Annotated in this window: 49 protein-coding genes (2 of these 49 running past the window's edge); 34 read left to right on the top strand and 15 right to left on the bottom strand. The window is 63.3% G+C overall.

What is annotated here, in order from left to right; translation table 11 throughout:
- Positions 1 to 185: the 3' portion of a YkgJ family cysteine cluster protein gene (locus C2H86_RS03130; protein WP_159411396.1), read on the top strand. Its footprint begins 70 nt before the window's first position; the window shows 185 of its 255 coding nt (coding positions 71–255); its start codon lies off the left edge, out of view; it ends in the stop codon at positions 183 to 185.
- A 33-nt stretch (positions 186 to 218) separates the two neighbouring features.
- Positions 219 to 824, top strand: a complete 606-nt coding sequence (locus C2H86_RS03125; protein ID WP_159413052.1) for an START domain-containing protein — start codon at positions 219 to 221, stop codon at positions 822 to 824.
- Positions 825 to 886: 62 nt separating this feature from the next.
- Here the strand turns inward: C2H86_RS03125 and gltA are convergent, their stop codons facing one another.
- Positions 887 to 2176, bottom strand: coding sequence for a citrate synthase (gene gltA / locus C2H86_RS03120; RefSeq protein WP_054899921.1), 1290 nt, complete (start codon positions 2174 to 2176; stop codon positions 887 to 889).
- A 351-nt stretch (positions 2177 to 2527) separates the two neighbouring features.
- Here gltA and sdhC point away from each other — a divergent pair, with 351 nt between their 5' ends.
- The 11 genes from sdhC to C2H86_RS03065 all read left to right on the top strand — a co-directional run bounded on the left by sdhC (position 2528) and on the right by C2H86_RS03065 (position 16480).
- Positions 2528 to 2914, top strand: coding sequence for a succinate dehydrogenase, cytochrome b556 subunit (gene sdhC, locus C2H86_RS03115; protein ID WP_012315350.1), 387 nt, complete (start codon positions 2528 to 2530; stop codon positions 2912 to 2914).
- Positions 2908 to 3276, top strand: coding sequence for a succinate dehydrogenase, hydrophobic membrane anchor protein (sdhD, locus tag C2H86_RS03110; RefSeq protein ID WP_027921320.1), 369 nt, complete (start codon positions 2908 to 2910; stop codon positions 3274 to 3276). Before sdhC ends, sdhD begins: the two co-directional genes overlap by 7 nt.
- Before the next feature lie 3 nt (positions 3277 to 3279).
- Entirely contained in the window at positions 3280 to 5052 is a 1773-nt protein-coding gene (sdhA, locus tag C2H86_RS03105; RefSeq protein ID WP_159411395.1) for a succinate dehydrogenase flavoprotein subunit, read from the top strand.
- 11 nt (positions 5053 to 5063) lie between these two features.
- A complete protein-coding gene (locus C2H86_RS03100; protein WP_012315348.1) occupies positions 5064 to 5768 on the top strand; it encodes a succinate dehydrogenase iron-sulfur subunit in 705 nt (234 codons plus the stop codon).
- A gap of 246 nt (positions 5769 to 6014) precedes the next feature.
- Positions 6015 to 8846, top strand: a complete 2832-nt coding sequence (locus C2H86_RS03095) for a 2-oxoglutarate dehydrogenase E1 component (RefSeq protein WP_159411394.1) — start codon at positions 6015 to 6017, stop codon at positions 8844 to 8846.
- A 42-nt stretch (positions 8847 to 8888) separates the two neighbouring features.
- Positions 8889 to 10109, top strand: a complete 1221-nt coding sequence (gene odhB, locus C2H86_RS03090; protein ID WP_103446609.1) for a 2-oxoglutarate dehydrogenase complex dihydrolipoyllysine-residue succinyltransferase — start codon at positions 8889 to 8891, stop codon at positions 10107 to 10109.
- Positions 10110 to 10202: 93 nt separating this feature from the next.
- Complete coding sequence (gene lpdA / locus C2H86_RS03085; protein ID WP_003254207.1) at positions 10203 to 11639, top strand: dihydrolipoyl dehydrogenase; 1437 nt, start codon at positions 10203 to 10205, stop codon at positions 11637 to 11639.
- Positions 11640 to 11811: 172 nt separating this feature from the next.
- Positions 11812 to 12978, top strand: a complete 1167-nt coding sequence (gene sucC / locus C2H86_RS03080) for an ADP-forming succinate--CoA ligase subunit beta (RefSeq protein WP_003254205.1) — start codon at positions 11812 to 11814, stop codon at positions 12976 to 12978.
- A complete protein-coding gene (gene sucD, locus C2H86_RS03075) occupies positions 12978 to 13862 on the top strand; it encodes a succinate--CoA ligase subunit alpha (protein WP_016393102.1) in 885 nt (294 codons plus the stop codon). Before sucC ends, sucD begins: the two co-directional genes overlap by 1 nt.
- Positions 13863 to 14234: 372 nt before the next feature.
- Positions 14235 to 15548 carry a branched-chain amino acid transport system II carrier protein gene (gene brnQ, locus C2H86_RS03070; protein ID WP_159411393.1) on the top strand — a complete coding sequence of 438 codons (1314 nt, stop codon included), beginning with the start codon at positions 14235 to 14237 and terminating at the stop codon, positions 15546 to 15548.
- A 182-nt stretch (positions 15549 to 15730) separates the two neighbouring features.
- Positions 15731 to 16480, top strand: a complete 750-nt coding sequence (locus C2H86_RS03065) for a DUF599 domain-containing protein (RefSeq protein WP_159411392.1) — start codon at positions 15731 to 15733, stop codon at positions 16478 to 16480.
- Positions 16481 to 16547: 67 nt separating this feature from the next.
- Here C2H86_RS03065 and C2H86_RS03060 read toward each other — a convergent pair whose 3' ends face one another.
- Positions 16548 to 16823: a hypothetical protein gene (locus tag C2H86_RS03060; RefSeq protein WP_060512806.1), complete on the bottom strand. Its 276-nt coding sequence runs from the start codon at positions 16821 to 16823 to the stop codon at positions 16548 to 16550.
- A gap of 153 nt (positions 16824 to 16976) precedes the next feature.
- Here C2H86_RS03060 and C2H86_RS03055 point away from each other — a divergent pair, with 153 nt between their 5' ends.
- The 4 genes from C2H86_RS03055 to C2H86_RS03040 all read left to right on the top strand — a co-directional run bounded on the left by C2H86_RS03055 (position 16977) and on the right by C2H86_RS03040 (position 20698).
- Positions 16977 to 17453: a PaaI family thioesterase gene (locus C2H86_RS03055; RefSeq protein WP_159411391.1), complete on the top strand. Its 477-nt coding sequence runs from the start codon at positions 16977 to 16979 to the stop codon at positions 17451 to 17453.
- Positions 17450 to 17932, top strand: coding sequence for a PaaI family thioesterase (locus C2H86_RS03050; RefSeq protein WP_159411390.1), 483 nt, complete (start codon positions 17450 to 17452; stop codon positions 17930 to 17932). Before C2H86_RS03055 ends, C2H86_RS03050 begins: the two co-directional genes overlap by 4 nt.
- 69 nt (positions 17933 to 18001) lie before the next feature.
- A complete protein-coding gene (gene htpG / locus C2H86_RS03045; protein ID WP_159411389.1) occupies positions 18002 to 19909 on the top strand; it encodes a molecular chaperone HtpG in 1908 nt (635 codons plus the stop codon).
- A gap of 63 nt (positions 19910 to 19972) precedes the next feature.
- Positions 19973 to 20698 carry a dienelactone hydrolase family protein gene (locus tag C2H86_RS03040; protein WP_159411388.1) on the top strand — a complete coding sequence of 242 codons (726 nt, stop codon included), beginning with the start codon at positions 19973 to 19975 and terminating at the stop codon, positions 20696 to 20698.
- Positions 20699 to 20727: 29 nt separating this feature from the next.
- On the opposite strand, the gene C2H86_RS03035 is transcribed toward C2H86_RS03040, so the two are convergent.
- The gene (locus tag C2H86_RS03035) at positions 20728 to 21591 is read right to left on the bottom strand and encodes a pirin family protein (RefSeq protein ID WP_159411387.1); all 864 of its coding nucleotides are present in this window, start codon (positions 21589 to 21591) and stop codon (positions 20728 to 20730) included.
- A 115-nt stretch (positions 21592 to 21706) separates the two neighbouring features.
- Between C2H86_RS03035 and C2H86_RS03030 the strand changes: the two genes are divergently transcribed.
- The gene (locus C2H86_RS03030) at positions 21707 to 22711 is read left to right on the top strand and encodes an amidohydrolase family protein (protein ID WP_159411386.1); all 1005 of its coding nucleotides are present in this window, start codon (positions 21707 to 21709) and stop codon (positions 22709 to 22711) included.
- Positions 22712 to 22783: 72 nt separating this feature from the next.
- Here C2H86_RS03030 and fabB read toward each other — a convergent pair whose 3' ends face one another.
- From fabB to C2H86_RS03005, 5 genes are all read right to left on the bottom strand, one after another.
- Positions 22784 to 24004, bottom strand: coding sequence for a beta-ketoacyl-ACP synthase I (gene fabB / locus C2H86_RS03025; protein WP_159411385.1), 1221 nt, complete (start codon positions 24002 to 24004; stop codon positions 22784 to 22786).
- 11 nt (positions 24005 to 24015) lie between these two features.
- Positions 24016 to 24531 carry a 3-hydroxyacyl-[acyl-carrier-protein] dehydratase FabA gene (gene fabA / locus C2H86_RS03020; RefSeq protein ID WP_012315334.1) on the bottom strand — a complete coding sequence of 172 codons (516 nt, stop codon included), beginning with the start codon at positions 24529 to 24531 and terminating at the stop codon, positions 24016 to 24018.
- Between the two features lie 202 nt (positions 24532 to 24733).
- Entirely contained in the window at positions 24734 to 26665 is a 1932-nt protein-coding gene (locus tag C2H86_RS03015; protein ID WP_159411384.1) for a response regulator, read from the bottom strand.
- A complete protein-coding gene (locus tag C2H86_RS03010; RefSeq protein WP_159411383.1) occupies positions 26662 to 27552 on the bottom strand; it encodes an ABC transporter substrate-binding protein in 891 nt (296 codons plus the stop codon). Before C2H86_RS03010 ends, C2H86_RS03015 begins: the two co-directional genes overlap by 4 nt.
- The gene (locus C2H86_RS03005) at positions 27552 to 29699 is read right to left on the bottom strand and encodes a TonB-dependent receptor plug domain-containing protein (protein WP_205524595.1); all 2148 of its coding nucleotides are present in this window, start codon (positions 29697 to 29699) and stop codon (positions 27552 to 27554) included. The genes C2H86_RS03010 and C2H86_RS03005 overlap by 1 nt, the downstream gene beginning before the upstream one ends.
- 231 nt (positions 29700 to 29930) lie before the next feature.
- Between C2H86_RS03005 and C2H86_RS03000 the strand changes: the two genes are divergently transcribed.
- From C2H86_RS03000 to C2H86_RS02935, 14 genes are all read left to right on the top strand, one after another.
- On the top strand, positions 29931 to 30956 hold the full coding sequence (locus C2H86_RS03000; protein WP_159411381.1) for an NAD(P)H-dependent glycerol-3-phosphate dehydrogenase: 1026 nt from the start codon (positions 29931 to 29933) through the stop codon (positions 30954 to 30956).
- A 15-nt stretch (positions 30957 to 30971) separates the two neighbouring features.
- Positions 30972 to 31319, top strand: a complete 348-nt coding sequence (locus C2H86_RS02995; protein WP_159411380.1) for a DUF4389 domain-containing protein — start codon at positions 30972 to 30974, stop codon at positions 31317 to 31319.
- Entirely contained in the window at positions 31316 to 31774 is a 459-nt protein-coding gene (sixA, locus tag C2H86_RS02990) for a phosphohistidine phosphatase SixA (protein ID WP_159411379.1), read from the top strand. The genes C2H86_RS02995 and sixA overlap by 4 nt, the downstream gene beginning before the upstream one ends.
- A 98-nt stretch (positions 31775 to 31872) precedes the next feature.
- Positions 31873 to 32259 carry a hypothetical protein gene (locus C2H86_RS02985; RefSeq protein WP_205524594.1) on the top strand — a complete coding sequence of 129 codons (387 nt, stop codon included), beginning with the start codon at positions 31873 to 31875 and terminating at the stop codon, positions 32257 to 32259.
- 92 nt (positions 32260 to 32351) lie between these two features.
- Positions 32352 to 33140, top strand: coding sequence for an alpha/beta fold hydrolase (locus C2H86_RS02980; protein WP_159411377.1), 789 nt, complete (start codon positions 32352 to 32354; stop codon positions 33138 to 33140).
- On the top strand, positions 33137 to 33991 hold the full coding sequence (locus C2H86_RS02975; protein WP_159411376.1) for an alpha/beta hydrolase: 855 nt from the start codon (positions 33137 to 33139) through the stop codon (positions 33989 to 33991). Before C2H86_RS02980 ends, C2H86_RS02975 begins: the two co-directional genes overlap by 4 nt.
- Positions 33992 to 34100: 109 nt before the next feature.
- On the top strand, positions 34101 to 34895 hold the full coding sequence (locus tag C2H86_RS02970) for a DUF4892 domain-containing protein (protein ID WP_159411375.1): 795 nt from the start codon (positions 34101 to 34103) through the stop codon (positions 34893 to 34895).
- Between the two features lie 12 nt (positions 34896 to 34907).
- Positions 34908 to 35954 (top strand): AI-2E family transporter, encoded by a 1047-nt coding sequence (locus C2H86_RS02965; protein ID WP_159411374.1) that lies wholly within the window; start codon positions 34908 to 34910, stop codon positions 35952 to 35954.
- Positions 35955 to 36071: 117 nt separating this feature from the next.
- Positions 36072 to 36161, top strand: a complete 90-nt coding sequence (gene kdpF / locus C2H86_RS02960) for a K(+)-transporting ATPase subunit F (protein WP_033696222.1) — start codon at positions 36072 to 36074, stop codon at positions 36159 to 36161.
- A 9-nt stretch (positions 36162 to 36170) separates the two neighbouring features.
- Positions 36171 to 37865 (top strand): potassium-transporting ATPase subunit KdpA, encoded by a 1695-nt coding sequence (gene kdpA / locus C2H86_RS02955; RefSeq protein ID WP_159411373.1) that lies wholly within the window; start codon positions 36171 to 36173, stop codon positions 37863 to 37865.
- A 10-nt stretch (positions 37866 to 37875) separates the two neighbouring features.
- Positions 37876 to 39930 carry a potassium-transporting ATPase subunit KdpB gene (gene kdpB, locus C2H86_RS02950; RefSeq protein WP_159411372.1) on the top strand — a complete coding sequence of 685 codons (2055 nt, stop codon included), beginning with the start codon at positions 37876 to 37878 and terminating at the stop codon, positions 39928 to 39930.
- A 10-nt stretch (positions 39931 to 39940) separates the two neighbouring features.
- Positions 39941 to 40486 carry a potassium-transporting ATPase subunit KdpC gene (gene kdpC / locus C2H86_RS02945; RefSeq protein WP_159411371.1) on the top strand — a complete coding sequence of 182 codons (546 nt, stop codon included), beginning with the start codon at positions 39941 to 39943 and terminating at the stop codon, positions 40484 to 40486.
- A 123-nt stretch (positions 40487 to 40609) separates the two neighbouring features.
- Positions 40610 to 43264: a sensor histidine kinase gene (locus tag C2H86_RS02940; RefSeq protein WP_159411370.1), complete on the top strand. Its 2655-nt coding sequence runs from the start codon at positions 40610 to 40612 to the stop codon at positions 43262 to 43264.
- Entirely contained in the window at positions 43261 to 43956 is a 696-nt protein-coding gene (locus C2H86_RS02935) for a response regulator (protein WP_159411369.1), read from the top strand. Before C2H86_RS02940 ends, C2H86_RS02935 begins: the two co-directional genes overlap by 4 nt.
- A 135-nt stretch (positions 43957 to 44091) precedes the next feature.
- On the opposite strand, the gene C2H86_RS02930 is transcribed toward C2H86_RS02935, so the two are convergent.
- Positions 44092 to 44997 (bottom strand): LysR family transcriptional regulator, encoded by a 906-nt coding sequence (locus tag C2H86_RS02930; protein ID WP_110639044.1) that lies wholly within the window; start codon positions 44995 to 44997, stop codon positions 44092 to 44094.
- A 53-nt stretch (positions 44998 to 45050) separates the two neighbouring features.
- Here C2H86_RS02930 and C2H86_RS02925 point away from each other — a divergent pair, with 53 nt between their 5' ends.
- On the top strand, positions 45051 to 46310 hold the full coding sequence (locus C2H86_RS02925) for a flavin monoamine oxidase family protein (RefSeq protein ID WP_159411368.1): 1260 nt from the start codon (positions 45051 to 45053) through the stop codon (positions 46308 to 46310).
- Between the two features lie 3 nt (positions 46311 to 46313).
- On the opposite strand, the gene C2H86_RS02920 is transcribed toward C2H86_RS02925, so the two are convergent.
- Complete coding sequence (locus tag C2H86_RS02920) at positions 46314 to 49244, bottom strand: aminotransferase (RefSeq protein ID WP_159411367.1); 2931 nt, start codon at positions 49242 to 49244, stop codon at positions 46314 to 46316.
- A gap of 184 nt (positions 49245 to 49428) precedes the next feature.
- Between C2H86_RS02920 and C2H86_RS02915 the strand changes: the two genes are divergently transcribed.
- Positions 49429 to 49812 carry a GFA family protein gene (locus C2H86_RS02915; protein ID WP_159411366.1) on the top strand — a complete coding sequence of 128 codons (384 nt, stop codon included), beginning with the start codon at positions 49429 to 49431 and terminating at the stop codon, positions 49810 to 49812.
- Between the two features lie 165 nt (positions 49813 to 49977).
- Here C2H86_RS02915 and C2H86_RS02910 read toward each other — a convergent pair whose 3' ends face one another.
- The 5 genes in view from C2H86_RS02910 to C2H86_RS02890 are tightly spaced (at most 1 nt apart) and all read right to left on the bottom strand, a layout consistent with a single transcriptional unit that may run on beyond the window.
- On the bottom strand, positions 49978 to 51576 hold the full coding sequence (locus C2H86_RS02910; RefSeq protein ID WP_159411365.1) for an ABC transporter ATP-binding protein: 1599 nt from the start codon (positions 51574 to 51576) through the stop codon (positions 49978 to 49980).
- Between the two features lies 1 nt (position 51577).
- Complete coding sequence (locus tag C2H86_RS02905) at positions 51578 to 52597, bottom strand: ABC transporter permease (RefSeq protein WP_159411364.1); 1020 nt, start codon at positions 52595 to 52597, stop codon at positions 51578 to 51580.
- 1 nt (position 52598) lies between these two features.
- Positions 52599 to 53672, bottom strand: coding sequence for a microcin C ABC transporter permease YejB (locus C2H86_RS02900; RefSeq protein ID WP_079228977.1), 1074 nt, complete (start codon positions 53670 to 53672; stop codon positions 52599 to 52601).
- Between the two features lies 1 nt (position 53673).
- Positions 53674 to 55500, bottom strand: a complete 1827-nt coding sequence (locus tag C2H86_RS02895) for an extracellular solute-binding protein (protein ID WP_159411363.1) — start codon at positions 55498 to 55500, stop codon at positions 53674 to 53676.
- Positions 55497 to 56815: the 3' portion of an extracellular solute-binding protein gene (locus tag C2H86_RS02890; RefSeq protein ID WP_159413051.1), read on the bottom strand. The gene runs 454 nt beyond the window's last position; 1319 of the gene's 1773 nt are visible here — the last part of the coding sequence; its start codon lies beyond the right edge, outside the window; its stop codon occupies positions 55497 to 55499. Before C2H86_RS02890 ends, C2H86_RS02895 begins: the two co-directional genes overlap by 4 nt.

Raw genomic sequence — 56815 nt, 5'->3', positions numbered from 1 at the left:
CCCAGGGCAAGCCGGCGGGCGAGCGCTGCCTGCACCTGACAGCGGAAAACCTCTGCGACCTGTTCGGCAAGCCCGAGCGGCCGGCGGTGTGTGGCGGTTTCAAGGCGGATATCGAGGTGTGTGGCAATGACCGCGACGAGGCAATCAGGATTCTTGGCTGGTGGGAGCAGATAACGGCGGCGTGAGAGGCTGGATCTTCGACAACAAGGATAAACATGATGAGATCGTTCAAGCGTATTGCACTGCTGTGTGGCATGGGTGTCCTGCTGGCGCCGGCTGCCTGGGCCGAGAACTGGCAGGTGGCCAAGGACGAGGAGGGGATCAAGGTCTCGCTCAGTGAAGTGCCGGGTTCCAAGTACAAGGCCTACCAGGGCGTGACCCTGATCAAGGCGCCACTGGCCAAGGTCCAGGCGCTGCAGGAAGACGTGGCCGGGGCTTGCAAGTGGATTCACGAGTGCAAGTCGCAGAAGTTGCTCAAGCACGAAGGCGACCAGAGCTGGACCTACACCCAGTTCAATACGCCGTGGCCGGTGACGCCGCGTGATTCCGTGTTGCATGTCACTACCATCAAGGGGGCTGACGGTAGCCTGACCCGCAATCTGGTCGAAGAGCCGACCTACATCCCGGAAGAAAAAGGCTTTGTCCGGGTGGCGAAGGTGCAGGGCTTCTGGAAGCTGGTGCCCAAGGGCGACAGCACTGAAGTGACTTACCAGGTGCACACCGAACCGGGCGGTAGTGTGCCATCGATGATCGCCAACAAGTTCGTGGTCGATTCGCCGTTCAATACCCTCAAAGGGTTGCGTGAACTGGCCGAGAAGAACTGAGTTCTGCTCGGCAATAAAAAAGGCTGCCCGAGGGCAGCCTTTTTGCGTTCGGCGGGTAAGGCTTACTTGCGGTCCTTCAGCTCGACGATGTCGCGCTGCAGTTCGCCGGTGTACAGCTGGCGAGGGCGGCCGATCTTGTACGGGCTGGAGAGCATTTCTTTCCAGTGCGAGATCCAGCCGACAGTACGTGCCAGGGCGAAGATCACGGTGAACATGCTGGTCGGAATGCCGATCGCCTTCAGGATGATGCCCGAGTAGAAGTCGACGTTCGGGTACAGCGAGCGCTCGATGAAGTACGGATCGGTCAGGGCGATCTCTTCCAGGCGCATGGCCAATTCCAGCTGTGGATCGTTCTTGATGCCCAGCTCGCCCAGGACTTCGTCGCAGGTCTTCTTCATCACGGTGGCGCGCGGGTCGCGGTTCTTGTAAACGCGGTGACCGAAGCCCATGAGTTTGAACGGATCGTTCTTGTCCTTGGCCTTGGCGATGTACTTGTCGATGTTCGAGACATCGCCAATTTCATCGAGCATGGTCAGGACTGCTTCGTTCGCACCGCCGTGGGCCGGGCCCCACAGTGCGGCGATACCGGCAGCGATACAGGCGAACGGGTTGGCACCCGAGGAGCCCGCCAGGCGCACGGTGGAGGTGGAAGCGTTCTGCTCGTGGTCGGCGTGGAGGATGAAGATCCGGTCCATTGCCTTGGCCAGCACCGGGCTGATCGGTTTGATCTCGCACGGGGTGTTGAACATCATGTGCAGGAAGTTTTCCGCGTACGACAGGTCGTTGCGCGGGTACATCATCGGCTGGCCCATGGAGTACTTGTAAACCATCGCGGCCAGGGTCGGCATCTTGGCGACCAGGCGCACCGCGGAGATTTCGCGGTGTTGCGGGTTATTGATGTCCAGGGAGTCGTGGTAGAACGCCGACAGGGCGCCGACCACGCCGCACATCACCGCCATCGGGTGAGCGTCGCGGCGGAAACCGTTGAAGAAGGACTTCAGCTGCTCGTGAACCATGGTGTGGTTCTTGACGGTGCTGACGAACTGGGCCTTCTGCTCGGCATTCGGCAGTTCGCCGTTGAGCAGCAGGTAGCAGGTTTCCAGGTAGTCCGATTTCTCGGCGAGTTGTTCGATCGGGTAGCCGCGGTGCAGCAGCACGCCCTTGTCGCCGTCGATGTAGGTGATCTTCGACTCGCACGAGGCGGTCGCCATGAAACCAGGGTCGAAGGTGAAGTGACCAGTGGCCCCCAACCCGCGGACGTCGATTACATCAGGACCAACGGTGCCGGTTAAAATGGGCAGCTCGACGGGGGCAGCGCCCTCGATGACCAACTGCGCTTTTTTGTCAGCCATGTGGCCTCCTATTAATGCTTGAAATCATCAGACAGCCCCCCACGCAGGGCCCGCACCACTATAGAGAAGTAAATTCGAATGTCAATTTGCCTAAAGGCTGCTTGAAAGCGCCTCTGAGGCCTGATTTTTCTAGAATTTCTCGCCCATTTACGCCTTTTGCTCGCTAAAGGCAATCCGCTATTTGGGCTACCCCGTCACGTTGTCATAAGCAGCCTAACTGTCTATACTCGGCACCCGACTCCCAGGGGCTTGCAAGCCCGAACTGCTGGGGGTCGCCGTTCCCTGGGTGGTGGGTACCTGACCAGTACACTTACCAACAACTTTGCCCTGATTCGCTAGGGGCTCTTCAGTGTGAAAAAAGCCGTGAAAAGCCAACGACCTGTAAACCTAGACCTAAGGACCATCAAGCTTCCTGTCACTGCGTACACGTCCATTCTGCACCGTATCTCCGGCGTCATCCTGTTCCTCGGCCTTGCCATCATGCTTTATGCACTGGGCAAGTCGCTGGGTTCCGAGGAAGGCTTCGGTGAGGTGAAGGCGTGTCTGACCAGCCCGCTGGCCAAGTTCGTGACCTGGGGCCTGCTGTCCGCCCTGCTTTATCACCTCGTGGCAGGTGTACGCCACCTGATCATGGACATGGGCATCGGTGAGACGCTGGAAGGCGGCAAGCTGGGCTCGAAAATCGTGATCGTCATCTCCGTGGTGCTGATCGTTCTGGTGGGAGTTTGGGTATGGTAACCAATGTCACGAACCTGTCGCGTTCGGGCCTCTATGACTGGATGGCGCAGCGCGTATCGGCGGTCGTTCTCGCGGCTTACTTCATCTTCCTGATCGGCTACGTGGTCTGCCACCCAGGCATCGACTACACCCAGTGGCATGGTCTGTTCTCCAACAACGCGATGCGGATCTTCAGTCTGCTGGCCCTCGTTGCCCTGGGCGCTCACGCCTGGGTCGGCATGTGGACCATCGCCACCGACTACCTGACGCCAATGTCGTTCGGCAAGTCGGCGACTGCGATTCGTTTCCTGTTCCAGGCGGTATGCGGCGTTGCGATGTTCGCTTACTTCGTCTGGGGTGTGCAGATTCTCTGGGGTATCTGATCCATGGCTAGCATTCCAACCATTTCCTTCGACGCCATCATCATCGGTGGCGGCGGCGCCGGCATGCGCGCAGCGCTGCAGCTGGCCCAGGGCGGTCACAAGACTGCCGTAGTCACCAAGGTCTTCCCGACCCGCTCGCACACTGTATCCGCCCAGGGCGGCATCACCTGCGCCATCGCTTCGGCCGACCCGAACGACGACTGGCGCTGGCACATGTACGATACCGTCAAGGGTTCCGACTACATCGGTGACCAGGACGCTATCGAATACATGTGTCAGGAAGGCCCGGCTGCGGTCTTCGAACTGGACCACATGGGTCTGCCGTTCTCGCGTACCGAAACCGGCCGTATCTACCAGCGCCCGTTCGGTGGCCAGTCCAAGGACTTCGGTAAAGGTGGCCAGGCCGCCCGTACCTGTGCCGCTTCCGACCGTACCGGTCACGCGCTGCTGCACACCCTGTACCAGGGCAACCTGAAAGCCGGTACCACCTTTCTCAACGAGTACTACGCCGTTGACCTGGTGAAGAACCAGGAAGGCGCCTTCGTCGGTGTGATCGCGATCTGCATCGAAACCGGCGAAACCATGTACATCAAGTCCAAGGCCACCGTTCTGGCCACTGGCGGTGCGGGCCGTATCTACGCTTCCACCACCAACGCCCTGATCAACACCGGTGACGGTATCGGCATGGCCCTGCGTGCAGGCGTACCGGTGCAGGACATCGAGATGTGGCAGTTCCACCCGACCGGCATCGCCGGCGCCGGTGTACTGGTCACCGAAGGTTGCCGCGGTGAGGGTGGCTACCTGATCAACGCCCACGGCGAGCGCTTCATGGAGCGTTACGCGCCGAACGCGAAAGACCTGGCCGGCCGCGACGTGGTTGCCCGTTCCATGGTCAAGGAAATCATCGCCGGCAACGGCGTGGGCCCGAACAAGGACCACGTACTGCTGAAGCTGGACCACCTGGGCGAGGAAGTGCTGCACAGCCGCCTGCCAGGTATCTGCGAACTGTCCAAGACCTTCGCTCACGTCGACCCGGTCGTCGCACCGGTGCCGGTCGTTCCGACCTGCCACTACATGATGGGTGGCGTTGCCACCAACATCCATGGCCAGGCCATCACCATGGACGAAGAAGGCAAGGATCACATCATTCCTGGCCTGTTCGCCGTAGGTGAAGTGGCGTGCGTATCGGTACACGGCGCCAACCGCCTGGGCGGCAACTCGCTGCTCGACCTGGTGGTGTTCGGCCGTGCTGCCGGCCTGCACCTGGAGAAGGCGCTGAGCGACGGCATCGAGCATCTCGACGCCAGCGATACCGACATCGATGTTGCCCTGAGCCGCCTGAGCAAGCTCAACGAGCGCACTTCCGGTGAAGACGTTGCCAGCCTGAAGCGCGAGCTGCAGAGCTGCATGCAGAACTACTTCGGTGTATTCCGTACTGGCGAATACATGCAGAAGGGTATCGAGCAGCTGGCCGGCCTGCGCGAGCGCATCGCCAACGTCAAGATCAACGACAAGTCCCAGGCCTTCAACACCGCGCGTATCGAAGCGCTGGAGCTGCAGAACCTGCTGGAAGTTGCCGAAGCTACCGCCATTGCGGCCGAAGCCCGTAAAGAGTCCCGCGGCGCTCACGCCCGTGAAGACTTCGAAGACCGTGACGACGAAAACTGGCTGTGCCACACCCTGTACTACCCGGGTGAGAAGCGCGTCGCCAAGCGTGGCGTCAACTTTGCGCCGAAGACTGTTCCAGCCTTCGAACCAAAAGTCCGGACTTACTAAGGGTGGCTGCTATGTTGAAAGTCGAAGTTTATCGTTACAACCCGGACACCGACTCGGCGCCCAAAATGGAGTCGTTCGACGTCGATACCGGCGGCAAGGACCTGATGGTGCTGGACGTGCTGGCGCTGATCAAGGAGAAGGACGAGGGCTTTTCGTACCGTCGCTCCTGCCGTGAAGGCGTTTGCGGTTCCGATGGCATGAACATGAACGGCAAGAACGGCCTGGCCTGCATCACCCCGCTGTCGGGCGTGGTCAAGGGCAACAAGCTGGTTCTGCGTCCGCTGCCAGGCCTGCCGGTCATTCGTGACCTGGTGGTCGACATGAGCATCTTCTACAAGCAGTACGAGAAGGTGAAGCCGTTCCTGCAGAACGACACCCCGGCTCCGGCCATCGAGCGTCTGCAGTCGCCGGAAGATCGCGACAAGCTGGACGGTCTGTACGAGTGCATCCTGTGCGCTTGCTGCTCGACCTCCTGCCCGTCGTTCTGGTGGAACCCGGACAAGTTCCTGGGCCCAGCCGCCCTGCTGCAGGCCTATCGCTTCCTGGCCGACAGCCGTGACACCAAGACCCAGGAGCGCCTGGCGTCCCTGGATGACCCGTTCAGCGTATTCCGCTGCCGCGGGATCATGAACTGCGTCAACGTTTGCCCGAAGGGTCTGAACCCTACCAAGGCAATCGGTCACGTACGTAACATGCTGCTGCAAAGCGGCACCTGATACAAAGCGTTGTAACTGCAGTAAGCCGAGGTGCGGGTGGTGAGCCCGCACTGAGGTAAAACCTGAGCAAGGGCCCACAAAGCCCGCGCTCGATACCTATGAAGATATGAGACCAGCAGGGGCTTTCCGGGCTGGTACCCGGAAAATCAGCAGGATCCAAGTGGCGTGGCTCAGTCGCTTTATTCGGACTTTTCCAGGTTTGCTGTGGCTCTCGCCGATCAGTCCCCTAACCGAGGGTGACCAAGCATGCAAGAAAGCGTGATGCAGCGCATGTGGGATAGCGCCCACCTTTCAGGTGGTAACGCTGCATATGTGGAAGAGCTCTACGAGCTCTACCTGCACGACCCTAACGCTGTGCCAGAAGAGTGGCGCACTTACTTCCAGAAGTTGCCAGCCGACGGCAGCACCGCTACCGATGTATCGCACTCGACGATCCGCGACCATTTCGTACTGCTGGCAAAGAACCAGCGCCGCGCCCAACCGGTTTCCGCCGGGAGCGTGAGCACAGAACACGAGAAGAAGCAGGTTGAAGTTCTGCGACTGATCCAGGCCTATCGTATGCGCGGCCATCAGGCTGCCAAGCTCGACCCGTTGGGGTTGTGGCAGCGACCTGCGCCTGTAGACCTGTCGATCAATCACTACGGCTTGACCAATGCCGATCTTGATACGACCTTCCGTGCCGGCGACCTGTTCATCGGCAAAGAGGAGGGGAGCCTACGCGAGATCTTCGAGGCACTCCAGAAGACATATTGTCGCACCATTGGCGCCGAGTTCACCCACATCGTCGATTCCGAGCAGCGCAGCTGGTTCCAGCAGCGCCTGGAAAGCGTGCGCGGCCGTCCGGAATTCTCGGTCGACGTGCAGACGCACCTGCTCGAGCGCGTGACCGCCGGTGAAGGCCTCGAGAAGTACCTGGGCACCAAGTACCCGGGCACCAAGCGTTTCGGTCTCGAGGGCGGCGAAAGCCTGATCCCGATGCTGGACGAAATGATCCAGCGCTCCGGCTCCTACGGCACCAAGGAAGTCGTGATCGGCATGGCCCACCGTGGCCGTCTGAACGTGCTGGTCAACACCTTCGGCAAGAACCCGCGCGAGCTGTTCGACGAGTTCGAAGGCAAGAAGATGAACGAGCTGGGCTCCGGTGACGTGAAGTATCACCAGGGCTTCTCTTCGAACGTGATGACCCCGGGCGGCGAAGTTCACCTGGCCATGGCGTTCAACCCGTCCCACCTGGAAATCGTCTCGCCAGTGGTGGAAGGTTCGGTGCGCGCCCGTCAGGACCGTCGCAACGACACCGTGGGTGACAAGGTTCTGCCGATCTCGATCCACGGCGACGCTGCATTCGCCGGCCAGGGCGTGGTCATGGAAACCTTCCAGATGTCGCAGACCCGCGGTTTCAAGACCGGCGGTACCGTGCACATCGTGATCAACAACCAGGTTGGTTTCACCATCAGCAACCCGCTGGACGCACGCTCCACCGAGTACGCCACCGACGTCGCCAAGATGATTCAGGCGCCGATCCTGCACGTCAACGGTGACGATCCGGAAGCGGTGCTGTTCGTGACCCAGCTGGCCATCGATTACCGCATGCAGTTCAAGCGTGACGTGGTCATCGACCTGGTCTGCTACCGTCGCCGCGGCCACAACGAGGCCGACGAGCCGAACGGCACCCAGCCTTTGATGTACCAGCAGATCACCAAGCAGCGCACGACTCGTGAGTTGTACGCTGAGGCGCTGATCCAGGCCGGTCGCATCGATGCCGAGCGTGCTCAGGCCAAGATCGACGAATACCGCAACGCCCTGGACAACGGCCTGCACGTGGTGAAGAGCCTGGTCAAGGAGCCGAACCGCGAGCTGTTCGTCGACTGGCGTCCGTACCTGGGCCATGCCTGGACCGCGCGTCACGACACCCGCTTCGACCTCAAGACCCTGCAGGACCTCTCGGCCAAGCTGCTGGAACTGCCGGAAGGCTTCGTCGTCCAGCGCCAGGTCGCGAAGATCTACGAAGACCGCCAGAAGATGCAGGCCGGTGGCTTGCCGATCAACTGGGGTTATGCAGAGACCATGGCTTACGCCACCCTGCAGTTCGAAGGTCACCCGATCCGCATGACTGGCCAGGACATCGGCCGTGGCACCTTCTCGCACCGTCACGCGGTGCTGCACAACCAGAAGGACGCCAGCACCTACGTACCGCTGAAGAACCTGTTCCCGGGCCAGCCACGTTTCGACCTGTACGACTCCTTCCTGTCGGAAGAAGCAGTACTGGCCTTCGAATACGGCTACTCGACCACCACGCCGAACGCGCTGGTGATCTGGGAAGCCCAGTTCGGCGACTTCGCCAACGGTGCCCAGGTGGTGATCGACCAGTTCATCACCAGCGGCGAGCACAAGTGGGGCCGCCTGTGCGGTCTGACCATGCTGCTGCCACACGGTTATGAAGGGCAGGGCCCGGAGCACTCCTCCGCGCGTCTGGAGCGTTACCTGCAGCTGTGCGCCGAGCACAACATCCAGGTCTGCGTACCGACCACCCCGGCACAGATCTACCACCTGCTGCGTCGCCAGGTCATTCGCCCGCTGCGCAAGCCGCTGGTGGTCCTGACGCCGAAGTCGCTGCTGCGCCACAAGCTGGCCATCTCGACCCTGGAAGACCTGGCAGAAGGCTCGTTCCAGACCGTGATCCCGGAAATCGACAGCCTCGATCCGGCCAAGGTCGAACGCCTGGTCCTGTGCAGCGGCAAGGTCTACTACGACCTGCTGGAAAAACGCCGTGCCGAAGGCCGCGAAGACATCGCGATCCTGCGTCTGGAGCAGCTGTATCCGTTCCCTGAGGACGACCTGGTCGAAATCCTGGCGCAGTACACCAACCTCAAGCATGCGGTCTGGTGTCAGGAAGAGCCGATGAACCAGGGCGCCTGGTACAGCAGTCAGCACCACATGCGCCGTATCCTGGGCCGCCACAACAAGGCGCTGGTCCTGGAATACGCCGGCCGCGACGCTTCTGCCGCGCCAGCCTGTGGTTACGCATCGAAGCACGCCGAGCAGCAGGAAAAACTGCTGCAAGACGCCTTCACTGTTTAATGCCTTCGCGCACCTGAAACCGAATTTAAGGAAACACAGATAATGGCTATCGAGATCAAAGCCCCAACCTTCCCGGAATCGGTTGCCGATGGCACCGTTGCCACCTGGCACAAGCAGCCGGGCGATGCCGTCAAGCGTGACGAGCTGATCGTCGACATCGAGACCGACAAGGTCGTCCTGGAAGTGCTGGCCACCGCCGACGGCGTGCTGGGCGCCATCGTCAAGGGCGAGGGCGACACCGTCCTGTCCGACGAAGTGCTGGGTTCGATCGTTGAAGGTGGTGCTGCCGCCGCTGCTCCAGCTGCTGCCCCGGCCGCTGCTGCTCCGGCTGCCGCTGCTGCCGCCGACGCTGGCGAAGACGACCCGATCGCAGCTCCTGCCGCGCGCAAGCTGGCTGAAGAGAGCGGTATCGACCTGGCTACCGTTGCCGGCACTGGCAAAGGTGGTCGCATCACCAAGGAAGACGTCGTCGCCGCCGTCGCCAACAAGAAGTCGGCTCCGGCTCCGGCTGCCAAGCCTGCTGCTGCCGCTGCTGCCCCGGTTGTGGTTGCCGCTGGCGACCGCACCGAGAAGCGCGTGCCGATGACCCGCCTGCGCGCCAAGATCGCCGAGCGTCTGGTCGAAGCCCAGTCGAACATGGCCATGCTGACCACCTTCAACGAAGTCGACATGACCGAAGTCATGGCCCTGCGTTCGAAGTACAAGGACCTGTTCGAGAAGACCCACAACGGCGTACGCCTGGGCTTCATGTCGTTCTTCGTCAAGGCCGCCACCGAAGCCCTGAAGCGCTTCCCGGCGGTCAACGCCTCGATCGACGGCAACGACATCGTCTACCACGGCTTTGCCGACGTCGGCGTTGCCGTGTCGAGCGACCGTGGCCTGGTGGTGCCGGTACTGCGTAACGCCGAATCGATGAGCCTGGCTGAAATCGAAAACGGCATCGCCACCTTCGGCAAGAAGGCCCGTGACGGCAAGCTGGCCATCGAAGAAATGACCGGCGGCACCTTCACCATCACCAACGGCGGTACCTTCGGTTCGATGATGTCGACCCCGATCGTCAACCCGCCGCAGGCCGCGATTCTCGGCATGCACAACATCATCCAGCGTCCGATGGCCATCAACGGCCAAGTGGTTATCCGCCCGATGATGTACCTGGCACTGTCCTACGATCACCGCCTGATCGATGGCAAGGAAGCGGTAACCTTCCTGGTCACCATCAAGAACCTGCTGGAAGATCCGTCTCGCCTGCTGCTGGACATCTAACCCTCTGGCTGCGTACCGTGCCGGCCTTGGCTTCGCGAGAAGCCATGCCGCGCGGTCCGCGGCCTGTAGCTTGTAGCTGATAAGGAATCTTTTATGACCCAGAAATTCGACGTAGTGGTAATCGGTGCTGGTCCTGGCGGCTATGTTGCTGCCATCAAGGCCGCACAACTTGGTCTGAAGACTGCCTGTATCGAGAAGTACACCGACGCCGAGGGCAAACTGGCCCTGGGCGGCACCTGCCTGAACGTAGGTTGCATCCCGTCCAAGGCGCTGCTGGACAGCTCCTGGAAGTACAAGGAAGCCAAAGAGAGCTTCAACGTCCACGGTATCTCCACTGGTGAAGTGAAGATGGACGTCGCCGCGATGGTTGGCCGCAAGGCTGGCATCGTGAAGAACCTGACCGGTGGCGTTGCCACTTTGTTCAAGGCCAACGGCGTTACCTCTATCCAGGGCCACGGCAAGCTGCTGGCTGGCAAGAAGGTCGAAGTCACCAAGGCTGACGGCACCACCGAAGTCATCGAAGCCGAGAACGTTATCCTCGCTTCCGGCTCGCGTCCGATCGACATTCCGCCGGCTCCGGTCGACCAGAACGTCATCGTCGACTCCACCGGCGCCCTGGAATTCCAGGCCGTACCGAAGCGCCTGGGCGTGATCGGTGCTGGCGTGATCGGCCTGGAGCTGGGCTCGGTATGGGCTCGCCTGGGTGCTGAAGTCACCGTCCTGGAAGCCCTGGACACCTTCCTGATGGCTGCCGACACCGCCGTGTCGAAAGAAGCCCAGAAGACCCTGACCAAGCAAGGCCTGGACATCAAGCTGGGCGCTCGCGTCACTGGCTCGAAAGTCAATGGCAACGAAGTCGAAGTGACCTACACCAACGCCGAAGGCGAGCAGAAGATCACCTTCGACAAGCTGATCGTTGCGGTCGGCCGTCGTCCGGTGACCACCGATCTGCTGGCTGCCGACAGCGGCGTGACCATCGACGAGCGTGGCTACATCTTCGTCGATGACTACTGCGCTACCAGCGTTCCGGGCGTATACGCCATCGGTGACGTGGTGCGTGGCATGATGCTGGCGCACAAGGCCTCGGAAGAGGGCATCATGGTCGTCGAGCGCATCAAGGGCCACAAGGCTCAGATGAACTACGACCTGATCCCGTCGGTCATCTATACCCACCCGGAAATCGCGTGGGTCGGCAAGACCGAACAAGCCTTGAAGGCCGAGGGTGTTGAGGTTAACGTAGGCACCTTCCCGTTCGCGGCCAGCGGCCGTGCGATGGCAGCCAACGATACCGGTGGTTTCGTCAAGGTCATCGCCGACGCCAAGACCGACCGCGTCCTGGGTGTTCACGTGATTGGCCCATCGGCTGCCGAACTGGTACAGCAGGGCGCAATCGCAATGGAATTCGGCACCAGTGCCGAGGATCTGGGCATGATGGTCTTCAGCCATCCAACCCTGTCCGAAGCGTTGCATGAAGCAGCGCTGGCAGTGAATGGCGGCGCCATTCACGTGGCCAACCGTAAGAAGCGTTAATTATAAGAAACCACGGCGGGCTGCCCGTCGTGAGTCTTGCGTGCATGACTCACCGCGGAACGTCCGCCGGACCGGACTACACGGGAAAACCCGGGGTCAATGGTCACAGGTGGTGCGGCGCCAGTAATGGCGCAGCGCCGAAGCGCAGTACCTAACGAAGACGGTAAAAAGCATGAATCTTCACGAGTATCAGGGTAAGCAGCTGTTCGCTGAATACGGCCTGCCAGTTTCCAAGGGTTTCGCTGTCGATACCCCTGAGCAAGCTGCAGAAGCCTGCGACAAGATCGGCGGGAACGAGTGGGTAGTAAAAGCCCAGGTTCACGCGGGTGGTCGCGGTAAAGCGGGCGGCGTCAAGCTGGTTCGCAGCAAGGAAGACGCCAAGGCGTTCGCTGCACAGTGGTTGGGCAAGAATCTGGTTACCTACCAGACCGATGCCAACGGTCAACCCGTCTCCAAGATTCTGGTCGAATCCTGCACTGACATCGCCAAAGAGCTGTACCTGGGCGCTGTAGTAGATCGTTCGAGCCGCCGTATCGTGTTCATGGCTTCCACCGAAGGTGGCGTGGACATCGAGAAAGTCGCGCACGAAACGCCTGAGAAGATCCTCAAGGCTACCATCGACCCACTGGTTGGCGCTCAGCCGTTCCAGGGTCGTGAACTGGCGTTCCAGCTGGGTCTGGAAGGCAAGCAAGTTCAACAGTTCGCCAAGATCTTCGTTGGCCTGGCCAAGCTGTTCAAGGATCACGATCTGGCCCTGCTGGAAGTGAACCCGCTGGTGATCAAGGCCGACGGCGACCTGCACTGCCTCGATGCCAAGATCAACATCGACGCCAACGCCATGTACCGTCAGCCTAAGCTGAAGACCTTCCACGACCCGTCGCAGGACGACGCCCGTGAAGCCCACGCTGCCAAGTTCGAACTGAACTACGTTGCCCTCGAAGGCAACATCGGCTGCATGGTCAACGGTGCCGGCCTGGCCATGGGTACCATGGACATCGTCAACCTGCACGGCGGCAAGCCAGCCAACTTCCTCGACGTGGGCGGCGGCGCTACCAAAGAGCGCGTTACCGAAGCGTTCAAGATCATTCTGTCCGACAGCAATGTCGCGGCCGTTCTGGTCAACATCTTCGGCGGCATCGTTCGCTGCGACATGATTGCCGAAGGCATCATCGGTGCAGTGAAAGAAGTCGGCGTCAAGGTTCCGGTTGTCGTTCGCCTTGAAGGCAACAACGCTGAACTGGGCGCTAAAGTACTGGCAGAAAGCGGTTTGAACATCATTGCGGCCACCAGCCTGACCGACGCTGCTCAACAAGTTGTCAAAGCTGCGGAGGGCAAGTAATGAGCGTCCTGATCAATAAAGATACCAAAGTCATCTGCCAGGGCTTCACCGGCTCGCAGGGTACTTTCCACTCCGAACAAGCCATCGCCTACGGCACCAAGATGGTCGGCGGCGTTACTCCAGGCAAGGGTGGCACCACCCACCTGGGCCTGCCGGTGTTCAACACCGTCAAGGAAGCCGTGGAAGCTACCGGCGCTGACGCTTCGGTCATCTACGTTCCGGCTCCTTTCTGCAAGGACTCGATCCTGGAAGCGGCCTTCGGCGGCATCAAGCTGATCGTCTGCATCACCGAAGGCATTCCTACCCTGGACATGCTGGATGCCAAGGTGAAGTGCGACGAGCTGGGCGTTACCCTGATCGGCCCTAACTGCCCAGGCGTGATCACTCCGGGCGAGTGCAAGATCGGCATCATGCCAGGCCACATCCACCTGCCAGGCAAAGTCGGTATCGTTTCGCGTTCCGGCACCCTGACCTATGAAGCGGTCAAGCAGACCACCGACGCCGGCTTCGGTCAGTCGACCTGCGTTGGCATCGGCGGCGACCCGATCCCAGGCTCCAACTTCATCGACATCCTGAAGCTGTTCCAGGAAGACCCGAAGACCGAAGCGATCGTCATGATCGGTGAGATCGGCGGTTCGGCTGAAGAAGAAGCGGCGGCCTACATCAAGGCCAACGTCACCAAGCCAGTCGTTTCCTACATCGCCGGTGTTACTGCACCTGCGGGCAAGCGCATGGGCCACGCTGGCGCCATCATCTCCGGCGGCAAGGGCACTGCGGACGAGAAGTTCGCCGCGCTGCAGGACGCCGGTGTGAAGACCGTGCGTTCCCTGGCTGACATCGGCAAGGCCCTGGCCGAGCTGACCGGCTGGGAAGCCAAGAAGTAATACCTGCTACACCCCCCACGCGCACAAAGGCCACCTTCGGGTGGCCTTTGTCGATTCTGCGGTTCGGACAGTAGTTAGGTTTTTCGATGGGTTTGATAGGAATTTTCGCGCAGACGAAAGTTTCAATACGGTGATAATTCCTACTGTCCCCGGTCACACAGACGACAAACATGTACGCACATCGGACAAGCAGCACTGTATCAGTGCGTTTGCCGGGTAAAACGGTTAATCTACGCGTTCACTCTGTGCCCGTACCCCAAAAGGGAACGACACGCTAAACGGGTCTGGCCTATCAAGCCGGGCAGCATTTCCCCTCATCCAAAGGGAAATCCCCTCTCGAATCCCGATTTCAGCAGTGTGGTACTACCTTAAATGAAAGTTCTCAAAGGCCAGGATATCCTGGCGCTTGGCTTTATGACGTTTGCGCTTTTCGTAGGCGCTGGCAACATCATCTTCCCGCCTATCGTCGGTCTGCAGTCTGGCCCGCACGTATGGATGGCGGCCCTGGGCTTCCTGGTCACCGCAGTCGGCCTGCCGGTCATCACCGTGGTCGCCCTGGCCAAGGTCGGTGGCGGTATGGACGCCTTGAGCAGCCCGATCGGCAAGTTCTTCGGGGGCCTGCTGGCAGCCGTGTGCTACCTGTCGGTTGGCCCGCTGTTCGCAACGCCGCGTACCGCGACCGTATCGTTCGAAGTGGGTGTGGCACCGCTGACCGGTGAAAGCCCGACGGCGCTGTTCATCTACAGCCTGGTGTACTTCGCCGTGGTACTGGCCGTGTCCATGTACCCGGGCAAGTTGCTCGACACCGTAGGCCGCTTCCTTGCGCCGCTGAAGATCATCGCCCTGGCGGTGCTGGGCATCGCTGCCTTCGCCCTGCCGGCCGGGACCATTGGTGAAGCACAGCCGGCCTATGCCGCCGCTGCGTTCTCCAAGGGCTTCTCCGATGGCTACCTGACCATGGACACACTCGGTGCCCTGGTGTTCGGTATCGTCATCGTCAACGCCATCCGCTCGCGCGGTGTCGAGTCGCCGAAGCTGATCACCCGCTACGCCATCATCGCCGGCCTGATTGCCGGTGTCGGCCTGGCCCTGGTGTACGTCAGCCTGTTCCGCCTGGGTGCCGGCAGCCACGATATCGCCGCCGATGCCACCAACGGTGCCGCCGTTCTGCACGCCTATGTGCAGCACACCTTCGGCTCCCTGGGCAGCGGCTTCCTCGCGGTGCTGATCGCCTTGGCGTGCCTGGTGACGGCGGTGGGCCTGACCTGCGCTTGCGCCGAGTACTTCAGCCAGATTTTGCCGCTGTCGTACCGTGCTCTGGTGGTGATCCTGGCAGGCTTCTCGCTGCTGATCTCCAACCTGGGCCTGACCAAGCTGATCATGTTCTCGATCCCGGTATTGACCGCCATCTATCCGCCATGCATCGTGGTGGTGGGCCTGAGCTTCGTGAAAGACCTGTGGAATTCGCCGACCCGCATCCTCGCCCCAGTGATGCTGGTGTCGCTGGTGTTCGGTATGGTCGATGCAATCAAGGGTAGCGATATTGCCCATGTGTTGCCGGACGTACTGGCGCACCTGCCGCTGAGCGACCAAGGCCTGGCCTGGCTGGTGCCATCGGTGGTGACGCTGGTTGGCGCCGTGGCCTGCGACCGCATGCTCGGCAAACCACGCGAAGCGTTGGCCTGAGACGTTGAAGCCTGAGGGCGGCACTGGCCACAAGCCGTAGGGTGCTTGCCAAAGGTGGAGACTCGAAAGCCCCGTATCTGAAAGGATGCGGGGCTTTTTCGTTTCAGTGTGTGCCTTTTACCACTTGTAGGCGTCGAAACCCGGTCACTATTCTTTGTGCACCTGGCCCTCGGGAATCCTGCATGAACTTCATCCAAAGCAACCTCCACAACCTCCTGGCCGTCTGCTGGTTCGCCCTCTGCTGGGGCGGCTACACCCGCTATGCCATCTGGAAGGGCCGCGACACCGCGTGCCTGGCCAGCGTGCTGCACCTGTACCGGGAAGACTGGATGCGCCGCATGCTGCTGCGCGACAACCGTATCGCCGACGCCAGCGTGATCGGCAACCTGGAGCGCAATGCGTCGTTCTTCGCCTCCAGCACCCTGATCATCCTTGCTGGCATTCTCACTGTGCTGGGCGCTTCCGATCGTGCCCTGTCGCTACTCGCGGACCTGCCGCTGGTGCAGCAGGCGTCCCAGGGCATGTCGGAAATCAAGCTGCTGTGTCTGGCGGCCATATTCGTATACGCCTTCTTCACCTTCAGCTGGTGCATGCGCCAATACAACTTCGCTGCCGTACTGGTCGGGTCTGCGCCCATGATCGGCGAACGGTTGGTCAGTGAACTGGAGCGCAATGCCTTTGCCTCTCGTGCGGCGCGCGTACTGTCGCTGGCAGCCAACCAGTTCAACTTGGGCCTGCGATCTTATTACTTCGGCATGGCCATGCTCACTTGGTTCATCAGCCCGTGGCTGTTCATGGTCGTGAGTGTGGGGGTGGTGCTGATTCTGTATCGCCGTGAGTTCCATTCCGATGTGTTGGACGTCATGGTCTTCACACCCACTGAAAGTGCGCCGACCGAAGTGCCCAGGGAAAGTTCAACCATTAATAACTGAAACGTTTAATCCATTAAGTGCAGGCACAAAAAAACCCGACAATGTCGGGTTTTTTTGTTTCCGCCAATTACTGCTTGGCAGGTTCGGCAGGCGCGGTAGTCGGTGCCGGAGTAGTCGGGGCGGCCTCTTCGGCAGCCTTCTGCTCGGCTTCGGCCTGATCTTTGGCGGCTTCGGCGTTTTCCTTGGCAGCGTCGTTCATCTTATCCTGAGCATCACCCATCTTTTCCTGGGCTTGTTCACGATGTTCTTGTGCGTCCTGGGCTTTGTCTTCGCTCGCTTTATCGCAAGCAGCCAGGCCCATGGCAGCAGCCAGCATCAGAGCAAAAGCAAAAGGTTTACGCATGGGGGTGTTTCCTCTTGGTGAATAACTGAGTTGTTCCTTCGAGTTCAGCGATGCGGGATAAGTTCCGTACTTTTTGCAGATATATAACACCGCGTTCCATATAGACTTTTTACTGCTTTTATGCCGCAACGGCAGTGATCACGGAAACTGCATATGAACGATTCAAGCTTGCAAGCCATGGCCGAACGCTTTCTTTCAGCATTGAAGCATTGCCAGTTGTTACAGATGCGTGTGGCCCATGCCGACAGTGACGGCATGACCCTGGTGCTGCCCTGGTCGGCGTCGATTGTCGGCAACCCGCAGACCGGCGCGGTGCATGGCGGCGCCTTGACCACGCTGATGGATACCACCTGCGGCATGGCCACCCTCTGTGTGCTGCCGCGCTTCGAGGTGTGTCCGACTCTGGATTTGCGCATTGATTACATGCACCCGGCCGAGGCCGGCAAGCCCATTTACGGTCATGCCCAGTGCTACCGGGTCACCCGTGATGTGATCTTCACCCGCGGCGCTGCCTATCAGGACGACCCTGAACAGCCGATTTGCCAGGTAGTCGGCACCTTCATGCGCCTGGGCCAGGACATCAAGGGCGGCATACGCTTCGGCAACAGCCTTAAGGAGGGCGGGGCATGATCCCTGAAGACGTTCGCCTGCAGTTGAACGCGGCCCATGCGGTCGGCGACTACGGCCCCTTGTTGGCCTTGATCCCCTACGCCGGCCTGATCGGCATCGAGTGCCAGCGCCAGGGGGACGACCTGCTGTTCCGCCTGCCTGCCAGCCAGGACAACATCGGTAACCCATTGCTGCCGGCCATCCATGGTGGCGTCATCGCCGGCTTCATGGAGCTTTCCGCGGCCCTGTACCTGCTGATCTACAGCGAGAGCGCGAGCATTCCGAAAATCATCGATTTCTCCATCGACTACCTGCGCGCGGGGCATTTTCGCGACACCTACGCCCAGTGCCAGCTTTGGCGCCAGGGGCGGCGGGTGACCAACGTGGCCATCACCGCCTGGCAGGCTGACCGACAGTCGCCGATCGCCACCGCCCGCGCGCATTTCAAGATCGAACCGGAAAAGCCCTTGAAATCGTCCGGGCAGACCCCATCTGCATGACATCCGCCGTTAAAGCAGGCCATGTCGGCCGGCAGGCGCTACTGCCATCAGATCGGAGTTTTGAAGACCATGAGTGTTGAGACTCAAAAGGAAACACTAGGCTTCCAGACCGAGGTAAAGCAGCTGCTGCACCTCATGATTCACTCCTTGTATTCGAACAAGGAAATCTTCCTGCGTGAACTGATCTCCAACGCCTCCGACGCCGCCGACAAGCTGCGCTTCGAGGCCCTGGCCAAGCCAGAGCTGCTTGAAGGCGACGCCGACCTGAAGATCCGCCTGAGCTTCGACAAGGACGCCGGTACCGTCACCCTCGAGGACAACGGCATCGGCATGAGCCGCGAAGATGTCATCGCCCACCTGGGCACCATCGCCAAGTCCGGCACCGCCGACTTCATGAAGAACCTCACCGGTGACCAGAAGAAGGATTCGCACCTGATCGGTCAGTTCGGCGTGGGCTTCTATTCGGCCTTCATCGTTGCCGACAAGGTCGATGTCTACAGCCGCCGTGCCGGCCAGCCAGCTGCCGAAGGCGTGCACTGGTCGTCGAAGGGCGAGGGTGAGTTCGAAGTCGCCACCATCGACAAGCCGCAGCGTGGCACCCGCATCGTCCTGCACCTGAAGAAGGACGAGCAGGAGTTCGCCGATGGCTGGCGCCTGCGCAACGTGGTCAAGAAGTACTCCGACCACATTGCCCTGCCGATCGAACTGCCCAAGGAGCAGGCCGAAGCCGCCGAAGGTGAAGAAAAGCCAGCGCAGGAATGGGAAACCGTCAACCGCGCCAGCGCCCTGTGGACCCGTTCGCGCTCCGAGGTGAAGGACGAGGAATACCAGGAGTTCTACAAGCACATCGGCCATGACTTCGAGAACCCGCTGGCCTGGAGCCACAACAAGGTCGAAGGCAAGCTCGAATACAACTCGCTGCTGTACGTGCCGGCCCGTGCACCGTTCGACCTGTACCAGCGCGAAGCGCCGCGCGGCCTGAAGCTGTATGTTCAGCGCGTGTTCATCATGGACCAGGCCGAGTCGTTCCTGCCGCTGTACCTGCGCTTCATCAAAGGTGTGGTCGACTCCAACGACCTGTCGCTGAACGTCTCCCGCGAGATCCTGCAGAAAGACCCGATCATCGACTCGATGAAGACCGCGCTGACCAAGCGCGTGCTGGACATGCTGGAGAAGCTGGCGAAGAACGAGCCTGAGCAATACAAGGGCTTCTGGAAAAACTTTGGCCAGGTGCTGAAGGAAGGCCCGGCTGAAGACTTCGCCAACAAGGAAAAGATCGCCGGCCTGCTGCGCTTCGCCTCCACCCAGGACGACAGCGGCGAGCAGAGCGTTGCCCTGGCTGACTACCTGGCACGCGCCAAGGAAGGCCAGGACAAGATCTACTACCTCACTGGCGAGTCCTACGCGCAGGTCAAGAACAGCCCGCACCTGGAAGTCTTCCGCAAGAAAGGCATCGAGGTTCTGCTGCTGACCGACCGTATCGACGAGTGGCTGATGAGCTACCTCAACGAGTTCGATGGCAAGGCATTCGTCGACGTTGCCCGTGGCGACCTGGACCTCGGCAAGCTGGACTCGGAAGAGGACAAGAAAGCCCAGGAAGAAGTGGCCAAGGACAAGGAAGGCCTGGTCGAGCGCCTGAAAGGTGCCTTGGGTGACAGCGTCGCCGAAGTGCGCGTGTCGCACCGCCTGACCGACTCGCCGGCGATCCTCGCCATCGGCGAGCAGGACCTGGGCCTGCAGATGCGCCAGATTCTCGAAGCCAGCGGCCAGAAGGTGCCGGAATCGAAACCGATCTTCGAGTTCAACCCGACTCACCCGTTGATCGAGAAGCTGGACAACGAGCAGAGCGAAGACCGCTTCGCCGAACTGTCGCACATCCTCTTCGATCAGGCCGCGCTGGCGGCCGGTGACAGCCTGAAGGATCCGGCGGCTTACGTTCGTCGCCTGAACAAGCTGCTGGTCGAGCTATCTGCTTGAGTTGATGCACAGGAAAGCCCGCTTCGGCGGGCTTTTTCATAGTGAGTGCCTAAGGAGTGCTTGATGAGCAAGGTAATCGTCGAATCGCTGGTCTATCACCTGTCCGGCAAGACCTATGAAAGCCGCCTGGTCTACGAACCAGGTGCGCTGGGCCGTCCCGGTCTGGTGATGGCGCCGAACTGGATGGGCATTGGCGAAGGCGCCGAGCGCATCGCCAAGGAAGTGGCCGAGAAGGGCTATGTGGTACTGATTGCCGACCTGTATGGGCGGTCGGTGCGTCCGTCCAATGCCGATGAGGCAGGGGCGGCGATGATGCCGCTGAAGAATGACCGTGGCGAGCTGCGCAAGCGCATGCAGGAAGCCTTGGCGCAACTGCTGGGCCAATCCAAGGCCCTGCTGGAGCCGGGCAAGGTGGCTACCTTCGGTTTCTGCTTCGGTGGCTGCTGTGCCCTGGAGCTGGCCCGTACCGGGGCAGACCTGAAAGCGGCGGTGTCGTTCCACGGCACACTGGACACTCCGAACCCGGAAGATGCCAAGCGTATCAAGGGCTCGGTGCTGGTACTGCACGGCGCTTCCGACCCATTGGTGCCGAAGGAGCAATTGCCGGCGTTCGAAGACGAAATGAACGCCGCCAAGGTGGACTGGCAGCTGCTGAGCTACGGTGGCGCAGTGCATTCGTTCACTGACCCGAATGCCAATGTGCCGGGCAAGATGCAGTACGACCGCCGTACTTCGGAGCGGGCGTTCCGTTCGATGCACAATCTGCTCAGCGAAGTGTTCCAGCGCTGATATGGCAGGGGCTGCATGGCAGCCCCAGTTCAGCGTGGCAACTCAATTCTTGAAATTTCCCCAGGCACTGTCGGCCAATCCCCGGCGGCCCACTTGGCCCGGGCCTGCTCGATCAGCTCCCCGTCACTGGCCACAAAATTCCAGTTCATTCGCCGCGGTCCATCCAGCGGGTCCCCGCCAATCAGCACCAGCTGGCATTCTTCCTCGGCATCCAGCGTGAGCGCTTCCCCCTCCGGCAGCACGACCAGGCTGCAGGCCTCGACCGGTTCGCCGTCCATGAACAGTTCGCCGTCAAGCAGATACAACGCACGTTGCACATGTTCGTCAGGTACCACCAGCGTGGTAGCCGGCTGCATCAGCACATGTGCATAGAGGGTAGGGGAGAGCACCGGCACCGGTGACTCCAGGCAGAACCCACTGCCAGCAATCATGCAGATGCGCACGCCCAGGTTGTCACTGATCGGCAAGCTCGCCGCCGGATGATGGCTATAGCTCGGCTCGCCCTGTTCGTGCGCCTTTGGCGAGGCCAGCCACACCTGCAACCCGTGCAAGCGTGAGCCGTGGGCCAAGGCGTCCGCAGGCGTGCGCTCGACATGTGCGACACCTTTGCCGGCGGTCATCCAGCTCACATCACCCGGCAGCACGCGCTGCTCCGAGCCGAGGCTATCCTTGTGCAGGATCGCGCCTTCGAACAGGTAGGTGAGGGTAGAGAGGCCGATATGCGGGTGCTGGCGGATATCCATGCCATGGCCCGGTGCGTAGTCGGTCTCGAGCATATGGTCGAAGAACACGAACGGGCCGACGCTGCGGCACTTGGCCGAGGGCAGCGGGCGCAGGATCGACTGGCCCTCGACCGATTCGGCGCGTGGGCGGATGATCAGGGGGCTGCTCATGATGGGCTCCAGGCGAGGTGGAAATGCCCCAAGCATAGCGGTTTGCCGGGCAATGCTGAACCGTTGCGCAGGTTGCCTGGTCTACCCAGTTGATGCCCGGAGAAGGAAGCCGTTGATGATTGCCAGAGCACTGGCCTGCATGTTGCTGTCTGGCTGGCTATGCCAGTCGGCGCAGGCCCGCGACTATCTTTACAGCGATGCCCATCTGCACTACGTGGACTTCTTTCAGGAGAGCGAAGGCATGCCGGCGCTGATCGAGGCCATGGATCAGGCCGGGGTCGAGCACTCGATGATCTCCGGTATCCCGGTGGCCAAGAAATGGCATGAAGATGAGCCCAAGCGCCCGCGCTACTACGCCGGTGACGACGCCGACGCCTATTGGTATAGCGCCACCGATACCTATGTCGCTGCCGCGCTGGCAACGTTGCCGGTGGAGCAGCGAAAACGTTTCCATCCGTTTCTGAGCGGATTCAATCCGGTAGACAAGAATGCCGTCAGCCATATCGAACGCATGCTCGAACTCAACCCGGGGCTGTGGCAGGGGATCGGTGAAGTCTTCACGCGCCATGACGACCTGACCGCGCTCACCAGTGGCGATACACCGCGGGCCAACAACGAAGCGATGACCCGCATTTACCACTTGGCGGCGGAGCGCGACATGCCGGTGTTGCTGCACTCGAACATCACCTCCAAGCGAGAGCGCAATCCGCTGTACCTGGCGGAGATCGAAGAGCCGCTGCGCAATCATCCGCACACCCGCTTCATTTGGGCGCACGCGGGGAGCAGCGCGGAGATCCATCGACACCAGACCCGCATGGACTTTCTTCTGCCGGTGCTGACGCGGTTGCTGGCGGACTATCCGAACCTGTATGTGGATTTGTCGTGGAGTGTGCTGCAGCCGTATCTGCTGGACGAGCAGGGCGTGCCGCGCAAGGAATGGGTCGCGCTGGTCGGCCAGTATCCAGACCGGTTCATGCTGGGTTCGGATGTGGTGGGGCGGTTTGGCAGCCTGGGCGAGCAGATGCACGGGTTCAGACCGTTTCTGGATGCCTTGCCTGAAGAGGTGGCCAACAAGGTGGCCAAGGATAACTTCCTGGCTGTGTTGCCCAAGGAGAAGTAGAGGCCCTGACAGGCCACGCAAATGAAAACGCCCCGAACCAGTCGGGGCGTTTTCAGTTACCGCAGCAGCGTCTTACTTGCCAGTCCAGCGCTTGAGCACCAGAGTGGCGTTGGTGCCGCCGAAGCCGAAGCTGTTGCTCATGACCGTGTCGATCTTGGCGTTTTCTTCGGTCTTGCGCAGTACCGGCAGGTCGGCAACTTCAGGGTCCAGCTCGTCAATGTTGGCGGAGCCGGCGATGAAGTTGTTTTCCATCATCAGCAGGCAGTAGATCGCCTCGTGCACACCGGCGGCACCCAGCGAGTGGCCCGACAGGCTCTTGGTCGAGCTGATTTTCGGTGCCTTGTCGCCGAACACTTCACGCACGCCCTTCATTTCGGCGACGTCGCCGACCGGGGTGGAAGTGCCGTGGGTGTTCAGGTAGTCGATCGGGGTGTCGACGGTGGACAGCGCCTGCTGCATGCAACGGATGGCGCCTTCGCCGCTTGGCGCGACCATGTCGTAGCCGTCGGAAGTTGCACCGTAGCCGACGATTTCGGCGTAGATCTTGGCGCCGCGGGCCAGAGCGTGTTCCAGCTCCTCGACCACGACCATGCCGCCGCCACCAGCGATGACGAAGCCGTCACGGTCGGCGTCGTAGGCGCGCGAAGCCAGTTCCGGGGTTTCGTTGCGCTTGGTCGACAGTGCGCCCATGGCATCGAACAGGAACGACTGGCTCCAGTGCTCTTCTTCACCGCCACCGGCGAAGACGATGTCCTGCTTGCCCCACTGGATCTGCTCCAGGGCGGTGCCGATGCAGTGTGCGGAAGTGGCGCAAGCCGACGAGATCGAGTAGTTGATGCCCTTGATCTTGAACGGGGTGGCCAGGCACGCCGAAACGGTGCTACCCATGGTGCGGGTGACGCGGTATGGGCCGACGCGCTTGACGCCTTTCTCGCGCAGGGTATCCAGCGCTTCCATCTGGTTCAGGGTCGAGGCGCCGCCGGAGCCGGCAACCAGGCCAGTGCGCGGGTTGGAAACCTGCTCTTCGGTCAGGCCCGAGTCCTTGATCGCGTCCTGCATCGCCAGGTAGGCGTAGGCAGCGGCGTGGCCGACGAAGCGGTAGACCTTGCGGTCGATCAGTTCTTCGAGGTTGAGGTCGATGGAGCCGGAAACCTGGCTACGCAGCCCCTGTTCCTTGTATTCCGGGTTGTAACGGATACCCGGACGGCTGTTGCGCAGGTTTTCGGTGACGGTAGCTTTGTCATTGCCCAGGCACGATACGATGCCCAGACCAGTGATAACGACGCGGCGCATGCGAATAACCCTTAGAAATTGTCAGTGGAGGTGAACACGCCGACCCGCAGGGCTTCGGCAGTGTAGATCTCGCGGCCATCAACGCTGACCGAGCCATCGGCGATGGCCATGTTCAGCTTGCCCTTCAGGACGCGCTTGATGTGAATGTTGTAGGTGACTTTCTTGGCGGTCGGCAGTACCTGGCCGAAGAATTTCACTTCGCCCGAACCCAGCGCGCGGCCACGGCCCGGCAGGCCTTGCCAGCCGAGGAAGAAGCCGACCAGCTGCCACATGGCATCGAGGCCCAGGCAGCCCGGCATCACCGGGTCGCCTTCGAAGTGGCAGGCAAAGAACCACAGGTCCGGGGTGATATCCAGCTCGGCGACCAATTCACCTTTGCCGTACTTGCCGCCTTCTTCGCTGATATGGGTGATGCGATCGACCATCAGCATGTTCGGCGCGGGCAGTTGCGCATTACCTGGGCCGAACAGCTCACCGCGACTGCAGCGCAGCAGGTCTTCCCGAGTAAAGGCGTGTTGTTTGGTCATGCGAGCTCCTCAATAACCCCCTGTGGCAGGGGATGAATCTTCCCGGCCGACCCTTCTTGCTTCTGGGGCGGCAGCCTACAGGTAGACTATTGCGTTGTGGTGAAAGTCACAGCGCACCTGGCGAAAGAAGTACAGGTGTGCACTGAAACGTCTATTTTCAGGTCCGAACAAGGTCCTGTCCAGTACTTAAGACTGCCGCACTTTAGCATTTATCGCCAGTCGCTGCTGTCCGTCCAGGCAACCAGCGCTGCAATACCCGCTGCAACTCGGTGCGGCGGAACGGTTTGCTCAGGTAATCATTCATGCCGGCGGCCATGCAACGTTCGCGGTCACCCTGCAGGGCATTGGCGGTCAAGGCGATGATCGGCAGCTGGGCGCAGGCCGGCAACAGGCGGATGCGCCGGGTCGCTTCGTAGCCATCCATGTGGGGCAGGCGGCAATCCATCAGCACGGCGGCGAACGGCTGCTGGCTGACCTGCTCCACCGCCTGAAGCCCGTCGTGGGCCACGCTGACCTCCATCCCCAGGCTGCGCAACATGGCTTCGATGACGCTCTGATTGACCGGATTGTCCTCCACCAGCAGGATGCGTTTGCCGACTTCGAGCGGTGCATTGGCCCCCGAACTGCCGGGTAGCGTTGCCGATACGGTACTGGCCAGCGGCAGCGGCATTTCCAGGGTAAAGGTCGAGCCCAACCCTTCGCGGCTTTCACCGCGCAGCTTGCCGCCCATGCGTTCAGCCAGGGTGCGGGCGATCGACAGGCCCAGGCCGGTGCCGCCATAGCGTCGCGAAATCGAGCTGTCGGCTTGCTGGAAGGCGACGAACATCATTTCCAGGCGTTCGCTGTCGATGCCGATGCCGGTGTCTCGTACGCTGCAGGTGAACCACAGCAATTGCCGGTCGAGCAGCTGCCAGTGCGCCTCGACCTGCACCTGGCCGCGCTCGGTGAACTTCAGGGCATTGCCGATCAGGTTGAGGAGGATCTGGCGGATGCGCGTCGGGTCGCCGACCACCTGCGGCTGTGCGCCCTCTGCCGGCAACTGCAGGTGCAGTTCCAGGCCGCGCTGCTGGGCGCTGTGCTGGAACGACTGCACGCTGCTGGCGATCAGCTCGACAAGGTTGAAGTCGATGTGCTCAAGCTGCAGCGTCGTGCGTTCGATGCGCGAGAAGTCGAGGATGTCATTGATGACCTTCAGCAAATGCCCGGTGGACTCGCTGGCCACCGCCGTGTAATCCGCCTGTTCACTGGTCAGCTGGGTGGTCTCCAGCAGTTGCAGCATGCCCAGCACGCCGTTCATGGGGGTGCGCAATTCGTGGCTCATCATGGCCAGGAACTCCGACTTGGCGCCGTTGGCCTGTTCGGCTTCCTCGCGTGCCTGGATCAACTGGGCGATGGCCTGCTTCTGTTCGGCGCTGGCCTGGTCCAGGGCATTGGCGAGGTTGTTGATATGCCGCGCCAGGTGGCCGAGTTCGCTGTCGTCGACCACCGGCAGGGGTGCGTTGTACTCACCCTGCTGGATGGCCTTGACCGCATGGCCCATGTCGCTGATCGGCTTGGCCAGGCTCATGGCCAGGCGGCGGGCAAGAAGGAAGGTGAACAGCAGGGCGAACAGCGCCAGGATGCCTGCCTTGATCACGATTTCCTGCTGGCGCTGGCTGAAGGCATCGTCCGACATGCCGACGATCACCCGGCCCAGGTAGTCGTCGCCGATGGCCGGTGTCGGCGCCTTGCCCTGTTGCAGGAAGTCGCTGTCCAGGCGGATCTGCTGCAGGCGGATCGGCGCCTGGAACACTTCCACCTGCTGCGCACGGTTGTTGCTCTCGTCCTGCTGCTCGACGTACACCAGGATGTGGTTGCGGCTGTCCTGCACTTCGAGGAAGCGCACGTGCGGGATGCTCAGGGTGGCGCGCATCAGGCCTTCGAGCACTTCATTGTTACCGGAGATGACACCGTACTCGGAGGCCGGTGCCAGTTGGTTGGCAATCAGCTGCCCGGTGTGGTTCAGCTCCTGGCGCAGATCCTGGATCCGCACGAAGGTGAAAAAGCTGATCAACAGCAAGGTCAGCAACAAGGCCGGGCCCAGGCTGATGATCTGGGTGCGGGTGTGGATGTCCCAGCTCAGGCGTTTGCTCATGGGGTGGGTTCTCCTTCGGCCAGGGCCTTGGCAGTGGCGTTCGGATCGATCGGTTCAAGGCCCAGGGCACGCGCCACCTGCTGGTTGCCGCTGACGCCGTAGCGCGCCGGGTACAGGCTGCGCGGCCAGCGCGCCGGGGGTTGCTCGAGCAGTTGGTCGAGCACCGCCAGCCAGTCATCCTGGTCGCTGTAGGTGCTGGCCAGGGCGCCGGCGCGGACGAAGCCGGCGTTCGGGCCGATCAGCGCCATCTGCCGGCCATAGCTGCTGAGCAGCAGGTTTTTCGCTGTCTTGGAATTGTACAGTTCGGGGTCGTCGAGGCCGAGCAGCACGTCGCTGTTGGCCAGCAGATGTTGCAGGGGCCGGCTGTCGCGTTGGTCCGGCCAGTCCTGGGCGACGATTTCCAGGCCCAGCGGGCGTGCCGCCTGGCGTAGTTCGTCGAGCAGGAAATGGCTGTGCTCACCGTACAGCACGCCGATGCGCTGGGCCTGCGGCAACAGGTAACGGGCCAGGCGCAGCTGCCGCGCCAGCGGCGGGTCGCTCCACAGCAGGGTCAGATACGCAGGGCGCGACTTTCCCAGGCGTTGTTCAGCCTGTACCCGGCTGACGCGCATGGCCAGCGCAGGTGGCCCGCTGTTTTCGCTCAGGCGCCACTCCAGCGCGCTGTTGTCGAGCAGCACCAGGCGCACGTCAGCCTTGAGCTGAGCGGGGCGGGGCAACGCGGCGACGCTCTGGAAACGCACCTGGTCATGGCTGCGGCGGCCTTGCAGGGCTTCGACGAAGCTGCGTACGCCAGGCTGGTCTTCGCCGCCAACCAGCAGGATTTCGCTGGCAGACAGCGTACCCAGTGGCCACAGGCAGAACAGCAGCAGGCGCAGCAGCCGGGCCATCAGAACTCCAGCTCCGCGCTGAAGCTCAGGCGGTGGCGGCTGTCATAACGGTTCTGCTCCACCGTGGTGGGCTGGTCGTCCAGGCGTTGCTGCCACAGCCCGGCCAGCTCCAAGGTGCTGCCCTGGATACGGAAGCGCTTGGCCACGCGCAGGTCGACGCGTTCGTAGCGGTACGTATTGAGGGCGTCGTCACCGTAATAGAACAGCGCGCTCGACCAACCCTCGCCCCATTCGCGCATCCAGCCGGCCGAGCCACTGTTGCGTGCGCTGAGACGACGGTCGGCGGGGTTGCTGGCCCAGGCATCGACATAGGCATAGGTCAGGCGCAGGCGGTCGCGTGGCGCCAGGCGCCAGTCGAACTGCGCCTCGCTGCCGCTGAAGCGAGCCTTGTTGGCGTTGCTGGCGATGTACTGGTTGTTCTTCAGGGGCTCGCTGATCATTCCGGTGATCTCGTCGTAGAACAGCTTCACATCCATGCTCAGGTCGAAGTCGCTGAAGTAGCCGTTATAGCCCAGCTCGCGCGAGCGCATGCGTTCCTGTTCGAGGTCGCCAGGGCCGCGGGTCTTGACGAAGTATTCGGCATTGCGCTGGCCGAATGCGGTGGGGCTCAGGTTCTTGACCGTGTAGCTCCAGTTGACGTTGTTCTCGAACATGTCCGGCGAGCGCACGGCTTCGGAGTACACCGCACGCAGGCCGTGGCGCGGCGTGATCAGGTAGTTCACCGCCATGCGCGGAGTCAGCGAGCTGCCGGACAGGCGCGAGTCTTCGAACATCGCGCCGCCCTGGACAATCCAGTGCTCGTCGGCGCGCCATTCCAGCTGGCCGAACAGGCGCCAGGTCTGGTCGTCGATGCTGCCGTTGAAGTAGGTCTGCGAATCGGCGCGGTCATAGCGGTAGTTCATGCCGCTGAGCAGGCGCAGGCTGTCGGTCAGGCTCAGGGTGTCCTGGACTTCGAGGTCATAGCGGGTCTCGCGGGTGCTCTGGTCGACATCGCCGCAGACCACATTCTTGCCACCCTGGTTGTTCCACTGGTCCTTGATCGCATCGACCAGCGCCTGCTCCTCGGGGTTGCTGCTGCTTGGCGGGTTGTTCGCCCCGCGGGCGACCTTTTCGGCAAAGTCAGGGTTCATCTGCCATAAACGGGTCAACTCGGGGCTGAACGACAGCGCCGCATCGCAGGCGCGCCAGACCTGCTGGCGGTCGAATTGCTGGGCCGAACCCTGCACATACAGGCTGTGCTCGGGATTGAAGTCGATGTTCCAGCGTACCGAGCCGGCATAGTCCTTGGCGTTGACGTCGGCGTTGTCGCCGGCCTGGGTGACGTAGGGGAATACCGGCTGGTAGGTATACGGCCGCTGGTTGCTGCCTTCCTTGGCCGCCAGTTGCCATTCCAGGGTCTGGTCCGGCGCCAGGATGTGGCTGACACTGAGGTTGAAGCGGTTCAGGCGGCGGCTGTCGCGGTAGTCCTGGCCGAACTGGTTCTCGTCGAAGCCATCGTCCTGCTGGCCGGACACCGACAGGCGCATGTCGCCGCCGTCCCAGCCGAAGCCGTGGCTGAGGTAATAGTCGTTGATGCCATCCTGGCCGCGGGTCAGCTTCATGCGCGTGCCGTGGCTGTCGGCCGGGTTGCGGGTGAGGATGTTGACCACGGCCATCAGCGCATTGGCGCCGTAGCTGACGGTGTTGGGGCCGCGAAACACCTCGATGCGCTCGATGTCCTCGATGGCGACCGGGATGTCGCTCCAGTCCACCGTGGCCAAGCCTGCGCGGTACACCGAGCGGCCGTCGATCAGCACCTGCATGCGCCGTGCATCGTTGACGTTGCTGCCGTGGTAGTTGACGGTCGGCTGGTTGCCGGCGCCGTAGCCGATCATCATGCCCGGTACCAGGCGCAACAGTTCGGGGATGTCGCGGGCACCGCTGGCGCGAATCAGCTCGTTGTCGAGTACCGTCATGCTGCCTGGTACCGCCGCCGGGGATTGTTTCAGGCGCGTGGCGGTCAGAACCTGCGGTAGGTCGGTGTTGTCGATGAACAAGTCATCGGCCATGGCCGAGCCGCCGATAAGGGCAGTCAGCAACAGCAGGCGAGGGTAGGGGGGCGGGCCAGGGAACACAGGACAGCCTTGTCTCAGAGTTGAAACAGGCATGTTAACTGACCGAGGCGGTTTTGCCAGTGTGCAGTGGTGTGCTCGCCTTCAAATGTGCAGCGTGGCGGAAATCGAGCGCCGCCCGCGCGGCGCATCGCGGCGAAAGCCGCTCCTGCATTTGTTGCAACGTGGCCATGACAGTGTCATCGGTGTTGCCAGCCTTGGCGCTTGGCAGGGGAATCGTATAATGAGCGGGTCGCCACTTAACTTAATGGCTTTAACGGATTGAATATGACTGAACAGCAACCTGTTGCAGTTCTGGGAGGCGGCAGCTTCGGCACCGCCGTGGCGAACCTGCTGGCCGAGAATGGCGTGCCGGTGCGTCAATGGATGCGCGACCCCGAGCAGGCCGAGGCGATGCGGGTCAATCGCGAGAACCCTCGCTACCTCAAGGGCATCCGCCTGAAGGACGGTGTCGAGCCGGTCAACGACCTGCTGGCCACCTTGCAAGCCAGCGACCTGATTTTCGTCGCGCTGCCTTCGAGTGCCCTGCGCAGCGTGCTGGCGCCCCATGCCGAGCTGCTGCGTGGCAAATACCTGGTCAGCCTGACCAAGGGCATCGAAGCGCAGAGCTTCAAGCTGATGAGCCAGATACTCGAGGAAATCGCCCCTGAAGCCCGCATCGGTGTGCTCTCCGGCCCCAACCTGGCCCGCGAGATTGCCGAGCATGCACTGACCGCCACCGTGGTCGCCAGTGAAGACGAAACACTGTGTCAGCGGGTGCAGGCCGTGCTGCACGGGCGCACGTTCCGGGTCTACGCCAGCAGCGACCGCTTCGGCGTCGAACTGGGCGGCGCGCTGAAGAACGTCTACGCCATCATCGCCGGCATGGCTGTGGCCCTGGGGATGGGCGAAAACACCAAGAGCATGCTGATCACCCGTGCGCTGGCCGAGATGACCCGCTTTGCCGTCAGCCAGGGGGCCAACCCCATGACGTTCCTGGGCTTGGCGGGTGTCGGTGACCTGATCGTCACCTGCTCGTCGCCCAAGAGCCGCAATTACCAGGTCGGCCACGCCCTGGGCCAGGGCCTGAGCCTGGAGCAGGCCGTCAGCCGCCTGGGCGAAGTGGCCGAAGGGGTCAATACGCTCAAGGTGCTCAAGGCCAAGGCCCAGGAAGTGCAAGTCTACATGCCGCTGGTGGCCGGCCTGCACGCCATCCTGTTCGAAGGCCGCACGCTGAACCAGGTGATCGAGCACCTGATGCGCGCCGAGCCCAAGACCGACGTCGATTTCATTTCCATCAGTGGTTTCAACTAAGCGAAGGAGCAGCACATGAACGAAACACCCGAGCGCGCCCAGCGCGAGTCGATCATCCTGCGGGTGCTGTGGATGCTGGTGTTCCTGGTGGTCTGGCAACTGGCCGAGCTGCTGCTCGGTGGCCTGGTACTGGTGCAACTGATCTACCGCCTGGTGTATGGCGCACCAAGCGCCAGCCTGATGAACTTCGGTGACAGCCTGAGCCAGTACCTGGCGCAGATCGGCCGTTTCGGTACCTTCCACACGGACCAGAAACCCTGGCCGTTCGCCGACTGGCCAGCAGCCCGTGCTCCGCAAGGCGAGGCCCCCCATGCGGTGGCCCCGGCACCGCACCCGGTGCGTGACGAGGAGCCTAAGCTGTGAAGCTGTGGGTGCTGCGCCACGGCGAGGCGGAGCCGCGCGCCAACACCGACGCTGAGCGGCGCCTGACCGGCCATGGCCGCGAGCAGGTGCTGCACAGTGCGGCCCGGCTGCTGGGCCAGCCGTTGCAGGCGATCATCGCCAGCCCGTATGTGCGGGCCCAGCAGACGGCTGCGCTGGTGCATGACACCCTGGGCTTCGCCGAGCCCGTGCGCACCGTGCCGTGGCTGACACCTGAAAGCGACGTGCGGCAGGTGATCGGCGAGGTCGAGCGCCTGGGCCTGGAGCATGTATTGCTGGTCAGCCACCAGCCACTGGTGGGTTCGCTGGTCGGCATGCTCGAGCATGGCCACGTTCAGCAGCCTGCCCTCATGAGCACCGCCAGCCTGGCGGAGCTGGAAGGCGACTGGCCGCTGGCAGGGCTGATGACGTTGCGCGCGCTTAGTTCGCCAGTGTGAGCGGAAGCAACTGGCATTTTTGCCAGTTGCCAGGCATTTGGATCCAACAGATGCTTGGCGTCACGATGAACGGCAGATGACAGGGCAGGGAGCATTGAATGAGGGGGTTGGTGCACGAGCTTTTGCGCTCTCTGGATCTGCAGCCCACGATTGAAACCGTGCAGCGTGACCAACGTCTCGATTTCGCCCAGTACGCGCTGTTGCGCGAGGCCGCCGACGCCAAGCTCTATCACCTGATGGGCATAGTCCGTAACAAGGTCGAGCAGCACCCCAGTGACAACCAGTTGGTCGAACAGGACCTGCGCGATCTGCAGAAATCCTGCATGCGCATGTCTCTGCTGCTGCAAACCAGCTGCCTGGCCCTGCGCCGACTGCAACTCGACCTCCAGGAGCAGAGCCTGGCCCGTGAGGCGCTGGAGAGTCAGATTGCCTACATGCAAGCCTGTCTGCGCCGTTCGCTGGCCAGCTTCGACCAGTCGGCGTGACCTGATTGCCCTTGGCGATGACCTTTACAAACGTTGCCGAGTGCCGGCGCGATGCCGACAATGAGCCATCATCCCCGTCCGGACCAGGCGCCATGTCGCAGCAGATCTTCTTCGCCCATGCCAACGGTTTTCCCTCGGCCACCTACGGCAAGCTGTTCGCCGCACTGGCGCCGGATTATCAGGTCAGTCATCTGGCCCAGCACGCCCATGACCCGCGCTTTCCGGTGGACGACAACTGGCAGCAGCTGGTCGACGAACTGCTGTATCACCTGGCGCAGCAGGCGGCGCCAGTGTGGGGCGTCGGCCATTCGCTGGGCGGCGTGCTGCACCTGCACGCCGCCTTGCGCCGGCCCGAGTTGTACCGCGGCGTGGTGATGCTCGACTCACCGTTATTGACCCGCGCAGACCAGTGGCTGCTGCGCACCGCCAAGCGCTTTGGCTTCATCGACCGCATCACCCCGGCTGGCCGGACTCTCGGGCGACGTGAAGCGTTTGCCGACCGTGACAGCGCGCGTGACTATTTTGCCAGCAAGTCGCTGTTCCGCCACTTCGACCCGGATTGCCTGGAAGCCTACCTCGAGCATGGCCTGCAAACGGACGAGGAGGGCTTGCGCTTGCGCTTCGACCCGGCCACCGAGATAAGCATCTACCGCAATATCCCGCACGCCAGCCCGGCGCCTGCGCGCCAGTTGCAGGTGCCCTTGGCAATGGTGCGTGGCGAGCGCAGCAACGTCATCCGCCGTCACCATGCACTGGCGGTGCGCGGCATGCCGCGGGGCGAGTACCACAGCGTGCCGGGCGGGCACATGTTCCCGCTGGAGCGGCCGACCGACACCGCCAGCCTGATCAAGGGCCTGTTCGACCGCTGGAGCCAGGCATGAGCGCGCAGGTCGAGGAAGTGCGCCTGAGCCTGGGCCATATCGAGCTGGCCGCGCACCTGTTCGGCCCGGAGGATGGCCTGCCGGTGATCGCCCTGCACGGCTGGCTGGACAACGCCAACAGCTTCTCCCGCCTGGCCCCGCAGTTGAAGGGTCTGCGCATCGTCGCCCTCGACCTGGCCGGGCACGGTTATTCCGAGCATCGCCCATTGGGCGCGGGTTATGCCTTGGCCGATTACGCTCACGATGTGCTGCGGGTGGCCGAGCAGCTGGGCTGGCAGCGTTTTGCCCTGCTCGGGCATTCGTTGGGCGCGATCATTTCGGTGCAACTGGCCGGCGCCTTGCCAGACCGGGTCAGCCACCTCGCCCTGATCGACGGTGTCATTCCCCCGACCGGCGCCGAGCAGGATGCCGGCGAGCGCCTGGGCATGGCCCTGCAGGCCCAGCTGCGCCTCGATGGCAAGCGCAAGTCCGTTTACCCGACCCTGGAGGAGGGCGTGCAGGCGCGCATGAAGGGTATGGTCGCGGTCAGCCGCGAAGCCGCCGAGCGCCTGGCCCAGCGCGGCCTGATGCCGGTGCCTGGTGGTTACAGCTGGCGCAGCGACAGCCGCTTGACCTTGCCATCGCCGGTGCGCCTGAGCCAGGCCCAGGCCATGGTCTACGTGCGGCGAGTGAGCTGCCCGGCCAGCCTGGTGGTGGCGGCCGACGGCATGCTGGTGCGCCACACCGAACTGCTGGAGCAGCTACCCTTTGAGCAGACTGTGTTGCCCGGTGGGCATCACCTGCACCTGAACGACGAAGTGGGCGCGACCCTTGTCGCAGACTGTTTCAATCGCTTCTTTGGCTTTGCTTGACTTGCACCGGACAAGTGTCGAGGCTTGGCGGGTTGAACAGGGAGACAACAATGCAACTGCCAGACATCCTGGAGCTTCAACCCGGCGCGTCGCGCCGCATGGGTCGCCGATGAGCGCCCCCGTTTCCATCCGTACTGCCATCGCCACCTGCCTCGTGTTGGCCAGCCCCTTGCTGTGGGCCGGCAGCCTGCCCGTGCCGGTGGACGCCAAGATGGTCGACCAGCGCCCGGCCGTGGAGCAGGAACGTGTCTACCCCATGGGCCCGCTGCGCAAGATCAGCGGCCGGCTGCGTGTCGAAGACAAGATCGAAAGCCGTGGCCAGGTCAGCTCGGTCACCTACGAGCTGCCGGTGGAGCGTAGCGCCCGCGAAGCCTTCACCAGCGCACGCGAAGCGCTGCAGCAGGATGGCGGCTACCCGTTGTTCTGGTGCCAGGGCCGCGATTGCGGTGAAGGCAGCCTGTGGGCCAACGACGTGTTTGCCAATGCCCGGTTGAACGGCGGTGACGAGCAGCAGGCGTTCATCCTGCTGCGTCGCTCGGCCGAAGAAGCCGACACCCTGGTCGCGCTTTACAGCGTTACCCGTGGCAACCGCCGCGCCTATCTGCATGTGGAAGAATTCGTCGCCAGCAGCCCGCTGGGCGAGATACTGCCCACTGCTGCCACGGTGCTGCGCGAAATGCGCGACACCGGTAAGCTCGACTACCCTGACCTGGCTGCGCCGCAGGACAGCTGGGTGACCTTGCTGGCGCGCAGCCTGAACCTCGACAGCACCTTGCGCGCGAGCCTGAGTGGCGTCCAGGCCGAGGCCTGGCGCGAGCAACTGGTCAAGGCGGGTGTGCGTGATGGCCGGCTCGAAGTCGGCAGTGCGCCCACCGATGGTCTGCATCTGGAGCTGATCCGTTGAGTGAGCGCCACCATGGCCAATAATGACCGCCTGCTGATCCAGATTCTGCTGCTGGCGCTGCTAGGCGCCGCCCTGTGGGTCATGGCGCCGTTCATCTCCGCGCTGCTGTGGGGGGCTATCCTGGCGTTTGCCAGCTGGCCGCTGATGCGCCTGCTGACGCGTGTGCTGGGGGGGCGTGAAACCCTGGCCGCCAGCCTGCTGACCACTGCCTGGATCCTGATCGTTGCCTTGCCGCTGGTGTGGCTGGGCTTCAACCTGGCCGACCACATTCGCGACGCCACCGCCTTTGTGCGTGACGTGCAGGTCGATGGCCTGCCCGATGCACCTGACTGGCTGGGCGGCATTCCCTTCGTGGGTGAGCGCCTGGTCAGTTGGTGGCAATCCCTCGATCAGCAAGGTGCGGCCTTGCTGGCGTCGATGAAACCGTACCTGGGGCAGGTGGGCAACTGGCTGCTGGCGCGCAGTGCGCAGATCGGCAGCGGTGTGCTGGAGCTGACCCTGAGCCTGGTGTTCGTGTTCTTCTTCTACCGTGACGGGCCGCGGCTGTCGGCTTTCGTGCTGCGGCTGCTGAACCGGTTGGTGGGCGAGCGAGCCGATTACTACCTGGAGCTGGTGGCCGGGACCGTCCAGCGGGTGGTGAACGGTGTGATCGGCACGGCGGCAGCCCAGGCGCTGCTGGCACTGATCGGTTTCCTGATTGCCGGAGTACCCGGGGCGATCGTGCTGGGCCTGGTGACCTTCATGCTCAGCCTGATCCCGATGGGGCCGCCGCTGGCATGGATTCCGGCGACGGGCTGGCTGGTGTGGAAGGGCGAATACGGCATGGCGGTTTTCCTCGGTATCTGGGGCACCTTCGTCATCAGCGGCGTGGACAACGTGCTCAAGCCGTACCTGATCAGCCGCGGCGGCAACCTGCCGCTGGTGATCGTGCTGTTGGGTGTGTTCGGCGGTTTGCTGGCATTCGGCTTTATCGGCCTGTTCATCGGGCCGACCTTGTTGGCAGTCGGTTACAGCCTGCTGCTGGACTGGAGCCGTAACTCGGCGCAAACCCCACAGTAAGGCTGTTTTTACGCATTCTTTATAGCCAGTCCCTCCCTCCGGTCTCGTCCCTTTACGCCCCTCCCTCAGACAATTCCCCCAAAGCGGCCCAGGCCGCACCACGGGGGAGTTGCACTCATGTACATGCTCGACGGGTTGTCACTGCTACTGGCAGTGGCATTGGCGGTTTACCTGCTGGTAGCGCTGCTGCGCGCCGATCGCAGCTAGGGAGCGGCCATGCACAGTTACGATTACTTGTTGCTAGTGGCTTTTTTCGCCATCGTGCTGCTACCGGCACCCTGGCTCGGGCGTTTCTACTACAAGGTCATGGAAGGGCAGCGCACCTGGCTGACGCCCATGCTGGGCCCCGTGGAGCAGGGCTGCTATCGCCTGGCCGGCGTGCGCGCCGACCAGGAGCAGAACTGGAAGCAGTACACGCTGGCGCTTCTGGCCTTCAACCTGGCCGGCTTCCTGCTGCTGTTCAGCGTGCTCCTGCTGCAAGGCTACCTGCCACTCAACCCGCAGCACCTGCCCGGCCAGGAATGGTCGCTGGCCTTCAACACGGCAGTGAGCTTCGTCACCAACACCAACTGGCAGGCCTACAGCGGTGAGGCGTCGGTCAGCTACCTGAGCCAGATGCTCGGCCTGACCGTACAGAACTTCGTCAGCGCTGCCACTGGCCTGGCCGTGCTGGTTGCGCTGTGCCGCGGCATTGCCCGCCGTTCCACCACCAGCCTGGGCAACTTCTGGGTCGACATGACCCGGGCCACCCTCTACGGCCTGCTGCCGCTGTGCCTGCTGCTCGCTCTGCTGCTGGTGTGGCAGGGCGTGCCGCAGACCTTCGCCGACTACGCCCATGCCGTGACCCTGCAAGGCGCCGACCAGACCATTCCACTGGGCCCGGCCGCCAGCCAGATCGCCATCAAGCAGCTGGGCACCAACGGTGGCGGCTTCTTCGGGGTCAACTCGGCGCACCCGTTCGAAAACCCCACGGCCTGGAGCAACCTGTTCGAGGTGGCCTCGATCATCCTGATCCCGGTGGCGCTGGTGTTCACCTTTGGGCACTACGTCAAGGACCTGCGCCAGAGCCGCGCCATCATTGCCTGCATGCTTGGCCTGTTCCTGCTTGGCGGCGCTACCGCACTGTGGTCGGAGTACCAGCCGAACCCGGCGCTGGAAAGCGCCCAAGTGCAGCAGAGCGCGCCCATGGAGGGCAAGGAGAGCCGCTTCGGCACCGCCGCCTCGGTGCTGTGGACCGTGACCACCACGGCGGCCTCGAACGGCTCGGTCAATGCCATGCACGACAGCCTCAACCCGCTGACCGGCATGGTCGCGATGGTCAACATGATGGTGGGCGAAGTGATCTTCGGCGGCGTCGGCGCCGGGCTCTACGGCATGTTGCTGTTCGTGCTGATCGCAGTGTTCCTGGCGGGGTTGATGATAGGCCGTACGCCAGAATACCTGGGCAAGAAACTGCAGGCGCGGGAAGTACAGCTGCTGGTGGCCACCCTGCTGGTGATGCCAGTCGGCGTGCTGGTACTTGCGGCCATCGCCGCCAGCCTGCCAGGGCCAGCCAGCGCGGTAAGCAACCCGGGCGCCCACGGCTTCAGCCAGCTGCTGTATGCCTATACCTCGGCCACCGCCAACAACGGCTCGGCATTCGCCGGGTTTGGCGCCAACACGGTGTTCCACAACGTGATGATCGGCCTGGCCATGCTGATCGGCCGCTTCGGCTACATCCTGCCGATCCTGGCCCTGGCCGGCAGCCTGGCGGCGAAGAAGAGCGCGCCCCAGGGCAGCAACAGCTTTCCCACCCACGGCCCGCTGTTCGCCTGCCTGTTGCTGGTGACCATCCTGCTGGTCGGTGGCCTGACCTTCCTGCCGACCCTGGCCCTCGGGCCGATCGCCGAACAACTGAGCCTGGGTTTCTGAGGAATCATCCATGAACATGCCCATTCCTGAAGTGAACGCCTCACACAGTGCCAAGGACCAGACCCGCTTCGCGGCCCTGTGGCGGCCGGCGCTGGTGCAGGCCTTCGTCAAGCTCGACCCGCGTCAGCTCAAACGGGCGCCGGTGATGCTGGTGGTCGCCCTGACGGCCATCCTCACCACCGCGCTGTGTTTCGCCCCCGGCAATGGCGTCAGCACCGGCGTCGCCGCGCAGGTTGCCCTGTGGCTGTGGTTCACAGTGCTGTTCGCCAACTTTGCCGAGGCCCTCGCCGAGGGCCGTGGCAAGGCTCGCGCCGACAGCCTCAAGGCCGGTAGCCAGGGGCTGACGGCACAGCGCCGCAAACGCGATGGCAGTTTCGAAAGCATCGCGGCCACGGCGCTGCGCAAGGACGATGTGGTACGTGTAGTGGCCGGCGAGATGATCCCCGGTGACGGCGAGGTGCTCGAAGGCATCGCGGCGGTCAACGAAGCGGCCATCACCGGCGAGTCCGCGCCGGTCATCCGTGAGTCCGGCGGCGACCGCTCGGCCGTCACCGGCAACACCCGGCTGGTCTCCGACTGGCTGCTCATCCGCATCACCAGCAACCCCGGTGAGTCGACCCTGGACCGCATGATCGCCCTGGTCGAAGGCGCCAAGCGGCAGAAGACCCCCAACGAAGTCGCCCTCGACATCCTGCTGATCGGCCTGACCCTGATCTTCCTGATCGTGGTGGTGACCCTGCAGCCGTTCGCGCATTTTGCCGGCGGCAGCCTGCCGCTTATCTTCCTCGCCGCGCTGCTGGTGACGCTGATCCCGACCACCATCGGCGGCCTGCTTTCGGCCATCGGCATCGCCGGCATGGACCGCCTGGTGCGGCTGAACGTGATCGCCCGCTCCGGCCGCGCAGTGGAGGCGGCCGGCGACGTGCATACGTTGATGCTCGACAAGACCGGCACCATCACTTTCGGCAACCGCCGCTGCAGCGCCCTGCATGCGGCCCCGAGCGTGACCGCCAAGGAGCTGGGGGAGGGTGCCTTGCTGGCCTCGCTGGCCGATGACACCGCCGAGGGCAAGTCGATCGTCGAATACCTGCGCCAGTTGCACGACTTCGTCGAGCCGTCGCCCGGGCAGTACCAGGCCATCGCCTTCAGTGCCGAGACGCGCCTGTCAGGTATCGACTTCCAGCAGCACCGCTACCGCAAGGGCGCCGTCGACGCCGTACTGGCCTTCGTCGGCATGCAGCGCCTGGACCTGCCCACGGCCTTGGCCCGTGAGGTGGAGCGCATCGCCCAGAGCGGCGGCACCCCGCTGCTGGTTTGCCTGGACAAGCGCCTGCTCGGCGTGATCCACCTCAAGGACGTGGTCAAGCCGGGCATCCGCGAGCGTTTTGCCGAGCTGCGCAAGCTGGGCATCCGCACCGTGATGGTGACCGGTGACAACCCGTTGACCGCTGCGGCCATCGCCGCCGAAGCCGGCGTGGACGATGTGCTCGCCGAAGCCACGCCGGAGAAGAAACTGGCCCGCATCCGCCAGGAGCAGAACGACGGCCGCCTGGTGGCGATGTGCGGCGACGGCGCCAACGACGCCCCCGCGCTGGCCCAGGCGGACGTCGGCATGGCCATGAACGATGGCACCCAGGCGGCGCGCGAGGCGGCCAACATGGTCGACCTGGACAGCGACCCGACCAAGCTGCTGGACGTGGTCCAGGTGGGCAAGGAACTGCTGGTGACTCGCGGAGCGCTGACCACCTTCTCCATCGCCAACGACGTGGCCAAGTACTTCGCCATCCTGCCGGCGCTGTTTGCCGCCATCTACCCGCAGCTCGGCGTGCTCAACCTGATGCACCTGGCCAGCCCGCAGAGCGCGATCCTCTCGGCCATCGTGTTCAACGCGCTGATCATCATCGTGCTGATCCCGCTGGCACTGCGCGGCGTGCGCGTGCAGGCGGCGAGCGCGGCGCACCTGCTGCGGCGCAACCTGCTGATCTACGGGCTGGGCGGCATCATCGTGCCGTTTGCCGGGATCAAGCTGATCGACCTGCTGCTCAATGCCTTGCATCTGGTCTGAGGAGGCCACCATGAACAGTTACGTACGCCCGGCGTTAAGCCTGATCCTGCTGATGACGGTAGTCACTGGCGCGCTGTACCCGCTGGCGGTGACCGGGGTTTCCCAGCTGGCATTTCCCGAGCAGGCCAATGGCAGCCTGGTGCGCGATGAGCGCGGGCAGGTGCGAGGTTCGGCCTTGATCGCCCAGGATTTTCAGGGTGATGGCTGGTTCCATTCACGGCCCTCGGCGGGTGCTTTTGTCACCGTGGCCAGTAGCGCGAGCAACCTGGCACCAAGCAACCCGGCGCTGGCCGAGCGGGTCAAGGGCGATGCTGCAGCGCTATACCAGGCACAGTTGGGGCCGGTGCCGCAGGCCTTGCTGACCACCTCGGGCAGCGGCCTTGACCCGCACTTGCCACCGCAAGCAGTGGCCTACCAGATCCCTCGCGTAGCGGCGGCGCGGCAGGTGCCGGTGGAGCGCTTGCAAGCCTTGCTGGAAGAGGCCACCCTCCACCCATTGATCGGGCCACCGGTGGTCAATGTACTGGCTTTGAACCAGGCGCTTGATCGCCTCTGATGGGTTGGGTTGCGGGCCTCATCGCGAGCTTTGCTCGCTCCTACGGGCGAACGCAATCCCCCGTAGGAGCGAGCAAAGCTCGCGATGAGGCCAGAGAAGCAAATGCAAAACAAAGGATGAAACATGAGTGACTCCACCCGCGCAGATGCGCTGTTGGCCACCCTCCCACGCAGCGGTCGCGGTCGGCTCAAGGTCTTCCTCGGCGCCGCCCCCGGTGTGGGCAAGACCTTCGCCATGCTCCAGGCCGCCCACGCCCAGCAACGCCAGGGCGTGCAAGTGCTGGCCGGGGTAGTCGAAACCCACGGCCGCAGTGAAACCGAAGCGCTGCTCGGCGGCCTGCTCCAGCAGCCGTTGCTACGCAGCGAGTACCGTGGCGTCACCCTCGAGGAAATGGACCTCGACGGCCTGCTCAAGGCTGCCCCGACCTTGGCCCTGGTCGACGAACTGGCCCACACCAACGCCCCCGGCAGCCGTCACGCCAAGCGCTGGCAGGACGTGCAGGAGCTGCTCGCCGCCGGCATCGACGTCTACACCACGGTCAACGTCCAGCACCTGGAAAGCCTCAACGACAAGGTCCGCGGCATTACCGGCGTGCAGGTGCGCGAAACGTTGCCGGACTGGGTGCTGCAGGAAGCCTTCGAGCTGGTGTTGATCGACCTGCCGCCGCGCGAGCTGCTCGAACGCCTGCGCGAAGGCAAGGTGTACGTGCCGGAGCAGGCACGGGCGGCCATCGATGCGTACTTCTCGCAAACCAACCTCACCGCCCTGCGCGAGCTGGCCATGCAGACTGCCGCCGCCCAGGTCGACGCCGACCTGGCCCACGGTTACCGTTTGCGTGGCGAAGCGGCGCCTGCCTTGCGTGGGCGCCTGCTGGTGGGCGTGGATGGCGATGAGCAGGCCGAGCGCCTGGTGCGCCACGCCAGCCGTGTTGCCCAGCGCCGCCACCTGCCGTGGAGCCTGGTGCACGTCGACAACGGCCGGCTGCGTGACGAAGCCGCCCGCCAGCGCCTGCAGGCGGCCCAGCAACTGGCCGAGCGCCTGGGGGGCGAGGTGGTGTTGCTGCGTGCCGGCGAAGTGGCGCGGACCTTGATCCAGCACGCCGCCGAGCGTCGCGCCAGCCTGGTGCTGGTCGGGCAATCCCGTGACCGGCTGCGCCGTCGCCTGTTTGGCGCCGGCGTCGCCACCCGGCTGCTGCGCGAAAGCCATGGCCTGGAGATCAACGTGCTCGACCGCGACAGCCAGGCACGGCCGGCGCGTGCGGCGGTCAGCCGGGTGTGGGTCTGGCGCCACTACCTGCTGGCGCTGGTGGCCACGGTGCTGGCCGCTTGCCTGGCCTGGGGCGTGTCGAGCATGTTGGCGCTGCCCAACATCTCGCTGGTGTTCCTTGCCGCCGTGCTGCTGGTGGCCGTGCGCAGCAGCCTGGGCCCGGCGCTGGCCTGTGCGGCACTGTCGTTCCTGACCTACGACTTCCTGTTCATTCCGCCGAATTTCTCGTTCAGCATCCAGCGCGAGGAAGATGTGCTGACGCTGGTGTTCTTCCTGCTCATGGCGGCCCTCACCGGCAACCTCGCGGCCCGCCAGCGCAGCCAGCTGCAGGCCCTGCGCGAAACCCAGGCCCAGACCAACCAGCTGCTCGACCTGTCGCGCCGGCTGACCGTGGCCACTGACCGCCAGGCCGTGTTCAACGCCGCCGGTCGCCACCTCAATGGCTGGAAAGAGGTGCAGGTGTGCCTGCTGGAGCGCAACAGCGAAGGGCTGCTGCACCTGGCGAGCGGCGAAGCCCAGGCCTTGAGCGACAACGAGCGTGCCGCCGCGGAGTGGGCCTGGCAGCATGGCCAAGCCGCTGGCCACGGCAGTGATACCTTGCCCAACGGGCGCTGGTGGTGGTGGCCGCTGGCGGTTGACGATCAGCCCCTGGCCCTGCTCGGTGTGCGCCCGCGCTCTGGCGAACCGCTGAGTGCCCAGCGTCGGCACCTGCTGATGGCCCTCGGCCAACCCCTGGCCCAGGCGTTGGCCCGTGCCCGCCTGGCCGAACAGCTCGAAGCCGCGCGCCTGCATGGCGAAACCGAACAGCTGCGCAGTGCCTTGCTCGCCTCCGTGTCCCACGACCTGCGAACCCCGCTGACGGCCATGCGCGGCAGCATCGACAGCCTGCTGGCGCTGGGCGAGGCGATCCCGGTCGAAGATCGCCGCGAGCTGCTCGAAGGCACGCGCAACGAAGCCGAACGCCTGGACCGTTACATCCAGAACCTGCTCGACATGACCCGCCTCGGCCACGGCGGGCTCAAGCTTGCCCGCGACTGGGTGGCCCCGGCCGACATTGTCGGCAGTGCCCTCAATCGGCTGCGCGCAGTGCTGGCACCGTTGCACGTACACACCGAGGTGCCCGGCGAGCTGCCGTTGCTGTTCGTGCATGCCGCGCTGATCGAGCAGGCGCTGATCAATGTGCTGGAAAACGCTGCACGCTTCTCGCCCGCCCAAGGCCGTCTGGAGCTGCAGGTTTCGGTGCACGACGAGCAACTGCACTTCGCCGTCAGCGACCAGGGGCCCGGCATCCCGGTAGCCGAACGCGAGAAGATCTTCGACATGTTCTACACCGCTGCCCGTGGTGATCGCGGCGGCCAGGGCACCGGCCTGGGCCTGGCGATCTGCCAGGGCATGATCGGTGCCCACGGCGGGCAAATCCTGGTGGGCGAAGGCATCGATGGCCACGGCACCTGCATCACTCTATGCTTGCCGCTGCCCCAGCAACCCGAAGCCGAAAGCGAAACTCCATGAGCCAGTCCGCCACCCTGTTGGTCATCGACGACGAACCACAGATCCGCAAGTTCCTGCGCATCAGCCTCAGCTCCCAAGGCTACAAGGTGATCGAAGCCGCCACCGGCAGCGAAGGCCTGGCCCAGGCCGCGCTGGCCAAGCCCGACCTGGTGGTGCTCGACCTCGGCCTGCCCGACATGGACGGCCAGCAAGTGCTGCGTGAGTTGCGCGAGTGGAGCGCGGTGCCGGTGCTGGTGTTGTCGGTGCGGGCCAGCGAGGTTCAGAAGGTCGATGCGCTGGATGGCGGTGCCAATGACTATGTGACCAAGCCCTTTGGCATCCAGGAGTTTCTGGCCCGGGTACGCGCGCTGCTGCGCCAGGTACCGCAGTCGGGCGGTAGCGAAGTGACGGCGAGCTTCGGACCGCTGGTGGTGGACTTCGCCTTTCGCAAAGTGACGCTGGATGGCCTGGAGATCGCACTGACGCGCAAGGAGTACGCGCTGCTTGCACAACTGGCGGGGCACCCGGGGCGGGTGATTACCCAGCAACAATTGCTCAAGGACATCTGGGGGCCGACCCATGTCGACGACACCCACTACCTGCGGATCGTGGTGGGGCATTTGCGGCAGAAGCTCGGCGATGATCCGACGGCGCCCCGGTTCATCATTACCGAGGCCGGAGTGGGTTACCGCCTGGTGGCTCCACTCTCATGAATGACACTGAACCCCTGTAGGAGCGGGCTTGTCCCGCGAACACCGGCGGAGCCGGTGCCATGCATATCGCGGGATGGCACCGGCTAAGCCGGTGTTCGCGGGGCAAGCCCGCTCCTACAGGAGATATGCGTGATATCAGGCCCTGGGGGGTTCCTTTTCGAACAGCTGGCGCATGACCTCCAGATAGCGCCTGGCACCCAGGCCCAATGGCCGTGGTTTCAGCCAGATGATGTCCACCCACAGCCGCAAGCGGCTGGCCATGTTATCAAACCGCACCTCGGCCAGTGCCCCCGAAGCAATCAACGGCTCCACCAGCGGCTGCGGCAAGTAGGCCCAGCCCAGGCCGGACTGCACCAGGTCGAGCGTCGCCAAATAGCTGTCGGTCAACCATATCCGCCGCGACAGCACCATGCGCGGGTCCGAGCCGGTGGCTTTGCCCGAAGCCACGATGATCTGCCGCTGTTCGGCAAACGCTTCCTCAGGTAGCGGTGTACCGCTGTTGCTGCCAGCGGGGTGACGCGGTGAAGCGACAGCCACCAGCAGTTGGCTGCCCGCTTCGAGAAAGGATTCGCGCTCATCGATCCCTGGCCGTTCGAACACCAGCGCCAGTTGTACGCTGCCTTCATGCAGCAAACGCACCGCTTCGGTCTGGGTCGCCGAGCGCACTTCGATCTCCAGGCTGGGAAACTCCTTCGCCAGGGTTTCCAGCGGCTGGCTCCAGCGGCCGGTCTGCAGCTCCGGGGCCATGGCGATGGTCAGGCGTTTTTCCAGCCCCTGGTGCAGTTGCAGGGCTTGGGCGTCGAGCAGGTTGAGCTGGCAGATCACCTGCCTGGCTTGCGGCTCCAGCGCCAGGGCAGCACTGGTAGGCAGGGCTTTACGTGTAGCCCGGTCGAACAGGGCCAGGTCCAGCTCGGCTTCCAGTTGCGCGATCGCCATGCTCACGGCCGACGGTACACGCCCCAGCTTCCGAGCAGCTGCAGAAAACGACCCGGCATCCATGACTGCAAGGAAAATTGCCAGGGAGTCGCTGGTAAAGGCCATTGTCAGTAAACCTGATGATAATTGTCTTTTGTGGTTGGAAATTATGAACATTAATGCACGACTCGGACAATCCCGCCAAGGAGAAGCAGGTGCAAAGACCCGTCGCATGGCATGTCACCCACTGGAGTGCAGACCCGTTCAGCCTCGGTGCCTACAGCGCACTGCTGCCAGGGGGGACCGGACAACACCGGTCAGTCCTTGGCCAGGTGCTGGAGAAGCGGCTGGTCATCGCCGGGGAGGCCTGTAGCGCCACTGCTCCGGCGATGACCCATGGAGCATGGGAAGATGGCCTGCGTGCTGCCGGGGCGGCTTTGAATGCCGGCGCTCGCAAGGTGATCGTGATCGGCGCTGGGTGCGCGGGGCTGGCTGCTGCGCGGTCCTTGCGCGAGCAAGGCATCGAATGCGTCGTTCTGGAGGCCAGGGGGCGAACGGGTGGGCGCACGCACACTATCGAACTGGGTGGCGTGTGGGCAGATGAAGGTGCTGCATGGCTTCAGCATTTCGCCGACAACCCTTTGGCCGCCCTTGCCCTGCAGCAGGGGTTGGCTTGCGTCGAGACCGACTTTGGCAACCCGCTCGCTGCTGCACGCGGCGGGGTGCTGCCTGACATCGACGGTGCCTGGTTGGCCCTGACGGAAAATATCGATCGGCGTTTGCCCTTGTCTGATGCCATCGACCGCTACATGGCCTGCCTCGACCCAGCGCACGCGCGAGCGACGCAATTTGCCATCGACGGCAACCTGGTACTGGAAGCGTGCCTGCCCGTGAAGCAGTTGTCGGTCTGCGCTCTGGACGAAGGGGGTGTCGGGCATGGGGATCGCATGCTGCCCGGTGGGTACAGCGAACTTGTAGATTGCCTGGCGCAGGGGCTGGATATTCGCCTGAACAGTCCGGTGACGTCCATCGACTGGTCAGGCGCGAAGGTCGTGGTCAATGACCAGTCGTGCGATTTCTGCATTTGTACAGTCCCTCTGGGCGTGTTGAAAGCGCTGCACTTCAACCCCGCGCTACCAGACGCCCAGCAACAAGCGCTGGCACACTTGGCAATGGGCAAGCTGGAAAAGGTGATTCTGCAATTCGATGAGCGTTGGTGGCCGCGATCCTCCTCGGGCTACCTGCGCTGGTACGACGAGCCTGCCAGTTGGGGGGAGTGGCTGGACCTGACCGACGCGGTGGGCAAGCCCACCATTGCCGGGTTGATTGCCGCCGATGCGATCGAGCGGCAGTTTACCGGGCGCACCGATGAGCAGATCGCCATGGCGGCCTGCGAGGCGTTGCAGGCGTGGGCCGCAGCGTTGGGGCCCACACCTTGACAGTTACAGCCCTTCGCCAAGCACCCGGTCGATGCTGTCGACAAAGTAGTCGACGCTGGCCCGGGTGGTGCACATCGGCGGCTTGATCTTGAGGATGTTCAGGTAGTCGCCGGTCGGCTGCATGAAGATTCCCAGTTCGCGCAGGCGGTCGCACAGCAGCATGGTTTCCTCGGTGGCCGGCTCCAGGGTTTCACGGTTGCGCACCAGTTCCAGCCCCAGGTAGAAACCTAAACCATGGGCCGCGCCAGCCAGCGGGTGCTTGTCGACCAGCGCCTGCAGGCGCGCCTTGAAATAGCGCCCGGTGTCGCGGGCGTTGTCCCACAGGCCTTCCTCCTGCATAACGTCCAGCACCGCCATGCCGATGCGGCAGCTGACCGGGCTGCCGCCGGCCGAGGAGAAGAAGTAGCCCTCGGCCTCCAGTGCCTCGGCGATCTCGCGGCGGGTAATCACCACCCCCAGCGGCTGGCCGTTGCCCATGCCCTTGGCCATGGTGATGATGTCGGGCACCACGCCTTGTTCCTCGAAGCCCCAGAAGTACTCGCCCAGGCGGCCGTAGCCGACCTGCACCTCGTCGGCGATGCACACGCCACCGCGGGCGCGGACCTTGGCATAGGCGTCGCGCAGGTAACCGGCCGGCAGCGAAATACCCCCGGCATTGCCGTACACCGGCTCGCAGATGATGCCGGCCAGCTGGCGGCCACGGGCATCGAGGTCGGCCAGCTTGGCGTCGACGTCGCGCAGGTAGTCGGCCGCCGTGTCGGCACCGCGGAAGCGGCCGCGGAAGGTGTTCGGTGCCTCCACCGGGTGCACCCAGTCAGGGCGGGTTTCCAAGGCCTGCGGGTTGTCGGCGATCGAGGTGGAAATGGCATCGGTGGCCACCGACCAGCCGTGGTAGGCCTCCAGCACGCTGAGCAGGTCACGGCCACCGCTGTAGGCCCATGCCAGGCGGATCGCCAGGTCGTTGGCCTCGGTACCGCTGTTGACCATGAATACCCGGTCGAAGCCCTCGGGCGCGAGGTCGAGCAGGCGCTCGGAGAACTCGGTGATGGCAGCGTAGTGGAAGCGCGAGTTGGTGTTGAGCAGCGACCACTGGCGCGCCGATTCGGCGACCATGCGCGGGTGGCCGTGGCCCAGCACGGCGACGTTGTTGAGCATGTCCAGGTACGAGCGACCCTGCAGGTCGATCAGGTAGTTGCGCCAGCCGCGTTCGATCTGCGGCGGTTGCGCGTAGTAGTGCTTCTGCGAGCGGGCGAAACTGGCGTCGCGACGGGCCAACAGGGTCTGCGGGTCGGGCAACGGTTCGGCGTCGCAATCGAAGCCCAGCAGCGCGGCAGGCGACGGGCACAGGGCCAGCCAGGCGTCAGCTTGCGACGGGGTGGCGAAGAAGGGCGGTTGGATATGGGTGTCGAGGCACAGCTGGACACTGAGGAAGCCGCAACTGCTGCCTAGCGATTGCCCTTTCGTCACGGCCTGGCCATCCGCCGGGGCCTGCTCCAGGCCTTGCAACCACAAGGCCCAAAGTGGCGTGCGCAGGCAGCCGCGGCCGTCGCCGTGACGTTGCCAGATGCCTGCTTCGGGCGCCTGGACCGGGCTGCCATTGGGCACATGCAGCTCTACGCCCAGCGCGCAGGTGGCCGGTTCTTCGGGGCGATCGACATGGGTTTGTGACAGGCGATACTGGCCGTGCAGGCTGCAGGCCGGTGCAGGTTGCGCGCTCAGCATGTGCTGGTCGAAGCCCGCCTGTTCCCAGTTGCCAACTTCGCAGTGCGCGCTGAGCACGCCCAGGTCGATGCGCCTGACCGGTTGCCCGGCCAGCTCAGGTAGCAGCGGCGCACAGCCCGTCAGGTCGGCGGCATCGGCTTGCAGGCCGGCCGCCTGAAGGATGGCCGCCTCCATCAAGGCGAATGGCACGGCCGTGGCGGTATCGAAGATTTCCCATTCATGGGCGACGTTGTCGCGGGTGTACTGGTTGTCCGGGTCCACGGCCAGTTGCTGCGCGCTGCTCAGCACCAGCACCGCCGCACGGTTCAGTACCAACGGCCACAAGGCACGCAGCTCGGCCTCGGTCAGCGGGTTGAGGGCCTGGTAGGCGCTGATCGCGGGCAGGATACGCAGCGGGTCACCTTCGGCATGGTGCAGCAGCGCCGCGCAGGTCACCGACAGGTCGGCGATGCGCCAGGTGCGCGACAGGTCGCCGAAGTCGATCACGCCCTGCAGTTGCCATTGGCGCTGGTTGTCGCGGGCCCACACGGTGTTGTCATCGGTGATGTCGAGGTGCACGGCCTGGGTCGGCAGCCGCTCCGCCAAGGGTGCGAGACGCTCGCTGGCCACACGGGTGGCCTGTTCGATGCGGGCGCGTTGCCCGGCGTCCTGCAGCATTGGCAGCAGGTGTTCGATCAGCGCCTGGGCATGTTGCGGGTCCCATTGCAGGGTGCGCTCCAGGCCAGGGTGGTCGAAGTCGACCAAGGCCAGGTCGAGCCGTGCGCACAGCCTGCCCAGTTCAGCCATCAGGCGTGGCGGCATGTGCTTGAGGCGGGTCACTGGCTGGCCGTCGATGTAGTCGAGCAGGCGCACCCGCAGGGGTTGCCCGTCGATGTCCACTGCCAGCAAGGTTTCGCCATTATACGCAGCTTGCACGGCAGGCACTGGCAGGCCCTGCTCGCGCAGGTAGGCCAGTGCAGCGTGCTGCGCCTGCAGTTCGACTTCGGCGTAGCTGCCATGGCAGGCCTTGAGCACGAAGCGCTCTTGCGCTGTGTCCACGCGGAAATTCAGGTCCTGCTGGCTGCCCAGCGCAGTCAGGTCGCCATCCAGGCCGTAGTGCGCCTGCAGCAGCTTATGCGCTTGGGCTTCGCTGAGAGAGGGACTGGGCAGGCCGGAACGCTGGATCAGCGTGTCGAGGGCTGGGGAGGCGGGCTTTTGTTGTTGGCTGGACATGGGTTCTACCGTTGCTGCAGGGAGTTGACGGAGAGAATCTATTCCCGATCTGGCTGATGATGAAAGACGATCGTGATCAGAATTTCTGATGAATGAAGTCGTCGGAGCCCCGGTCATGGCGTCGCGTATTCCGCAGGCGAGGGGACAAGGTTAAGCTCGCTGGTTTCCTGGGATGGAGTGACCCATGACGGAGCATTATCAGGGGAGCTGCCTGTGTGGCGGCGTACGCTATGAGTTGCGGACTGCGCCCAAGGCCGTGAGTCATTGCCATTGCAGCCAGTGCCGCAAAGGGCACGGGGCGGCGTTTGCCAGTTATGGCAGCGTGCCGCGGGGGGCGATGCGGTTGCTTTGTGGTGCTGAGATTCTCAGGGGCTATGCCTCTTCGGAGGCGGTGCGGCGTGAGTTTTGTTCGCGTTGTGGATCCAGTTTGTTCTGGTCTCGGTCATCAGGCGAGTATTCAGATTGGATTTCCATTGCGTTGGGAGCACTGGATACGCCGTTCAGGCCTGGCAAGCAAAAGCATGTTCACACGGGTGTGGTGGTGGGCTGGTGTTCACTCGCCGGGTGAGCGGGCCTGCCAAGGGATTGCAGTAGGGCTGGCAGGTGCATGCCTTGGTTTTTGCAAAGTAGCTGAGATCGAGCGCCGCCCGTGCGGCGCTCGATCTAATAGGCGCTGCAAATCTCTCGGCAGACACCTGTAAGCCTTCATGCATTCCGCAGCCAGGCCCCCGTATCACTCCACCAGAAACGCCGCTTCCAACAATTGTTTCGTATAAACATGTTGCGGCGCATGGAAGATCTCCCGCGCATCCCCTTGCTCCACCACATGCCCATGCTTGATCACCATCAACTGGTGGCTCAGCGCCTTGACCACCGCAAGGTCATGGCTGATGAACAGGTACGTCAGGTTGTACTTGGCCTGCAGGTTGCGCAGCAACTCCACCACCTGCCGCTGCACCGTGCGGTCCAGCGCCGAGGTCGGTTCATCCAGCAGAATCAACGCCGGCTTCAACACCAGTGCCCGGGCAATGGCGATGCGCTGGCGCTGGCCGCCGGAAAACTCATGGGGGTAGCGATGGCGGGTGCGCGGGTCCAGCCCCACTTCCTCCAGCGCCGCAACGATTGCGGCTTCCTGCTCCTCAGGCGTGCCGATCTTGTGAATCCGCAACCCCTCGCCGACGATGTCTGCAACACACATGCGCGGGCTCAGGCTGCCAAAGGGGTCCTGGAACACCACCTGCATTTCCCGCCGCAGCGGCCGCACTGCCTTCTGGTTCATCCCTTCGAGCTGTTGGCCATGAAAGCGGATACCGCCTTGGCTGGAGATCAACCGCAGAATCGCCAGCCCCAGTGTCGACTTGCCCGACCCGGATTCGCCGACAATCCCCAGCGTCTGCCCCTGGGGCAGGCTGAAGTTGATCCCGTCCACCGCCTTCACGTGGTCAACCGTCTTGCGCAACAGCCCCTTTTTGATCGGGAACCAGACCTTCAGGTCATTCACCTCCAGCAATGGCGCACCCACCGGGTTATGCGCCGGCAGCCCGCTGGGCTCGGCATTGATCAGCATCTGCGTGTAGTGATGCTGCGGGGCACTGAATAGCCTGGCGCATTCGGCCTGTTCGACGATCTGCCCGCGCTGCATCACGCACACGCGGTGGGCGATGCGGCGTACCAGGTTGAGGTCGTGACTGATCAGCAGCAAGGCCATGCCTAACTTTGCCTGCAGCTTTTTCAGCAGGTCGAGGATCTTCAGCTGCACGGTCACATCCAGCGCCGTGGTCGGCTCGTCGGCAATCAACAGCTCCGGCTCGTTGGCCAGGGCCATGGCGATCATCACCCGCTGGCGCTGGCCGCCGGACAGCTCGTGGGGCAGCGCCTTCAGGCGCTTGCGCGGTTCGGGGATGCCGACCAATTCCAGCAGTTCCAGCGTGCGCGCTGTCGCTTCCTTGCCGGTCAGGCCCTTGTGCAGCAGGAGGATTTCGTTGATCTGCTTCTCGATGCAGTGCAGCGGGTTCAGCGAGGTCATCGGCTCCTGGAAGATCATCGCGATGCGATTGCCGCGAATACGCTGCAGGGTCTTCTCGTTCTGCTGCAGCAAGTCCTTGCCTTCATAGCGGATGCTGCCACTGGGGTGGCGGGCCAGCGGGTAGGGCAGCAGGCGCAGGATCGAGTGCGCGGTGACGGATTTGCCCGAGCCGCTTTCGCCGACCAGGGCCAGGGTTTCGCCCTTGCGGATGTCGAAGCTGATGCCGTCGACCACCCGGTTGACTTGCTCGCCGGTGACAAACTCCACCGCCAGGTCGCGCACTTCGATCAGGTTCTGTTCGCTCATTTCACTTCCTCGGGTCGAAGGCATCGCGGGCGGATTCGCCGATGAATACCAGCAGGCTCAGCATGATCGCCAGCACGGCGAAGGCGCTGATGCCCAGCCACGGGGCTTGCAGGTTGGACTTGCCTTGCGCCACCAGCTCGCCCAGCGACGGTGCGCCGGGGGGCAGGCCGAAGCCGAGGAAGTCCAGCGCAGTCAGGGTGCCGATGGCACCGGTGAGGATGAACGGCATGAAGGTCATGGTCGAAATCATGGCATTGGGCAGGATGTGCCGGTACATGATCGCGCCGTTGCGCATGCCCAGGGCGCGGGCCGCGCGCACGTATTCCAGGTTGCGCCCGCGCAGGAACTCGGCGCGCACCACGTCCACCAGGCTCATCCACGAGAACAGCAGCATGATGCCCAGCAACCACCAGAAGTTGGGCTGCACGAAGCTGGCAAGGATGATCAACAGGTACAGCACCGGCAGACCGGACCAGATTTCCAGGAAGCGTTGCCCGGCAAGGTCGACCCAGCCACCGTAGAAACCCTGCAGGGCACCGGCGATGACGCCGACGATGGAACTGAGCAGGGTCAGGGTGAGTGCGAACAGCACCGACACCCTGAAGCCATAGATCACCCGCGCCAGCACGTCGCGGCCCTGGTCGTCGGTACCCAGCCAGTTGTCCGCCGAGGGCGGCGCCGGAGCCGGTACGCGCAGGTCGTAGTTGATGCTCTGGTAGCTGAACGGGATCGGCGCCCAGACCACCAAGCTGTCTTTCTTCTCCAGCAGGTCGCGGATGTACGGGCTCTTGTAGTTGGCCTCCAGCGGGAATTCGCCACCGAAGGTGGTTTCCGGGTAGCGCTTGAATGCCGGGAAGTACCACGAGCCGTCGTAGCGCACGGCAATCGGCTTGTCGTTGGCAATCAGCTCGGCGCCCAGGCTCAGGCCGAACAGGATCAGGAACAGCCACAGTGACCACCAGCCTCGGCGGTTGGCCTTGAAGCGCTCGAAGCGCCGGCGGTTGAGGGGGGACAAGGCCATGTCAGTGCTCCCGGCTGGCAAAGTCGATGCGTGGATCGACCAGGGTGTAGGTCAGGTCGCCGATCAGCTTCACCACCAGCCCGAGCAGGGTGAAGATGAACAGGGTGCCGAAGACCACCGGGTAGTCGCGGTTGATCGCCGCTTCGAAGCTCATCAGGCCCAGGCCGTCGAGGCTGAAGATCACCTCGATCAGCAGGGAGCCGGTGAAGAAGATGCCGATGAACGCCGACGGGAAGCCGGCGATCACCAGCAGCATGGCATTGCGGAACACATGCCCGTACAGCACACGCGGCCGGCTCAGGCCCTTGGCCTTGGCGGTGACCACGTACTGCTTGTTGATCTCGTCGAGGAAGCTGTTCTTGGTCAGCAGGGTCATGGTGGCGAAGTTACCGATCACCAGTGCGGTGATCGGCAGCACCAGGTGCCAGAAGTAGTCCAGTACCTTGCCGGTGGTGCTAAGTTCGTCGAAGTTGTTCGAGGTCAGGCCGCGCAGCGGGAACCAGTCGAAGTAGCTGCCACCGGCGAACAGCACGATCAGCAGGATGGCGAACAGGAACGCCGGGATGGCGTAGCCGACGATGATCGCCGAACTGGTCCAGACGTCGAAGTGGCTGCCGTGGCGCACGGCCTTGGCAATGCCCAGCGGGATCGACACCAGGTACATGATCAGCGTGCTCCACAGCCCCAGCGAGATCGATACTGGCATCTTCTCGGCGATCAGGTCGATGACCTTGGCGTCACGGAAGAAGCTGTCGCCGAAGTCCAGCGTGGCGTAGTTCTTGACCATGATCCACAGGCGTTCGGGCGCCGACTTGTCGAAGCCGTACATGTGCTCGATCTCGGCGATCAGCGCCGGGTCCAGGCCCTGGGCGCCGCGGTAGTTGGAACCGGCTACCGAAACTTCGGCGCCGCCGCCGGCGATACGGCTGGTGGCGCCCTCGAAGCCTTCGAGCTTGGCGATCATCTGCTCAACCGGGCCGCCGGGGGCGGCCTGGACGATGATGAAGTTGATGATCAGGATGCCGAACAGGGTCGGGATGATCAGCAGCAGGCGGCGCAGGATATAGGCCAGCATGTCAGTTGGCCTCGTCCGCAGGGGCTTCGCTGACCGCTGGGGTCACGTCCGGCTTGACCCACCAGGTGTCGATGCCGACGTCATACTTGGGCGATACCTTGGGGTGGCCGATGTGGTTCCAGTAGGCCACCCGATTGGTCTTGATATGCCAGTTGGGCACCACGTAGTAACCCCATTGCAGCACGCGGTCGAGGGCGCGGCAGTGGTCGATCAGGCTCTGGCGCGAGTCGGCATTGATCAGTTCCTCCACCAGTTGATCGATGGCCGGGTCGCGCAGGCCGATGAAGTTGCGGCTGCCGGGGTTGTCGGCGGCAGTGCTGGACCAGAATTCACGCTGCTCGTTGCCGGGCGAATTGGATTGCGCGAAGCCGCCGACGATCATGTCGAAGTCACGCGAGCGCAGGCGGTTGATGTACTGCGAGACGTCCACGCGGCGGATCTCGAAGCCTATCCCCAAGTCAGCGAGGTTGCGCTTGAACGGCAGCAGCACGCGTTCGAACTGGGTCTGTGCCAACAGGAACTCGATACTGACCGGTTTGCCATCCTTGTCGACCATCTTGTCGTCGATGATCTTCCAGCCGGCTTCCTGAAGGAGCTTGTAGGCCTGGCGCTGCTGCTCGCGGATCATCCCGCTGCCGTCACTGACCGGGTTGGTGAAGGCCTCGGTGAACACCTGCTCGGGGATTTTACCGCGCAGCGGTTCGAGGATTTTCAGCTCGGCCGGCGAGGGCAGGCCACTGGCGGCCATTTCGGAGTTCTCGAAGTAACTGTCGGTGCGAATGTAGGCGCCGTTGAACAGCTGCTTGTTGGTCCATTCGAAGTCGAACAACAGGCTGAGTGCCTTGCGTACACGCACATCCTGGAACACTGGCTTGCGCAGGTTGAAGACGAAGCCTTGCATGCCCACCGGGTTGCCGTTGGGTATTTCTTCTTTTATCAGGCGGCCATCGCGTACGGCGGGAACGTCGTAGGCGGTTGCCCAGTTTTTCGCGCTCATCTCCAGTTCGTAGTCGAAGGCCCCGGCCTTGAGTGCCTCCAGCGCCACGTTGTTGTCACGGTAGACATCGAAGGTCATGGCGTCGAAGTTGTAGAACCCGCGGTTGATCGGCAGGTCCTTGGCCCAGTAATCCTTGACCCGCTCGTAGCGGATCGAGCGCCCGGCCTTGACCGCGGCGACCTTGTACGGGCCGCTGCCAAGTGGCGGCTCGAGGTTGCCACGGGTGAATTCGCGGGATTCGTACCAATGTTTGGGCAGCACCGGCAACTGGCCGAGAATCAGCGGCAGCTCGCGGTTATTGTTGTGCTTGAACTTGAACAGCACCTTGAGTGGGTCTTCTGCGACCACTTCAGCCACATCCCCGTAGTACTGGCGGTACAGCGGGGCGCCGTCCTTGATCAGGGTGTTGAAGGTGAATACCACGTCCTCGGCACGCATCGGGTGGCCATCGTGGAAGCGTGCCTCGGGGCGCAGGTAGAAGCGCACCCAGCTGTTGTCCGGGGCCTTCTCGATCTTGCCGGCGACCAGGCCGTATTCGGTAAACGGCTCATCCTGGCTCTGACGCATCAGGGTGTCGTAGATGATGCTGACGTTGTCGGCCGAGACGCCTTTGTTGATGAACGGGTTGAGGCTGTCGAAGCCACCGAAGCTGGACTGGCGGAAGGTGCCGCCTTTGGGCGCGTCGGGGTTGACGTAGTCGAAGTGCTTGAAGTCGGCCGGGTACTTCGGTGGCTCGTCGTAGAGCGTCAGGGCGTGTTGCGGCGCGGCCAGCGCGGGCAGGCTCAGGCAGGCGAACAGCAGGCTGCAGGCCAGGCGTAGCGTCGGCTTCATTGGGCTTTCTCCGAAGGCTTTATCCACCAGGTATTCAGCCCGAGGGTGTAGGGCGGCGTGGTGACGAAGGCGAACCGGTTGCGGTAGGCCAGGCGGTGATTGTCGAGGTACCAGTTGGGGATCATGTAGTACTGCCATGAAAGCACGCGGTCCAGGGCGCGGGCGGCGGCGACCTGGTCGTCGCGGGTGCGCGCGGCCAGCAAAGTGTCGAGCAGGTGGTCGACCACCGGGTCCTTGACCCCAGCATAGTTCTTGCTGCCTTTGGTCGAGGCCTGGCTGGAATGGAAGTACAGCCACTGTTCGAGGCCCGGGCTCAAGGTCTGGTTCAGGGTCATCAGGATCATGTCGAAATCGAACTGGTCCAGGCGTTGTTTGTACTGGGCACGGTCCACCGTGCGCAAGCGCGCATCGATACCGATGCTGGCCAGGTTTTCGACATAAGGTTGCAGGATGCGTTCGAGGCTTGGGTTAACCAGCAGCAGCTCCATGCGCAGCGGCTGGCCCTTGGCATTGACCAGGCGCTGGCCGTCGAGCTTCCAGCCGGCCTGGTTGAGCAGGCCCAGGGCCTGGCGCAGGGTCTGGCGGCCGATACCGCGCCCGTCGGTGTGGCTGACCTGGTAGGGCTGGGTGAACAGCTTGTCGGGCAGCTGGTCGCGGAACGGCGCCAGCAGTAGCCATTCCTTGCCAGTGGGCACGCCGCTGGCGGCGAACTCGCTGTTGGGGTAGTAGCTGGTGGCACGGCGGTACGCGCTGCTGAACAGCGCCCGGTTGGTCCACTCGAAATCGAGCATCAGGCCCAGCGCCTGGCGAACCCTGGGGTCGCTGAAGGTGGCCCTGCGGCTGTTCATGAACAGGCCCTGGGTCTGGGTGGGGATGCGGTGCGGGATCTGTGCCTTGATGACTTCGCCACGGCGTACGGCCGGGAAGTTGTAACCGTTGGCCCAGTTCTTCGCCTGGTGCTCGATATAGATGTCGAACTCACCGGCCTTGAACGCTTCGAAGGCCACGGTGGCATCGCGGTAGAACTCGTACTCGACGCGGTTGAAATTGTACTTGCCGCGGTTCACCGCCAGGTCTTTGCCCCAATAGTTCTTCACCCGCTCGAACACCAGACGCCGGCCAGGTTCCACCTGGGTGATGCGATACGGCCCGCTGCCCAGCGGCGGTTCGAAGGTGGTAGCCTCGAAGTCACGCTTTTGCCAGTAGTGCTTGGGCAGTACTGGCATCTCGCCCAGGCGCAGGATCAGCAGCGGGTTGCCGGCGCGCTTGAAGACGAAGCGGATGCGCAGCGGGCCGAGAATGTCCACGCGCTGCA

This window comes from Pseudomonas putida, from assembly GCF_009883635.2.
Classification (GTDB): Bacteria; Pseudomonadota; Gammaproteobacteria; order Pseudomonadales; family Pseudomonadaceae; genus Aquipseudomonas; species Aquipseudomonas putida_W.
Note: the sequence above shows the minus strand (reverse complement) of the source record. Positions and strands in the feature narration are given on the sequence as shown.

Excerpts from the sequence above, each read along its gene's own strand:
- C2H86_RS03010 (WP_159411383.1), bottom strand. The coding sequence starts at position 27,552 with ATGGCCCGGCTGCTGCGCCTGCTGCTGTTCTGCCTGTGGCCACTGGGT.
- sucD (WP_016393102.1), top strand. The coding sequence starts at position 12,978 with ATGAGCGTCCTGATCAATAAAGATACCAAAGTCATCTGCCAGGGCTTC.
- sdhD (WP_027921320.1), top strand. The coding sequence starts at position 2,908 with ATGGTAACCAATGTCACGAACCTGTCGCGTTCGGGCCTCTATGACTGG.
- C2H86_RS02910 (WP_159411365.1), bottom strand. The coding sequence starts at position 51,576 with ATGAGCGAACAGAACCTGATCGAAGTGCGCGACCTGGCGGTGGAGTTT.
- C2H86_RS02915 (WP_159411366.1), top strand. The coding sequence starts at position 49,429 with ATGACGGAGCATTATCAGGGGAGCTGCCTGTGTGGCGGCGTACGCTAT.
- kdpC (WP_159411371.1), top strand. The coding sequence starts at position 39,941 with ATGAACAGTTACGTACGCCCGGCGTTAAGCCTGATCCTGCTGATGACG.
- C2H86_RS03060 (WP_060512806.1), bottom strand. The coding sequence starts at position 16,823 with ATGCGTAAACCTTTTGCTTTTGCTCTGATGCTGGCTGCTGCCATGGGC.
- C2H86_RS03035 (WP_159411387.1), bottom strand. The coding sequence starts at position 21,591 with ATGAGCAGCCCCCTGATCATCCGCCCACGCGCCGAATCGGTCGAGGGC.
- C2H86_RS03030 (WP_159411386.1), top strand. The coding sequence starts at position 21,707 with ATGATTGCCAGAGCACTGGCCTGCATGTTGCTGTCTGGCTGGCTATGC.
- C2H86_RS03100 (WP_012315348.1), top strand. The coding sequence starts at position 5,064 with ATGTTGAAAGTCGAAGTTTATCGTTACAACCCGGACACCGACTCGGCG.
- C2H86_RS03055 (WP_159411391.1), top strand. The coding sequence starts at position 16,977 with ATGAACGATTCAAGCTTGCAAGCCATGGCCGAACGCTTTCTTTCAGCA.
- C2H86_RS03095 (WP_159411394.1), top strand. The coding sequence starts at position 6,015 with ATGCAAGAAAGCGTGATGCAGCGCATGTGGGATAGCGCCCACCTTTCA.
- fabB (WP_159411385.1), bottom strand. The coding sequence starts at position 24,004 with ATGCGCCGCGTCGTTATCACTGGTCTGGGCATCGTATCGTGCCTGGGC.
- kdpA (WP_159411373.1), top strand. The coding sequence starts at position 36,171 with ATGCACAGTTACGATTACTTGTTGCTAGTGGCTTTTTTCGCCATCGTG.
- C2H86_RS02905 (WP_159411364.1), bottom strand. The coding sequence starts at position 52,597 with ATGGCCTTGTCCCCCCTCAACCGCCGGCGCTTCGAGCGCTTCAAGGCC.
- C2H86_RS02970 (WP_159411375.1), top strand. The coding sequence starts at position 34,101 with ATGAGCGCCCCCGTTTCCATCCGTACTGCCATCGCCACCTGCCTCGTG.
- C2H86_RS03050 (WP_159411390.1), top strand. The coding sequence starts at position 17,450 with ATGATCCCTGAAGACGTTCGCCTGCAGTTGAACGCGGCCCATGCGGTC.
- C2H86_RS03000 (WP_159411381.1), top strand. The coding sequence starts at position 29,931 with ATGACTGAACAGCAACCTGTTGCAGTTCTGGGAGGCGGCAGCTTCGGC.
- C2H86_RS02900 (WP_079228977.1), bottom strand. The coding sequence starts at position 53,672 with ATGCTGGCCTATATCCTGCGCCGCCTGCTGCTGATCATCCCGACCCTG.
- C2H86_RS02985 (WP_205524594.1), top strand. The coding sequence starts at position 31,873 with ATGAGGGGGTTGGTGCACGAGCTTTTGCGCTCTCTGGATCTGCAGCCC.
- C2H86_RS03040 (WP_159411388.1), top strand. The coding sequence starts at position 19,973 with ATGAGCAAGGTAATCGTCGAATCGCTGGTCTATCACCTGTCCGGCAAG.
- C2H86_RS02980 (WP_159411377.1), top strand. The coding sequence starts at position 32,352 with ATGTCGCAGCAGATCTTCTTCGCCCATGCCAACGGTTTTCCCTCGGCC.
- odhB (WP_103446609.1), top strand. The coding sequence starts at position 8,889 with ATGGCTATCGAGATCAAAGCCCCAACCTTCCCGGAATCGGTTGCCGAT.
- C2H86_RS03065 (WP_159411392.1), top strand. The coding sequence starts at position 15,731 with ATGAACTTCATCCAAAGCAACCTCCACAACCTCCTGGCCGTCTGCTGG.
- lpdA (WP_003254207.1), top strand. The coding sequence starts at position 10,203 with ATGACCCAGAAATTCGACGTAGTGGTAATCGGTGCTGGTCCTGGCGGC.
- C2H86_RS02940 (WP_159411370.1), top strand. The coding sequence starts at position 40,610 with ATGAGTGACTCCACCCGCGCAGATGCGCTGTTGGCCACCCTCCCACGC.
- C2H86_RS02925 (WP_159411368.1), top strand. The coding sequence starts at position 45,051 with ATGCACGACTCGGACAATCCCGCCAAGGAGAAGCAGGTGCAAAGACCC.
- C2H86_RS03125 (WP_159413052.1), top strand. The coding sequence starts at position 219 with ATGAGATCGTTCAAGCGTATTGCACTGCTGTGTGGCATGGGTGTCCTG.
- C2H86_RS03015 (WP_159411384.1), bottom strand. The coding sequence starts at position 26,665 with ATGAGCAAACGCCTGAGCTGGGACATCCACACCCGCACCCAGATCATC.
- brnQ (WP_159411393.1), top strand. The coding sequence starts at position 14,235 with ATGAAAGTTCTCAAAGGCCAGGATATCCTGGCGCTTGGCTTTATGACG.
- sucC (WP_003254205.1), top strand. The coding sequence starts at position 11,812 with ATGAATCTTCACGAGTATCAGGGTAAGCAGCTGTTCGCTGAATACGGC.
- C2H86_RS02895 (WP_159411363.1), bottom strand. The coding sequence starts at position 55,500 with ATGAAGCCGACGCTACGCCTGGCCTGCAGCCTGCTGTTCGCCTGCCTG.
- htpG (WP_159411389.1), top strand. The coding sequence starts at position 18,002 with ATGAGTGTTGAGACTCAAAAGGAAACACTAGGCTTCCAGACCGAGGTA.
- C2H86_RS02975 (WP_159411376.1), top strand. The coding sequence starts at position 33,137 with ATGAGCGCGCAGGTCGAGGAAGTGCGCCTGAGCCTGGGCCATATCGAG.
- sdhA (WP_159411395.1), top strand. The coding sequence starts at position 3,280 with ATGGCTAGCATTCCAACCATTTCCTTCGACGCCATCATCATCGGTGGC.
- C2H86_RS02935 (WP_159411369.1), top strand. The coding sequence starts at position 43,261 with ATGAGCCAGTCCGCCACCCTGTTGGTCATCGACGACGAACCACAGATC.
- C2H86_RS02930 (WP_110639044.1), bottom strand. The coding sequence starts at position 44,997 with ATGGCCTTTACCAGCGACTCCCTGGCAATTTTCCTTGCAGTCATGGAT.
- C2H86_RS02995 (WP_159411380.1), top strand. The coding sequence starts at position 30,972 with ATGAACGAAACACCCGAGCGCGCCCAGCGCGAGTCGATCATCCTGCGG.
- fabA (WP_012315334.1), bottom strand. The coding sequence starts at position 24,531 with ATGACCAAACAACACGCCTTTACTCGGGAAGACCTGCTGCGCTGCAGT.
- kdpF (WP_033696222.1), top strand. The coding sequence starts at position 36,072 with ATGTACATGCTCGACGGGTTGTCACTGCTACTGGCAGTGGCATTGGCG.
- C2H86_RS03005 (WP_205524595.1), bottom strand. The coding sequence starts at position 29,699 with ATGCCTGTTTCAACTCTGAGACAAGGCTGTCCTGTGTTCCCTGGCCCG.
- C2H86_RS02965 (WP_159411374.1), top strand. The coding sequence starts at position 34,908 with ATGGCCAATAATGACCGCCTGCTGATCCAGATTCTGCTGCTGGCGCTG.
- C2H86_RS02920 (WP_159411367.1), bottom strand. The coding sequence starts at position 49,244 with ATGTCCAGCCAACAACAAAAGCCCGCCTCCCCAGCCCTCGACACGCTG.
- gltA (WP_054899921.1), bottom strand. The coding sequence starts at position 2,176 with ATGGCTGACAAAAAAGCGCAGTTGGTCATCGAGGGCGCTGCCCCCGTC.
- kdpB (WP_159411372.1), top strand. The coding sequence starts at position 37,876 with ATGAACATGCCCATTCCTGAAGTGAACGCCTCACACAGTGCCAAGGAC.